General features: G+C 72.4%; 38 protein-coding genes and 1 pseudogene. 10 read left to right on the forward strand and 29 right to left on the reverse strand.

What is annotated here, in order from left to right; genetic code table 11:
* Nucleotides 1–296: 296 nt before the first annotated feature.
* From AC069K_RS34510 to thyX, 3 genes are all read right to left on the reverse strand, one after another.
* On the reverse strand, nucleotides 297–1,982 hold the full coding sequence (locus tag AC069K_RS34510) for a ribonuclease J (RefSeq protein WP_358836855.1): 1,686 nt from the start codon (nucleotides 1,980–1,982) through the stop codon (nucleotides 297–299).
* Nucleotides 1,983–2,116: 134 nt separating this feature from the next.
* Nucleotides 2,117–3,016 (reverse strand): 4-hydroxy-tetrahydrodipicolinate synthase, encoded by a 900-nt coding sequence (dapA, locus tag AC069K_RS34515; RefSeq protein WP_478622693.1) that lies wholly within the window; start codon nucleotides 3,014–3,016, stop codon nucleotides 2,117–2,119.
* A 200-nt stretch (nucleotides 3,017–3,216) separates the two neighbouring features.
* On the reverse strand, nucleotides 3,217–3,957 hold the full coding sequence (gene thyX, locus AC069K_RS34520; RefSeq protein ID WP_358836853.1) for an FAD-dependent thymidylate synthase: 741 nt from the start codon (nucleotides 3,955–3,957) through the stop codon (nucleotides 3,217–3,219).
* A gap of 216 nt (nucleotides 3,958–4,173) precedes the next feature.
* On the opposite strand from thyX, the gene AC069K_RS34525 reads away from it, so the two are divergent.
* Nucleotides 4,174–4,413: a hypothetical protein gene (locus AC069K_RS34525; protein ID WP_365111111.1), complete on the forward strand. Its 240-nt coding sequence runs from the start codon at nucleotides 4,174–4,176 to the stop codon at nucleotides 4,411–4,413.
* 133 nt (nucleotides 4,414–4,546) lie between these two features.
* Nucleotides 4,547–5,098, forward strand: coding sequence for a hypothetical protein (locus tag AC069K_RS34530; RefSeq protein WP_365111113.1), 552 nt, complete (start codon nucleotides 4,547–4,549; stop codon nucleotides 5,096–5,098).
* Between the two features lie 39 nt (nucleotides 5,099–5,137).
* Here the strand turns inward: AC069K_RS34530 and AC069K_RS34535 are convergent, their stop codons facing one another.
* The 6 genes from AC069K_RS34535 to eccD form a co-directional block, all read right to left on the reverse strand.
* Nucleotides 5,138–5,578 (reverse strand): tetratricopeptide repeat protein, encoded by a 441-nt coding sequence (locus AC069K_RS34535; RefSeq protein ID WP_358836850.1) that lies wholly within the window; start codon nucleotides 5,576–5,578, stop codon nucleotides 5,138–5,140.
* Nucleotides 5,579–5,593: 15 nt separating this feature from the next.
* Nucleotides 5,594–6,346 carry a 4-hydroxy-tetrahydrodipicolinate reductase gene (gene dapB, locus AC069K_RS34540; RefSeq protein WP_358836849.1) on the reverse strand — a complete coding sequence of 251 codons (753 nt, stop codon included), beginning with the start codon at nucleotides 6,344–6,346 and terminating at the stop codon, nucleotides 5,594–5,596.
* A 49-nt stretch (nucleotides 6,347–6,395) separates the two neighbouring features.
* Nucleotides 6,396–7,775, reverse strand: coding sequence for a M16 family metallopeptidase (locus AC069K_RS34545; protein WP_358991593.1), 1,380 nt, complete (start codon nucleotides 7,773–7,775; stop codon nucleotides 6,396–6,398).
* Nucleotides 7,772–9,988, reverse strand: a complete 2,217-nt coding sequence (locus tag AC069K_RS34550; RefSeq protein ID WP_365111164.1) for a polyribonucleotide nucleotidyltransferase — start codon at nucleotides 9,986–9,988, stop codon at nucleotides 7,772–7,774. The genes AC069K_RS34545 and AC069K_RS34550 overlap by 4 nt, the downstream gene beginning before the upstream one ends.
* A 282-nt stretch (nucleotides 9,989–10,270) precedes the next feature.
* Nucleotides 10,271–10,561 carry a 30S ribosomal protein S15 gene (gene rpsO / locus AC069K_RS34555; RefSeq protein WP_067164948.1) on the reverse strand — a complete coding sequence of 97 codons (291 nt, stop codon included), beginning with the start codon at nucleotides 10,559–10,561 and terminating at the stop codon, nucleotides 10,271–10,273.
* A gap of 224 nt (nucleotides 10,562–10,785) precedes the next feature.
* Entirely contained in the window at nucleotides 10,786–12,258 is a 1,473-nt protein-coding gene (gene eccD / locus AC069K_RS34560; RefSeq protein WP_478622697.1) for a type VII secretion integral membrane protein EccD, read from the reverse strand.
* Between the two features lie 172 nt (nucleotides 12,259–12,430).
* On the opposite strand from eccD, the gene eccCa reads away from it, so the two are divergent.
* Complete coding sequence (gene eccCa / locus AC069K_RS34565) at nucleotides 12,431–16,378, forward strand: type VII secretion protein EccCa (protein WP_365111121.1); 3,948 nt, start codon at nucleotides 12,431–12,433, stop codon at nucleotides 16,376–16,378.
* A gap of 93 nt (nucleotides 16,379–16,471) precedes the next feature.
* Complete coding sequence (locus AC069K_RS34570) at nucleotides 16,472–16,705, forward strand: DUF397 domain-containing protein (RefSeq protein ID WP_358834518.1); 234 nt, start codon at nucleotides 16,472–16,474, stop codon at nucleotides 16,703–16,705.
* 105 nt (nucleotides 16,706–16,810) lie between these two features.
* Here the strand turns inward: AC069K_RS34570 and AC069K_RS34575 are convergent, their stop codons facing one another.
* The 7 genes from AC069K_RS34575 to eccB all read right to left on the reverse strand — a co-directional run bounded on the left by AC069K_RS34575 (nucleotide 16,811) and on the right by eccB (nucleotide 23,807).
* Nucleotides 16,811–17,119, reverse strand: a complete 309-nt coding sequence (locus AC069K_RS34575) for a WXG100 family type VII secretion target (RefSeq protein WP_358834519.1) — start codon at nucleotides 17,117–17,119, stop codon at nucleotides 16,811–16,813.
* An 80-nt stretch (nucleotides 17,120–17,199) separates the two neighbouring features.
* On the reverse strand, nucleotides 17,200–17,565 hold the full coding sequence (locus AC069K_RS34580) for a WXG100 family type VII secretion target (RefSeq protein WP_358834520.1): 366 nt from the start codon (nucleotides 17,563–17,565) through the stop codon (nucleotides 17,200–17,202).
* 33 nt (nucleotides 17,566–17,598) lie between these two features.
* Nucleotides 17,599–18,822 (reverse strand): type VII secretion-associated serine protease mycosin, encoded by a 1,224-nt coding sequence (gene mycP, locus AC069K_RS34585; RefSeq protein WP_478622700.1) that lies wholly within the window; start codon nucleotides 18,820–18,822, stop codon nucleotides 17,599–17,601.
* 39 nt (nucleotides 18,823–18,861) lie between these two features.
* The gene (locus AC069K_RS34590; RefSeq protein ID WP_478622701.1) at nucleotides 18,862–20,232 is read right to left on the reverse strand and encodes a hypothetical protein; all 1,371 of its coding nucleotides are present in this window, start codon (nucleotides 20,230–20,232) and stop codon (nucleotides 18,862–18,864) included.
* Between the two features lie 13 nt (nucleotides 20,233–20,245).
* Nucleotides 20,246–20,725, reverse strand: a complete 480-nt coding sequence (locus AC069K_RS34595) for a hypothetical protein (RefSeq protein WP_358834523.1) — start codon at nucleotides 20,723–20,725, stop codon at nucleotides 20,246–20,248.
* Between the two features lie 197 nt (nucleotides 20,726–20,922).
* Nucleotides 20,923–22,236 carry a type VII secretion-associated serine protease mycosin gene (mycP, locus tag AC069K_RS34600; RefSeq protein WP_478622720.1) on the reverse strand — a complete coding sequence of 438 codons (1,314 nt, stop codon included), beginning with the start codon at nucleotides 22,234–22,236 and terminating at the stop codon, nucleotides 20,923–20,925.
* Between the two features lie 23 nt (nucleotides 22,237–22,259).
* Nucleotides 22,260–23,807: a type VII secretion protein EccB gene (gene eccB, locus AC069K_RS34605; RefSeq protein WP_478622704.1), complete on the reverse strand. Its 1,548-nt coding sequence runs from the start codon at nucleotides 23,805–23,807 to the stop codon at nucleotides 22,260–22,262.
* A 207-nt stretch (nucleotides 23,808–24,014) separates the two neighbouring features.
* Here eccB and eccE point away from each other — a divergent pair, with 207 nt between their 5' ends.
* The 3 genes from eccE (at nucleotide 24,015) to AC069K_RS34620 (ending at nucleotide 29,538) form a co-directional block, all read left to right on the forward strand.
* The gene (gene eccE, locus AC069K_RS34610) at nucleotides 24,015–25,295 is read left to right on the forward strand and encodes a type VII secretion protein EccE (protein WP_365111134.1); all 1,281 of its coding nucleotides are present in this window, start codon (nucleotides 24,015–24,017) and stop codon (nucleotides 25,293–25,295) included.
* Complete coding sequence (locus AC069K_RS34615; protein ID WP_478622706.1) at nucleotides 25,295–26,080, forward strand: hypothetical protein; 786 nt, start codon at nucleotides 25,295–25,297, stop codon at nucleotides 26,078–26,080. The genes eccE and AC069K_RS34615 overlap by 1 nt, the downstream gene beginning before the upstream one ends.
* Nucleotides 26,081–26,406: 326 nt before the next feature.
* Complete coding sequence (locus AC069K_RS34620; RefSeq protein ID WP_478622708.1) at nucleotides 26,407–29,538, forward strand: SCO5717 family growth-regulating ATPase; 3,132 nt, start codon at nucleotides 26,407–26,409, stop codon at nucleotides 29,536–29,538.
* A gap of 114 nt (nucleotides 29,539–29,652) precedes the next feature.
* Here the strand turns inward: AC069K_RS34620 and AC069K_RS34625 are convergent, their stop codons facing one another.
* The 9 genes from AC069K_RS34625 to rimP all read right to left on the reverse strand — a co-directional run bounded on the left by AC069K_RS34625 (nucleotide 29,653) and on the right by rimP (nucleotide 41,759).
* The gene (locus AC069K_RS34625; protein WP_365111141.1) at nucleotides 29,653–30,618 is read right to left on the reverse strand and encodes a bifunctional riboflavin kinase/FAD synthetase; all 966 of its coding nucleotides are present in this window, start codon (nucleotides 30,616–30,618) and stop codon (nucleotides 29,653–29,655) included.
* Nucleotides 30,619–30,681: 63 nt separating this feature from the next.
* Nucleotides 30,682–34,581: a trypsin-like peptidase domain-containing protein gene (locus AC069K_RS34630; RefSeq protein ID WP_478622710.1), complete on the reverse strand. Its 3,900-nt coding sequence runs from the start codon at nucleotides 34,579–34,581 to the stop codon at nucleotides 30,682–30,684.
* A gap of 187 nt (nucleotides 34,582–34,768) precedes the next feature.
* Nucleotides 34,769–35,674: a tRNA pseudouridine(55) synthase TruB gene (truB, locus tag AC069K_RS34635; RefSeq protein WP_358837276.1), complete on the reverse strand. Its 906-nt coding sequence runs from the start codon at nucleotides 35,672–35,674 to the stop codon at nucleotides 34,769–34,771.
* Nucleotides 35,671–36,129: a 30S ribosome-binding factor RbfA gene (rbfA, locus tag AC069K_RS34640; protein ID WP_358837275.1), complete on the reverse strand. Its 459-nt coding sequence runs from the start codon at nucleotides 36,127–36,129 to the stop codon at nucleotides 35,671–35,673. Before rbfA ends, truB begins: the two co-directional genes overlap by 4 nt.
* A gap of 38 nt (nucleotides 36,130–36,167) precedes the next feature.
* Nucleotides 36,168–36,461 (reverse strand): DUF503 domain-containing protein, encoded by a 294-nt coding sequence (locus tag AC069K_RS34645; RefSeq protein ID WP_358837274.1) that lies wholly within the window; start codon nucleotides 36,459–36,461, stop codon nucleotides 36,168–36,170.
* Nucleotides 36,462–36,600: 139 nt separating this feature from the next.
* Nucleotides 36,601–39,708: a translation initiation factor IF-2 gene (gene infB, locus AC069K_RS34650; RefSeq protein WP_358991602.1), complete on the reverse strand. Its 3,108-nt coding sequence runs from the start codon at nucleotides 39,706–39,708 to the stop codon at nucleotides 36,601–36,603.
* 148 nt (nucleotides 39,709–39,856) lie between these two features.
* Nucleotides 39,857–40,135, reverse strand: coding sequence for a YlxR family protein (locus AC069K_RS34655; protein WP_358837670.1), 279 nt, complete (start codon nucleotides 40,133–40,135; stop codon nucleotides 39,857–39,859).
* A 131-nt stretch (nucleotides 40,136–40,266) separates the two neighbouring features.
* The gene (nusA, locus tag AC069K_RS34660) at nucleotides 40,267–41,259 is read right to left on the reverse strand and encodes a transcription termination factor NusA (RefSeq protein ID WP_358837669.1); all 993 of its coding nucleotides are present in this window, start codon (nucleotides 41,257–41,259) and stop codon (nucleotides 40,267–40,269) included.
* Nucleotides 41,260–41,261: 2 nt separating this feature from the next.
* Nucleotides 41,262–41,759: a ribosome maturation factor RimP gene (gene rimP, locus AC069K_RS34665; protein ID WP_365111151.1), complete on the reverse strand. Its 498-nt coding sequence runs from the start codon at nucleotides 41,757–41,759 to the stop codon at nucleotides 41,262–41,264.
* Nucleotides 41,760–41,927: 168 nt separating this feature from the next.
* On the opposite strand from rimP, the gene AC069K_RS34670 reads away from it, so the two are divergent.
* From AC069K_RS34670 to AC069K_RS34680, 3 genes are read left to right on the forward strand one after another with little or no spacing between them, the layout of a single operon-like run.
* Entirely contained in the window at nucleotides 41,928–42,449 is a 522-nt protein-coding gene (locus AC069K_RS34670) for a hypothetical protein (protein ID WP_478622715.1), read from the forward strand.
* Between the two features lie 11 nt (nucleotides 42,450–42,460).
* Complete coding sequence (locus AC069K_RS34675; protein WP_365111171.1) at nucleotides 42,461–42,892, forward strand: ferritin-like domain-containing protein; 432 nt, start codon at nucleotides 42,461–42,463, stop codon at nucleotides 42,890–42,892.
* 18 nt (nucleotides 42,893–42,910) lie between these two features.
* Entirely contained in the window at nucleotides 42,911–43,810 is a 900-nt protein-coding gene (locus AC069K_RS34680; RefSeq protein WP_365111156.1) for an aminoglycoside phosphotransferase family protein, read from the forward strand.
* Between the two features lie 685 nt (nucleotides 43,811–44,495).
* On the opposite strand, the gene AC069K_RS34685 is transcribed toward AC069K_RS34680, so the two are convergent.
* The 4 genes and pseudogenes from AC069K_RS34685 to AC069K_RS34700 all read right to left on the reverse strand — a co-directional run.
* A complete protein-coding gene (locus AC069K_RS34685; RefSeq protein WP_478622717.1) occupies nucleotides 44,496–46,208 on the reverse strand; it encodes a proline--tRNA ligase in 1,713 nt (570 codons plus the stop codon).
* Nucleotides 46,209–46,280: 72 nt separating this feature from the next.
* Nucleotides 46,281–46,847, reverse strand: a complete 567-nt coding sequence (locus tag AC069K_RS34690; protein WP_365111161.1) for a GNAT family N-acetyltransferase — start codon at nucleotides 46,845–46,847, stop codon at nucleotides 46,281–46,283.
* A gap of 39 nt (nucleotides 46,848–46,886) precedes the next feature.
* Complete coding sequence (locus AC069K_RS34695) at nucleotides 46,887–47,729, reverse strand: GNAT family N-acetyltransferase (RefSeq protein WP_358837597.1); 843 nt, start codon at nucleotides 47,727–47,729, stop codon at nucleotides 46,887–46,889.
* A gap of 732 nt (nucleotides 47,730–48,461) precedes the next feature.
* Nucleotides 48,462–48,612, reverse strand: a pseudogene (locus AC069K_RS34700) (flavodoxin-dependent (E)-4-hydroxy-3-methylbut-2-enyl-diphosphate synthase); the annotation flags it as partial.

Genomic DNA, 48,612 nt, shown 5'->3' on the forward strand with positions numbered 1-48,612 from the left:
CTTCCTTCGTTTCCGACTCTATCAGACTCTTTCGTGTCCGATTTCCCTGTCGGCGGGATTCGCTTTCCAGGATTTCGCTTTCGCGTTTCCCTTTCCGGCGACTCCGACTTTATCAGAAGATCCGAGTCGGAATTTCCCTTCCGTTCGGCTTCCCTGACCCCGCGTCATGGACGCGGGAGGTACATGAAGGTACCGGGTTCCCGTCTGGAGGAGATGTAAACGTACTGGAGCGGAGCGCCCCGATGCAAATCGGGGTGCCCCGCTCCGGGCGTACGCCGTCAGTACCCGACGGGTCGTCAGACCTCGACGACCACAGGGAGGATCATCGGGCGGCGGCGGTAGGTGTCCGAGACCCACTTGCCGACCGAGCGGCGGATCAGCTGCTGGAGCTGGTGCGGCTCGACGACGCCGTCCTGGGCGGACTTGTTCAGCGCCTCCTCGATCTTCGAGACCACGGGGCTGAAGGCCGAGTCCTCGATGCCGGAACCGCGCGCCTGGATCGTCGGACCGCTCACGATCTTGCCGCTCGACGCGTCGAAGACGACGAAGACGGAGATGATGCCCTCGTCCCCGAGGATGCGACGGTCCTTGAGCGAGGACTCGGTGACGTCGCCGACCGAGAGGCCGTCCACGTACACGTAACCGGCCTGGACCTTGCCGACGATCTTCGCGGCGCCGTCGACCAGGTCGACGACCACGCCGTCCTCGGCGATGACGATGTGGTTCTTCGGGACGCCGGTGAGCGCTCCGAGCTCCGCGTTCGCCCGCAGGTGGCGCCATTCGCCGTGGACCGGCATCAGGTTCTTCGGCTTGCAGATGTTGTAGAAGTACAGCAGCTCGCCGGCCGAGGCGTGGCCCGAGACGTGCACCTTGGCGTTGCCCTTGTGGACGACGTTCGCGCCCCAGCGGGTCAGGCCGTTGATGACGCGGTAGACCGCGTTCTCGTTGCCCGGGATCAGGGACGACGCGAGGATCACCGTGTCGCCCGGGACGATCCGGATCTGGTGGTCGCGGTTGGCCATGCGGGACAGCGCGGCCATGGGCTCGCCCTGCGAACCGGTGCAGACCAGCACGACCTCGTCGTCCGGCAGGTCGTCGAGCGTCTTGACGTCCACGACCAGGCCCGCGGGGACCCGCAGATAGCCGAGGTCGCGCGCGATGCCCATGTTGCGGACCATCGAGCGGCCGACGAAGGCGACCCGGCGGCCGTACTCGTGGGCGGCGTCGAGGATCTGCTGGATGCGGTGCACGTGGCTGGCGAAGCTGGCCACGATGATCCGCTTGTCGGCGTTCGCGAACACGTTGCGCAGGACGTTGGAGATGTCCCGCTCCGGCGGTACGAAGCCGGGGACCTCGGCGTTGGTGGAGTCGGAGAGGAGGAGGTCGATGCCCTCCTCGCTCAGCCGCGCGAACGCGTGCAGGTCCGTGAGGCGCCCGTCGAGCGGGAGCTGGTCCATCTTGAAGTCGCCGGTGGCGACGGCCAGGCCCGCGGGGGTGCGGATGGCCACCGCGAGGGCGTCCGGGATGGAGTGGTTGACGGCGATGAACTCGCAGTCGAAGGGGCCCAGGCGCTCGCGGTCGCCCTCGACGACCTCCAGCGTGTAGGGGCGGATGCGGTGCTCCTGGAGCTTCGCCTCGATGAGCGCGAGGGTCAGCTTGGAGCCGATCAGCGGGATGTCCGGCTTCTCGCGCAGGAGGTACGGGACGCCGCCGATGTGGTCCTCGTGGCCGTGCGTGAGCACGATGCCCTCGACGTCGTCGAGGCGGTCCCTGATGCTGCTGAAGTCCGGCAGGATCAGGTCGACGCCGGGCTGCTCCTCCTCGGGGAAGAGCACGCCGCAGTCGACGATGAGCAGGCGGCCGCCGTACTCGAAGACCGTCATGTTCCGGCCGATCTCGCCCAGACCACCGAGCGGCGTGACGCGCAGGCCGTTCTTGGGGAGCTTCGGCGGGGTACCGAGTTCAGGATGCGGATGACTCAAAAGACTCTCCTCACCACGCACGCCACGTACCGGTAGGGCACGTGGCGCGCATGACATTCGTGCACTTGCTGTTGTCTGTTTCGTTCTTCGTATTCAGTTGTGAAGTCTGTGGTGACAGCTTTACCCCGTAGGAGCTAAAGCTGTACCCCGCCGGCCGCGAGATCGACCTTGAGCTGGGCGGTCTCCTCCGCCGTCAGGTCGATCATCGGCAGGCGCAGCGGGCCGCCCGGCAGTCCCTGGAGGGCCAGGGCCGCCTTGGTGGTGATCACTCCCTGGGTACGGAACATGCCCGTGTACACCGGGAGCAGCCGCTGGTGGATCTCCGTTGCCTTCTGGACGTTGCCCGAGAGGTGGGCGTCGAGGAGCGCGCGCAGCTCGGGGGTGACCACATGGCCGACGACCGAGACGAAGCCGACCGCGCCGACCGAGAGCAGCGGCAGGTTGAGCATGTCGTCGCCGGAGTACCAGGCGAGGCCGGAGCGGGCGATGGCCCAGCTGGCACGGCCGAGGTCGCCCTTGGCGTCCTTGTTGGCGACGATACGCGGGTGCTCGGCGAGGCGCACGAGGGTTTCGGTGTCGATCGGGACACCGCTGCGGCCGGGGATGTCGTAGAGCATCACCGGGAGCTCGGTGGCGTCGGCGATGGCCGAGAAGTGCCGGTACAGGCCCTCCTGGGGGGGCTTGTTGTAGTACGGCGTCACGGCGAGCAGGCCGTGTGCGCCGGCGCGCTCGGCCGTACGTGCCAGCTCCAGGGTGTGACGCGTGTCATTGGTGCCGATGCCGGCGACGACGTGGGCCCGGTCTCCGACCGCTTCCCGTACGGCCCGTACGAGCTGGTCTTTCTCCGCGTCGCTGGTGGTCGGGGACTCGCCGGTGGTGCCGTTGACGATCAGTCCGTCGTTGCCTGCGTCGACCAGGTGGACGGCGAGCCGCTGGGCGCCGTCGAGGTCGAGTGCGCCGTCCGCCGTGAAGGGCGTGACCATGGCGGTGAGGACCCGCCCGAAGGGGGTCTGCGGAGTGGAGATCGGAGCCATGGGTAACACGCTACTCGCTGCTCAGCGCCGGGTGTCCCCTCGGGGGACGTGGCAGAGGGAGCCCGGCACTGCCTGCTCGGGGGTTCAAGCAGTGCCGGGTCCGTTTGATCAGCCTAGATGAACTTCACGAAACGCCGCAATACGGACACTTTGCGCGAGGTATTCGCACATCCGTGCCCGTACGGGCGGATTCGCGCCACTTACGGGGCGACGCGGCCGTTGGCGTTGAAGGCGGCGTAGGTGAGGGGCATGAGCTTCGCCCAGTGCTCCTCCATCTTCTCGCCGACCATCTCGATCTCCCGCTGCGGGAACGACGGCACCTTCGCCTGCTCGTGCTGGGTGCGCAGACCCAGGAAGTGCATCAGGGAGCGGGCGTTGCACGTCGCGTACATCGACGAGAACAGGCCGACCGGGAGCACCGCGCGGGCGACCTCGCGGGCGACGCCGGCCGCCAGCATCTCCTGGTACGCCTCGTACGCCTGGCGGTAGGAGTCCTCCATCGCGCGGGCGGTCAGCTCCTGCTGGGCCTCGGTGCCCTCGACGAACTCGTACTTCCCGGGGCGGCCCTGCTGGACGAGCCTGCGGTCGGCCCCCGGCACGTAGAACACCGGCTGGAGCTCCCGGTAGCGGCCCGACTCCTCGTTGTACGACCAGCCCACCCGGTGCCGCATGAACTCGCGGAAGACGAAGATCGGGGCGCTGATGAAGAACGTCATCGAGTTGTGCTCGAAGGGGCTGCCGTGCCGGTCCCGCATCAGGTAGTTGATCAGGCCGCGGGAGCGCTCGGGGTCCTTCTGGAGCTCCTCCAGGGACTGCTCGCCGGCGGTCGAGACGCGGGCCGCCCAGAGGACGTCGGAGTCGCCCGCGGTGTGCTTCACCAGCTCGACGGTGACGTCACTGCGGAAGCTGGGCTTGAGGTCTGCGGCGGGGGTGTCGGTCACCGGCGGGTCCTTCCAGTTGGTACGGCGGCGACCACTCTACGGCCCGGCACCGACAACGCCCGCCCTGACGATCCGTCACAGAATTGTTCGGCCAATTCGGGGAATTCGGGCACCAATCCTCAACTCCGTGCGTCTGTACCAGTAGACGCACCACAGTTCGAGCACCCCACCAGAGACAGCCCCGCAGACTGACCCACAGACAAGGAGAAGCCCCTCATGTTCCGCCGGCGTGAGCCCGTCCCCTTCGCGTTCGTCGCCGATGCCGACCGCTTCCGCAGCAACGTCACCCCGCCGCCCCGCGAGCGCGCCGGTGCCGGCCGCATAGTGGGCCGTACGCTGATCGGGCTGACCGTGGCCGCCGGGCTCGCGGGCTCGCTCCTGTTCGGCATGCCCGCGCTCCAGCCCAGCCAGTCGCCGACCCACATCCAGCAGCCGCAGGCGGCGGACGGCCGCTGACCCGGGCCCCTCCCCCATCGCCCGAATGGCGTGGAAGGCACCCCCATGGCCCCCCGGAAGTGGTCGTCCGACGGCCTCCTGGGTAGCCTCACCGGGCACAGCAATCGAGCGTGCTTGTGAGTGAGGATCAGTCGTGCCCCTGCCCTTCCTGACGGCCGACCGCGCATTCGACGCGACCGAGGACGACATCGCGCTGCCCTTCGACGACCACGACCGCTGGCGGCGCCCCTACCGGCCGGGCCCCTACCGGGTCGCCGCGGCTGCCGTGCTGCTGCTCCTGGCCTCGTTCGTGCTGCTCGCCTCCGTGATCATCGCGTTCACGGGCGGTCCCGTCGAGGCGCTCGTGGTGCTGGTCGTCGCGCTCCTGGTGATCGCGTCGGCGCTGCGGATGCTGCGGATGGGCGTCTGGGTCAGCCGGGCCGGGCTGCGGCGCGTCCGCTTCCTGACCACCGCCACGGTGCCGTGGCCGCAGATCGAGAACGTACGGACGGTGCAGCAGCCCGTGCGGTGGCTCGGGCTGCCCAGGACCGTGCAGGGCCAGGCGCTGCTCGTCAGCAGGAGCGCCGGCGCCCCGCTCGGCGCGCTGCTCACCGACCACGACGCGGACTTCCTCGCGCGCGTCGAGGCGTTCGACCGGGCCGCCGACACGGTCGAGGCCTGGGCCGCGGAGTACGGGCGCGTCTGACCGCGGGCCGGAGCCCGCGGAGTACGGGCGCGCTCCGGGCTAGTCCGCCTCCCGCAGCGAGATCGCCCGCTGCATGGCCTTGCGGGCGCGCGGGGTGTCGCGGGCGTCCTGGTAGGCCACGGCGAGGCGGAACCAGCAGCGCCAGTCGTTCGGCGCGTCCTCCGTCTCGGCCTTGCGGCGGGCGAAGACCTCGTCCGCCGAGTCGCGGTCGATCCGGCCCGCCGGGGTGCGGACCAGCTCGTCCACCGGAAGGCCGCCCTCGGCCTCCAGTTCGGCGGCGAGGGCGTTGGCCCGGGTCACGAAGCGGGTGTTGGCCCAGAGGAACCAGATGCCGATCAGCGGCAGCACCAGGACGGCGAGCCCCATGGTGACGGTGATCAGCTTGCCGTCCTGGATGAGCATCACGCCCCGGCTGCCGACCAGGACGAAGTAGAAGACCAGGACGGCGGCCGTGACGAAGTAAGTGATCTTTGCGCGCATGACCGGCAGTCCAGCTCAGTTCAGGTCGAGGAAGTGTTCCAGGCCGAAGGTCAGGCCGGGAGTGGTCACCACGCGGCGCGCGCCGAGCAGGATGCCCGGCATGAAGCTGCTGTGGTGGAGCGAATCATGACGGATCGTCAGTGTCTCGCCCTCGGCGCCCAGGAGGACCTCCTGGTGCGCCAGCAGACCGCGCAGCCGGACCGCGTGGACGGGGACGCCGTCGACGTCCGCGCCGCGCGCCCCCTCCAGCGCGGTCGCCGTGGCGTCCGGCGCGGGACCGACGCCCGCCTCCGCGCGGGCCGCCGCGATGAGCTGCGCGGTGCGCGTGGCGGTGCCGGAGGGCGCGTCCACCTTGTTGGGGTGGTGCAGCTCCACGACCTCCACCGACTCGAAGTAGGGGGCCGCGAGCTGCGCGAACTTCATGGTCAGGACGGCGCCGATGGAGAAGTTCGGCGCGATGAGCACACCGGTGGACGGCGAGCCGTCCAGCCAGGTGGTGAGCTGCGCGAGGCGGTCCTCGGTCCAGCCGGTGGTGCCGACGACCGCGTGGATGCCGTGGCGCACGCAGAAGTCGAGGTTGCCCATCACCGAGGCGGGCGTGGTCAGCTCGACCACGACCTCGGCGCCCGCCTCGGCGAGCGCCTCCAGCTTGTCGCCCCGGCCCAGGGCCGCCACCAGCTCCATGTCCTCGGCCGCTTCCACGGCCCGTACCGCTTCGGAACCGATGCGGCCCTTGGCGCCGAGAACCGCCACGCGCAGCTTGCTCATCTTGCTTCCTCACGTCCTTGCGTACAGGTACGTACGGGTTGCGTACGGGTCAGGAGACCGCTTCGTGGAGGCGGTCGGCCTGCTTGTCCTTCAGCGGGCCGATGACGGACAGCGAGGGACGCCGGCCCAGCACATCACGGGCCACCTCGCTGACGTCGTCCGGGGTGACCGCGGCTATCTTGGCCAGCATGTCGTCGACCGACATGTGGGTGCCCCAGCACAGCTCGCTCTTGCCGATGCGGTTCATCAGCGCGCCGGTGTCCTCCAGGCCGAGGACGGTCGAGCCGGAGAGCTGGCCGATCGCGCGGCCGATCTCCTCGTCCGACAGCCCCTCGGAGGCGACCCGGTCCAGTTCGTCCCGGCAGATCTTCAGGACGTCGTGGACCTGGCTGGGCCGGCAGCCCGCGTACACGCCGAACAGACCACAGTCGGCGAAGCCCGAGGTGTACGAGTACACGCTGTAGGCGAGGCCGCGCTTCTCCCGTACTTCCTGGAAGAGGCGGGACGACATCCCGCCGCCCAGGGCCGTGTTCAGCACGCTGAGCGCCCAGCGGCGCTCGTCGGTGCGGGCCAGGCCCGGCATGCCGAGGACGACGTGCGCCTGCTCGGTGCGGCGGTTGAGGAGTTCCACCCGGCCGGCCGTCTTCAGGGTGCGGACGCCGTCGCGCGGGGCGACCGGGACCGCGTCCGTCCGCGTCAGCGCGCCGGCCTTCTCGAAGGCCCTGCGCACCTGGCGTACGACGGTGGCGTGGTCGACGTTGCCGGCGGCGGCCACGACCAGGTGGCGCGGGTCGTAGTGCTTCTTGTAGAAGCGGGCGACCTGCGACCGGGTCAGCGCGTTGATCGTGTCGACGGTGCCGAGGACCGGGCGGCCCAGCGGGGTGTCGCCGAGCATGGTGTGCGCGAACAGGTCGTGCACGCAGTCGCCCGGGTCGTCCTCCGTCATCGCGATCTCTTCGAGGATGACACCGCGCTCGGCGTCCACGTCCTCTTCGAGGATGAGGGAGCCGCTCAGCATGTCGCAGACGACGTCGATCGCCAGCGGCAGGTCGGTGTCGAGCACGCGTGCGTAGTAGCAGGTGTACTCCTTCGCCGTGAAGGCGTTCATCTCGCCGCCGACCGCGTCGATCGCGGCGGAGATGTCGAGGGCGCTGCGCTTGCGCGTGCCCTTGAACAGGAGGTGCTCCAGGTAGTGCGTGGCGCCGTTGAGCGTGGGCGTCTCGTCACGGGAGCCGACCTGGACCCAGATGCCGAAGGTCGCCGACCGTACGGAGGGCAGGGTCTCGGTGACGACGCGCAGGCCGCCGGGGAGGGTCGTACGGCGGACGGTGCCGATGCCGCCCGCGCCCTGGAGAAGCGTTTGGGTACGGGCGACGGCCCGCGCCTCCGAGGAGGTGCGGGCCGTCGCCTTGGAGCTACGGGACGTCACTTGTCGGTGTCGTCCTTCGTCTCGTCGCCCTCTTCACCCTCGACGACCGGGATCAGGGAGAGCTTGCCGCGGGAGTCGATCTCGGCGATCTCGACCTGCACCTTGGCGCCGACCGCGAGCACGTCCTCGACGTTCTCCACGCGCTTGCCACCGGCGAGCTTGCGGATCTGCGAGATGTGCAGCAGACCGTCCTTGCCGGGCATCAGGGAGACGAAGGCACCGAAGGTGGTGGTCTTGACGACCGTACCCAGGTAGCGCTCGCCGACCTCCGGCATGGTCGGGTTGGCGATCGCGTTGATCGTGGCGCGGGCGGCCTCGGCCTGCGAGCCGACCTGGGCACCGATGTAGATGGTGCCGTCGTCCTCGATCGTGATCTCGGCGCCGGTGTCCTCCTGGATCTGGTTGATCATCTTGCCCTTGGGGCCGATGACCTCACCGATCTTGTCCACCGGGATCTTGACGGTGATGATCCGCGGGGCGTTCGGGGACATCTCGTCCGGCGTGTCGATCGCTTCCATCATCACGTCGAGGATGTGGAGGCGGGCGTCGCGGGCCTGCTTGAGGGCCGCGGCCAGGACGGAGGCCGGGATGCCGTCCAGCTTGGTGTCGAGCTGGAGGGCGGTGACGAACTCCTTCGTACCGGCGACCTTGAAGTCCATGTCGCCGAACGCGTCCTCCGCACCGAGGATGTCGGTGAGGGCGACGTAGTGCGTCTTGCCGTCGATCTCCTGGGAGATCAGGCCCATGGCGATACCGGCGACGGGGGCCTTGAGCGGCACACCGGCGTTCAGCAGCGACATGGTGGAGGCGCAGACCGAGCCCATCGACGTCGAGCCGTTGGAGCCGAGGGCCTCGGACACCTGGCGGATCGCGTAGGGGAACTCCTCGCGCGTCGGCAGCACCGGCACGATGGCGCGCTCGGCGAGCGCGCCGTGGCCGATCTCGCGGCGCTTGGGCGAGCCCACGCGGCCGGTCTCACCGACGGAGTACGGCGGGAAGTTGTAGTTGTGCATGTAGCGCTTGCGGGTCACCGGGGAGAGGGTGTCCAGCTGCTGCTCCATACGGAGCATGTTGAGGGTGGTGACGCCCAGGATCTGGGTCTCGCCACGCTCGAACAGCGCCGAGCCGTGCACGCGCGGGATGGCCTCGACCTCGGCGGCCAGGGTACGGATGTCCGTGATCCCGCGGCCGTCGATGCGGACCTTGTCCTTGATGACGCGCTCGCGGACCAGCTTCTTGGTCAGCGCGCGGTACGCGGCGGAGATCTCCTTCTCGCGGCCCTCGAAGGCCGGCAGGAGCTTCTCGGCGGCCAGCTCCTTGACGCGGTCCAGCTCGGCCTCGCGGTCCAGCTTGCCCGCGATGGTCAGCGCCTGGGCGAGCTCGCCCTTGACCGCGGCGGTGAGCGCCTCCAGGACGTCGTCCTGGTAGTCGAGGAAGACCGGGAACTCGCCGGTCGGCTTGGCGGCCTTGGCGGCGAGCTCGGCCTGGGCCTTGCAGAGCACCTTGATGAAGGGCTTCGCGGCGTCCAGACCGGCGGCGACGACCTCCTCGGTCGGCGCCTCGGCGCCGCCCTTGACGAGCTGGATCGTCTTCTCGGTGGCCTCGGCCTCGACCATCATGATCGCGACGTCGCCGTCCTCGAGGGCGCGACCGGCGACGACCATGTCGAAGACGGCGTCCTCGAGCTCGGTGTGCGTCGGGAAGGCCACCCACTGGCCGCGGATCAGCGCGACGCGGACGCCGCCGATCGGGCCGGAGAAGGGCAGGCCGGCCAGCTGCGTGGAGCAGGAGGCGGCGTTGATGGCGACCACGTCGTACAGGTGGTCGGGGTTGAGCGCCATGATCGTGGCGACGACCTGGATCTCGTTGCGCAGGCCCTTCTTGAAGGACGGGCGCAGCGGGCGGTCGATCAGCCGGCAGGTGAGGATGGCGTCCTCGGAGGGGCGGCCCTCACGGCGGAAGAAGGAGCCGGGGATCTTGCCGGCCGCGTACATCCGCTCCTCGACGTCCACCGTCAGGGGGAAGAAGTCGAGCTGGTCCTTGGGCTTCTTGGACGCGGTCGTGGCCGAGAGGACCATCGTGTCGTCGTCCAGGTACGCGACGGCGGAGCCGGCGGCCTGCTTGGCCAGGCGGCCCGTCTCGAAGCGGATGGTGCGGGTGCCGAAGGAACCGTTGTCGATGACGGCCTCGGCGTAGTGGGTCTCGTTCTCCACCAGTGGTTTCTCCATACTCATCGTCTTTCGTCCCCGGGCCCGTGTGGCGGGGGGACGGTCAGCGGAGAAGCGCTCCTGTGCTGCGGGCCGGTCTTCGATCGAAGCATCCGGGGGCGTTCTCTCCCCGGAGGCCACTACCGAGGACCGGCGGCGGGAGGAGGCTTCTCCCTCATTATTCCGTGGTGCGTTGTACGACCAGACTACTGAGCGTCCGGTACGTCGCGCACGTACAGCAAAGGGAGCGGCCCCCTAATAGGTGGGAACCGCTCCCTTCACGGCGACTTACTTGGCGCCGCCGGCCGCACCGCGGCGGATGCCCAGGCGGTCGACCAGCGCACGGAAGCGCTGGATGTCCTTCTTGGCCAGGTACTGCAGCAGGCGGCGGCGCTGGCCGACCAGGATCAGCAGACCACGACGGGAGTGGTGGTCGTGCTTGTGGGTCTTGAGGTGCTCGGTCAGGTCCGAGATGCGGCGGGAGAGCATGGCGACCTGGACCTCGGGGGAGCCGGTGTCGCCCTCCTTCTGGCCGAACTCGGACATGATCTGCTTCTTCGTAGCGGCGTCGAGCGACACGCGGTACTCCTCGTAGTCTTGATGTGCCACCGAGTGCCCCTGGTCTTGGTCTCAGGGGAGCTTCCGTTACTCGGGAGGCGGGGATCCGCTGGGCGCAGCCTCCAGAAGAGATCCGGAGACGCGTACACAAACGGCCGTCACACAGCGTACCAGTACGCCGGGACTCGTCCGATCGGGGGTCCCCCGCCCCCCGGGCGTGTCCCCGGGGCGCCGGTACGGGCCGGTCAGCCGCTGGTGAGCGAGCGGGCCCGGTCGAAGACGTCCAGGACGGCCAGGCAGAGCGGGACCAGCGAGAGCAGCACGGCGCCCTCGGCGAGGTCGAGGGTACGGCCCCAGAACGGCGAGAGGCCCTTCTTGGGGATGACCAGGCCGATCGCGGTGATCAGGGCGGCGCCGGCGGCGACGGCCGCGGAGAGCCAGATCGTACGGATGTCGAGGGAGCCGCGGTCGCCGTAGCGGACGAAGTCGTACAGCAGGTCGCCGGGCGGGTTCAGGGACAGGCCGAGGACCAGCAGGGCGATCGCGGCGATCCCGGCCACCAGGACGCAGACGACCTGCGAGGTGTAGCGGAACAGACGCGCGCGCAGCAGCATGGCGAGCCCGGCCGCGAGGGCGAGGAGCTGGCCGTAGACGCTGTGCGAGAAGCCGAGCACGGCGGCGGAGCCGACCACGGTGGCGGCGCAGCCCCCGACCAGGCCGAGCAGCATCTCGTGGCCGCGCCGGGCCTGGGCGGCGATCCGCTCGGCGTCGACGGGGCGGGCGTCGGGGGCGGCGCTGGGCTCGGCGCCGAAGTCGTCGGCGGCGGCGCTGCGCGGCGAGGCGTACCCGATGGGGAGCCTGGCGAAGCGGGCGGACAGGCCCGGCAGGAAGGCGACCAGGCCGATGGCGACCGGGGCGCAGACCGCGGCCGTCCGGGTGGCGCTGGACTCGGTGAGGATGGCCACGAAGGTGGCGAGGGTGCCGGTGGCGGCGAGGAAGGTGGCCGCCACGAACGGGGCGTCGCCACTCGGGGTCAGCACCACCAGGGACACCGAGGCGACTAGGACGGTGACGCAGCCGAGCAGGAACTGGAGCTTGCCGGGTCCGTCGCCGCTGTCGGGGCCGATGATGCCGGAGCCCGCGATCAGCAGCAGCGGCAGCGCGCCCAGGCCCAGGGCCACGGCGCTGGCGCGGTCGGAGTAGACCCGGGCCCGCACGCCGGCGAAGGCGGTGAGCAGCAGGCCGGCGGAGCCCGCGATGATGCCGGGCAGGCCGTGCATGTCGTGGTCGACGGGATCGGCGTACCAGAGGACGAAGCCCATCAGGACGAGCAGCAGGACGCCGCCGGCCAGGCCCGCCCAGCGCAGCAGGTCGTCGCTCCACAGGTGGCGGTCGCGGGTGACGGCGGAGGCGACGGCGTCCGAGACGTCGTCGAAGACGGCGGGCGGCAGCGACTCGGCGAAGGGGCGCAGGCTGAGCAGCTCCCCGTCGAGGACCTGCTGGGCGGCGAGGGTGCGGGCGCCGTCGAGGACGGTGCCGTCGCGGCGCACCAGGTGGTAGCCGGTGGGCGCCCCCGCGGGCTGGGTCTGCCCGGTGAGCCGGAGGATCTCCGGATAGACGTCGGCGACGGCGATGTCCTCCGGGAGGGCCACATCGATGCGACTGTCGGGCGCCACCACCGTGACCCGGCAGAAGCCTGTCGCTGCGGTCGTACTCACGTCCTCGGACCCCCTGATTCGCGGTTGCGCACACTGCGCGCGCCACCCTACCGGGCTCCGGTGTCACAGGCTGCAAGTAGGATCACCGTCGCGCGGAGGGAGCCCCTGAAACGAGCGGTCACGGGGGCGCCGGAACGCAAGTGACCGTCCGTATTGAGGGATTGATGCTCCGGTGAGCCAGATCGTCGTCAAACGCCCGCCGCGGTCCTTGCCGCCCGAAGTGTCCTCGGACGAGCTGCGGCTCGAGGCACCGCCGGAGTTGCCGCGCGGACAGCAGGAGTCGATGCTGATGCAGCTCCTGCCGATGCTCGGCATGGGCTCGTCGGTGGTGTTCTTCTTCATGCCCAACTCGGCGCCGTTCATGAAGATCATGGGCGCGCTGATGCTGGTGTCCACCCTGGCCATGGTGATCGCGCAGCTGGTGAAGTTCCGCAAGGGTGCGCAGGGGCAAATGGCCGACGTCCGGCGCGACTACCTCAAGTACCTCGCCCAGACGCGGCGGGCGGTCCGCAAGACCGCGCGGCGCCAGCGCGACGCGCAGCTGTATCTGCACCCGGCGCCCGAGCAGTTGTGGTCGGTGGTCGCGGAGGGCTCGCGGGTCTGGGAGCGCCGGGTCGGCGACGACGACTTCGGACAGGCCCGGATCGGCCTGGGCGCCCAGCAGCTCGCCACCCCGCTGATAGCGCCGGAGACGGCGCCGGTGGACGAGCTGGAGCCGCTGTGCGCGGGCGCGATGCAGCAGTTCCTCGCGGTGCACGGCTCGCTGGACGGGCTGCCGATGGCGGTCTCGATGCGCGCCTTCTACCACGTGACGGTCTCCGGCGACCCGGACGCCGCCCAGTCGGCGGCGCGCGCGCTGGTGGCCCAGCTGGTGACGCTGCACTCCCCCGACGACCTGATGGTCGCCGTGGTGGCCGCCCCGGGCGCGGTGGCGCGCTGGGACTGGACGAAGTGGCTGCCGCACACCCAGGTCCCCGGCCAGGTCGACGGGGCCGGCACCAAGCGCCTGTTCGGTGACGACCTGGGCGAGCTGGAGCTGCTGCTCCACAGCAGGCTGGACGGGCGGCCCCGGTTCAGCCGGGACAACCAGCCGGTCCTGGACCAGCCGCACCTGGTCGTGGTCCTCGACGGCGGGATGGTGCCGCCGGACTCGGCGTTCGCCGCCGCCGAGGGGCTTCAGGGCGTCACCATCATCGAGGTGGTGCCGGGCGAGCTCGACGAGCCGCGCGGCGGCCTCTCGGTCGTCGTGCGCCCGGGCCGGCTGCGCCTGGAGTCGGGCTTCGGGATGGCGTACGAGGGCGTGCCCGACCAGATGTCGCTGCCGGCCGCCGAGGCGCTGGCCCGTCAGCTCGCACCGCTCCAGATGGGCGGCGGGGACGACGACGAGCCGCTGCTGGCCAACCTGGACTTCACGGACCTGCTGAACCTGGGCGACGCCGGCTCCATCGACGTGGCGCGCACCTGGCGGCCGCGCTCGACGGCCGAGCGGCTGCGGGTGCCGATCGGCGTGGGCGAGGACGGCCAGCCGGTGATGCTGGACCTCAAGGAGGCGGCGCAGGAGGGCATGGGCCCGCACGGCCTGTGCGTGGGCGCGACCGGCTCCGGCAAGTCGGAGCTGCTGCGCACCCTGGTGCTCGGCCTCGCGGTCACCCACACCTCGGAGACGCTGAACTTCGTCCTCGCCGACTTCAAGGGCGGCGCGACCTTCACCGGCATGTCCCAGATGCCCCACGTGGCGGCGGTCATCACCAACCTCGCGGACGACCTCACCCTGGTCGACCGCATGGGCGACGCCATCCGGGGCGAGCTCCAGCGCCGCCAGGAGCTGCTGCGCTCGGCGGGCAACTACGCCAACATGCACGACTACGAGAAGGCGCGCGCCGCGGGCGCCCCGCTGGAGCCGCTGGCCTCGCTGGTCCTGGTGATCGACGAGTTCTCCGAACTCCTCACCGCCAAGCCCGACTTCATCGACATGTTCATCCAGATCGGCCGCATCGGCCGCTCGCTCGGCGTGCATCTGCTGCTCGCCTCGCAGCGCCTGGAGGAGGGCAAGCTGCGCGGCCTCGACACGTATCTCTCGTACCGCGTGGGTCTGCGGACCTTCTCGGCGGCCGAGTCGCGTACGGCGCTGGGCGTGCCCGACGCCTACCACCTGCCGTCGGTGCCCGGCTCGGGCTACCTCAAGTTCGGTACGGACGAGATGGTCCGCTTCAAGGCGGCCTACGTGTCGGGCACCTACCGCTCCGGCGGCCCGGACCTGACCGTGGGCCCGCTGCCGATCGAGCGGCGCCCCGCGGTGTTCACGGCCGCCCCGGTGCCGGTGGTGTACGCGGCGCCGGACCCGGCGGCCGTCAGGGGCCGCGGCGAGGACGACGCGCTGGCCGACACGGTCCTCGACGTGATCGTGCGGCGCCTGGAGGGGCAGGGCGTGCCGGCCCACCAGGTGTGGCTGCCGCCGCTGGACGACGCGCCCTCGCTGGACCAGCTGCTGCCGGGCATCGCGACGACGGCGGAGCGCGGGCTGAACGCGACGGAGTACACCCGCCCCGGCGGCCTCATCGTGCCGCTCGGCCTCATCGACAAGCCCTTCGAGCAGCGCCGCGAGGTGCTCTACCGCGACTTCTCCGGCGCGGCCGGCCACATGCTGATCGTCGGCGGCCCGCAGTCCGGCAAGTCGACGCTGCTGCGCACGATGATCTCCTCGTTCGCGCTCACCCACACCCCGAACGAAGTGCAGTTCTACGGGCTGGACTTCGGCGGTGGCGGTCTGTCGGCCGTCTCCGGCCTGCCGCACGTGGGCGGCGTCGCCTCGCGCCTGGACCCCGAGCGGGTGCGGCGTACGGTGGCGGAGGTCGCGGGCGTGCTGAACCGGCGCGAGGAGTTCTTCCGCGCCAACGGCATCGACTCCATCGGCACCTACCGGCGCCGCCGCGCGGCCGGCGACCTGCCGGGCGAGGCCTGGGGCGACGTGTTCCTGGTCATCGACGGCTGGGGCGCGTTCCGCGGCGACTACGAGATGCTCGACGGCGTGGTCCAGGACATCGCGAGCCGGGGTCTCGGCTACGGCATCCACGTCGTCCTCACCGCCTCCCGCTACATGGAGGTGCGCGCCGCGCTCAAGGACCAGATCCTGGGCCGCCTCGAACTGCGGCTCGGCGACTCCATGGACTCCGAGTTCGACCGCAAGGTCGCCGCCAACGTGCCGGTGGGCATGCCGGGCCGCGGCCAGGTCGCGGAGAAGCTGCACTTCATGTCGGCGCTGCCGCGCATGGACGGCTCCTGCGACCCCGAGACGCTCTCGGAGGCGACCGAGGCGCTCGTCCGGGCGGCCAAGGAGGCCTGGCAGGGCCCGGCGGCCCCGACCGTCCGCCTGCTCCCCCGCCGGCTCCCGGCCGACCAGCTGCCGAAGGGCTTCGAGTACCCGCAGCACGGCGTGGCGATCGGCATCGACGAGACCAATCTGGAGCCGGTGTTCGTCGACTTCGAGACCGACCCGTTCTTCCTGGTCTTCGGTGAGAGCGAGTCGGGCAAGACGGCGCTCCTCCGCCACCTCGCCCAGAAGATCTCCGAGCGGTACTCGCCGGACGAGGCGAAGATCGTCGTCGGTGACTACCGCCGCTCGCTCCTGGACGCGGTCCCGGACACCCATCTGCTGGAGTACGCGCCGCTGGCCAGCGCGCTGGAGATGCACATGAACGCGCTGGCGGACCTGATGGTGCGCCGCCAGCCGCCGCCGGACGTCACCCCGCAGCAGCTGCGCGACCGCTCCTGGTGGACGGGCCCGCAGGTCTTCATCATCGTCGACGACTACGAGCTGGTCTCGACGAACGCGGGCAACCCGCTGTCGGTGATGGTGGAGAACCTGCCGTTCTCGCGGGACGTGGGCGTGCGCTTCATCATCGCCCGCAGCTCGGCGGGCGCGTCCCGTTCGATGTACGAGTCCTTCATGCAGCGCATCAAGGAACTCGGCGCGCAGGGCGTGGTCCTGTCCGGCGACCCGAACGAGGGTGACGTCCTCGGCAACGTCCGCCCGCGCCCGATGCCGCAGGGCCGCGGCTACTTCGTCTCGCGCAAGCGCGGCACCCCGCTGGTGCAGCTGGGCTGGCTCCCGGAGCAGTGACGGACCGGGGGTGACAGAAGGAGGGAACGGGCGGTGCGAGCCGCCCGCTCCAACTACCCTGGGCGGCACTGAACTTCGAAGGGAACGTGCTACATGGGCAGCGAACGTGAGAAGGAAGAGCTGTACGCCCTCGACATCTCGGGCGCGGAGTGGGTGAGCGCGCCCGGCACCGAGAACGAGGCGGAGCGCGTGGAGATCGCCCATCTGCCCGGCGGGGCGGTGGCGATGCGGTCGTCCCTCGACCCGGACACCGTGCTGCGGTACACCGAGGCGGAGTGGACGGCGTTCGTCCTGGGCGCGCGCGACGGCGAGTTCGACCTGCGCTGAGCCCGGGGGCCGGGGCCCGGAGCCCGGGCGGTGCACAGACGAAAGGGGGTCACGCCCGTTGGGCGTGACCCCCTTTACTGCGCCCGGCCGCTGAGATCAGCGGGCTCAGTAGGCCTCGGTGAACAGCCGCGACGCCTTGACGTCGGTCTGGTGGTAGCTGGCCTTGCCGTGCTCGATCGTCTTGGCGATCTTCTCCAGCGTCTGCTGGATGTCGTGCGCGTCGCGCCGGTAGTCCTTCTGGACCTTCAGGTACTGACCGTGCGCCTCGCCGTCCCAGGTGCTGGCGACGACGTTGACGGCCGATTCCATCCGGCCGAGGTCGTCCATGATGCGCTTGGAGATGGCGCGGATGCTGTTCGCGATCTCCTGGACGTTCTCATACCGAATCTTGAGGTCGGGACCCAAGTCACCCATGTCTGCTCCTCGTGAAGTCTGAAGTGTGGTGGGGCTGCGTGCGTACGCCGGGGCGCCCGCGGGCCGCCCGGCGGTACTGCCTAGAGACCGTTGATGCCCGAGGTGTTGGGCACGCCACCGCTGGTGGCACCGCCCTGGGCGTTGATCGCCCGGAACGCGGCGTCGACCTCTTCGTCGTTCTGCTGGTTGAGGTTCTTCGTACCGACCACGGCGTTGTAGAGGACGTCCAGCTTGCGGCGGATGTCGTCGTGACGCGTGTTCAGCGTGTCCTGGGCGATCTTGAACTGGTCGGCACCGGAACCGGTCCAGCCCGCACCGACCGTGGCGATCGCGTCGGCCAGCACGCGGATCTGCTGGCTCATGTCGTGGGCGGTTTCCTCAATGGCGTTCTTGGCCTTGGTGACGGCCTCGTAGCCAATGCTCTGACCACCGGGATTGGAGCTCATTCTCTTCCCTCTCGTGAGTGTCCGAGCGAGTGTTCACGCTCGCTTGTTGCGTACACGTACCGCCGCGACGGCGCCGCCGATGAGGACGACGACCGCGGCGATGATGGCGATGACGGCCCAGGGAGCGGAGTCCTCGTCCTCGGACGCCGAGTCCGCGGCCCTGCCGGCCTGCGGCTTCTCCTGGTCGCCACCGCCTGCCCCCTTGTCTGCTGTGTCTGCGGGAGAGGGGGAAGTCGTGGGTGTGCCGCCGCCCCGGGCGGCGAGCAGCGGGTTGACGTCGGCGGGGCCCGGGTTCCCGTTGCCCTTGAGCAGGACCTGGGCGGGGCGGACGGTGCCGTACCCGATGTACTGGCTCGGCACCTTGCCGTTGTGCCCGGCGGTCTCCATCATCACGCGCAGCACCTGGTTGCCGGTCCAGTCGGGATGGGCGGACCAGATGAGGGCGGCTGTGGCGGAGGTGAGGGCTGTGGCTTGGCTGGTGCCGTTGGTTTCGCAGTAACCGTTGCCGTCACTGCAGTGGGACGGGATCTTGTCCCCCGGCGCGGCCAGCGCGACATGGCTGCCGGTGCTGGAGAACTTGGCCACCTTCCCGTCGGTGCCGACGGCCCCTACCGCCACGACCCCGGGAGTCGCCCCCGGATATTCGACGAGGTTGCCCTTGTCGCCACTGTTGCCCGCGGCTGCGAAGATCAGCTTTCCCTTGCCCAGGGCGTAGGAGACGGCCGAGGCCAGCTCCTGCTTCTCGCCCTGACTGGCGGAGTCGCTTCCCAACGAGATGTTGATGATGCGGGCATTCGATTCAGCCGCGTAACGGATCGCTTTGGCCATGGTGGCCGTCCCGGCGAAGTCCTGGTCCCCCACAGCGGACCTGACAGGCAGGATCTTCGCGTCCGGTGCCAGCCCCTTGATCCCACCGTCGGCTCCGCTGCCGACGATGAGCACCGCCATGCTCGTCCCGTGCCCGTTACTGTCTTTCCGTCCATCCCCGGATCCGGTGAAATCGCGGCCACCGAGCACCCGGCCGGTCAGCTCCGGCTCGGAACGGACGCCGGTGTCGACCACCGCGACCGTAATGCCCTTGCCGGTGCTGACCTTCCCCATCGCGTCCGCGTCCATCGCGTCCAGGTACCACTGCTTTGACCGCATGTCGTCGGCCAGCGCCGTCGGCGCGGTGCCGACGGAGCAGGCCAGTGCGGCAGCCAGCGCGGCACCGAGAAGTGCCGGGCGGCTGCGCACTGCGCGGGCTGAGCTGAACATGGGACTGCGGACTCCTTGAGCGGCGATGGTTTGCGTACGTCAGTCGACGACCGGCGGGACGACCTTGCGGTGGTCCATCGCCCAGGTCTCCTCGTCCTCGACCAGGTAGTCGGGGGCTTCGGAAGAAGTGGAACGACGCCGGTCCGTGCCTCGCTTGTTGCCGTTCACCAACCCCGTACCGCCGGGGGTGAATTCACCACGCCCGCCCAGAGACGCACGCGGAGCCCCGACAGTTCCACCCGGCTCGGAGGCCAGCCTGCGACCGCCCATGCCGGTGGCGCCACGCGGGGCGCCGCCGGGGCCGTGCCCCATGCCGCCACCCATGGGTCCGCGGCCCATGCCGGTGCCGGCGCGCTCCTCGCCCACGACCGTGCCCATCGGCAGCCGGGGCGCCGAGCCGCGGCCGGTGGTGGGCATGGGACGCCCGCCAGTGATGCCCTCGGCGGTGATGCCGCGCGTGGTGCCGGGAAGACCACTCGGACGAGCGATGCCCGGACCGCGCGGGTTGCCCACCGCACGGCCGCCGCTGGGGCTCTCGCCGGGTACGCCGACGCGCGTCACCGGGGCGGTCTTCCCCAGACCGCTCCTGCCGAGCGGACCGGGCAGCACGGGCGGCGGGGTAAGTACCGGCGGCTGACCCTGGACAGGTGCGGGCACGGTGGGCACCGTCGGCCGTGAGGTGGTCTCCGGAGGCGGAGTCACGGTCACGGAGTCGATGGACGTACCCGCCGGCGACTCGTGCGGGGTGAAGGTGGACGCGACGGTCGTGTGCGAGGGGGAGCTCGTCGTGCCCGACGTGGCGTAGCCGTGCCCACCCGTGACCGCTGCGTTGGTGTGGCCACCAGCACCGCCAGTGGCGGTGCCCCCGGAGCCGGAACCGGAACCGCTGTAGCGGCGCTCGGCCAGGGTGTCCGTCCCCGGGCCTCCCGGCAACGGCGCGAACTTGGGTTCAGGCTGGGCCGAGATCCGGTCCCGGGACGCGTCGTAGTACGACGACAGCCGGTTCAGCTGGTTGATCGCCTCGTTCGTCTTCGGCCCCAGCGCCTTCAGCCGGGCCTTCTCCTTCTCGGGGTCGGCGTAGCACATGCCGTCCGCGGGCGGGAGGGCCGCCTTCGCCTCGGTCAGGGCCTGGCCCGCGCGGGCCATCTCCTGGCCGACGACAGCGGCGTACTCGCTCAGGACCACCGTCTGCGCCACCATCCCGCGGCCCCACTCGCGGAACGCGTCCCCGCCGGCGCCGTGCCACTTGACCTGCTCCATGTACCAGCGCAGGTCCCGCGCGATGTCCGCGATGTCGGGCGCCGCGGCGGCCAGCGTCTCGGCCGCGCCGGTCAGTTCGGTCGGCTTCGCCGACGCGAGCATCGCGTGGAGGGCCTCCAGGGACATGCCCTCGAATTCGTCCGTAGCCATCGTCATGCCCCCTTTACTTCAGACCGCCGGAGTCGGCGTCGTTCCCGTGGCCACCCTGAGCGGGGGCCTGCTTGGTGCCCGGACCCTGGTCGGGCCCCTTCGTACCGGCCGCCGGGGTCTCGTAGTACTTCTCGGTCTCCTTGCGGATGGCCTGGTAGCGGTGGGCCTCGTCCGCGTCGATCCCGCCGTAGCCCTTGTCGGCGATGTGCACCGCGATGCCCATGCCCTCGATCTGCTCACCGAAGATCTTGGTGAGCCGCTCCAGGTTCGTACGGACCTTGTCGTACGCCTTGTGCAGCTCGTCCGCGGCCGCGAAGCCCTTGCCGTACGCCTCCGGGTGCACCCGCTGGTCGGCGATCTTGGTGTGGCGCGCCGGGGACTTCTCCAGGCTGCGCAGCAACTCCTCCATGCGGCCCTTGAAGTCGGCGAGGCTCACCCCGTCGACTCCGAGGTCCGGCTTGCCGCCGCTGCCGCCACCGTTCGGCTCGGCCACTGTTCCTCCCCGTGAATTCCCCGCCGGCACCGCTCTGCCACCGGTACCGCTCAAGCTCAGTCGCTCCGCCGTGCGCACTCGTCACACTCGTGAAGCACGCGAAGCATGTGATCACTCTAGTCACTCCGGATTCGGAGCCGAATGAGTATCCGTACTCAAAGATGTCGCAGACTCGTCCCGAAAACCTCTGAGTTCTCTCAGAACCTCTCCGGCAACCCGCTCAGCCCGCGCGCGCCCCGCCGACGGACGTCCCGGATCACCGTCGCCGTGCCCGCGACCACCGCCACGAGCAGCGCGGCGATGCCCAACGCGTAGGTGGCGTACCGCTCGTTGCGCTCCTGGGGCGTCTCGGAGAGCGCCAGCGCGGTCACGTCCGGGGGCTGCGCCCGGGGCGGGCCCGGGTCCGGGTGCGCGGCCTCTTCGGGGGGCGAGTCGTCGGTCACCGCGCGGACCGGGTCGACCACGCCCCAGCCGACGAAGTTGTCGTGCCCGTTGACGGACCGCTCCGCCGTCTGCTCGATCCGCGCGATGATCTGCGCGGCGGTCCACTTGGTCTTCGCGTACGGGTACTTGGCGCGCAGCAGCGCGGCGACCCCGGCGACGTAGGGGGCCGAGAAGCTCGTCCCGTTGTCCGAGCACTGGCCGTTGCCCGGGACGGTCGAGACGATGTCGACGCCGGGCGCCGCGACCCCGACGAACGTGCCCGGCTGCGAGAACACCGCGCGCTCGTTGTTGCGGTCCGAGGAGGCGACCGCCAGCACGCCGGGGAAGGCCGCCGGATAGGTCTCCTTCAGCTTGCCGTCCATGCCGTCGTTGCCCGCCGAGGCGACGACCACGATCTGCTTGTCCAGGGCTCGTCGGACGGCCTTCGCCAGGTCCGAGTCGGGTCCCTGCGGCTCGGTGGTGTCCTGCGAGATGTTGATCACGTCGGCGTGCTGGTCGATGGCGTGGTCGATCGCCTTCGCCATGGTGTCCGTCTTGCCGCTGTTCTTCTCGTCGTTCTGGCGGATCGGGATGATCGTGGCCTCGGGCGCCAGGCCGACGAAGCCGGTGCCCGCGCGGGGGCGCGCGGCGATGATGCCCGCGACCTTGGTGCCGTGGCCGACCTCGTCGACCGTGCCACCGGTCTTGCCGCGCTTGTCGTTCTGCTCGCCGCCGCCCTCCTTCTCCGGCTTGAGGTAGTCGGCGCCGCTCTTGGCGTCGACCGCCGGCTTGAGCTGCGGGTTGGCGATGTCGACGCCGGTGTCGATGACCGCGACCCGTACGCCCTTGCCCTTGGTGTCCTGCCAGAGCTCGTCGAAGAGCACCCGCTGGAGCGACCAGGGGCGGCCCTCGATCTGCTTCTTCATGGGGAAGGTGCACTCGCCGCTGCCGTCGAGTCCGGGAGCGGGCGGGGCCGGCGGGGCGGCCGGGACGGGCGCCGGGGACGCGTACGCCGAGGGCGCGAGCGTCAGCGCGGCGACGGCCGTGGCCACGCCCACCAGCACCGGTTTCCTGTTTGGCTTCAGCATCGACACGACAGGTCCGTCCTTCCCTACGAGCCCTGGGGCTGGCGGGCACTGTTGGTGTCCAGCCGCGGGCCCTTGGACAGGAACTCCGACCAGTTGATGGGCACCAGGGCCGGGGTGACCTTCTCGTATCCGAGGCGCTGCTGCGCCTGGCTCGGCTCGGGGCGGCCGTCGTCCGGCTTCTGCTGGTCGCCGGCGCCGATGTCGGAACGGGCGGCGTCGCTGTCGCCGTTGGCCTGCACCGCGTACCGCAGTCCGGTGTCGGTCACCAGGAAGAGCGAACCGTCGGGGCGGGTCTGGCGGCCCTGCACCTGGGTGTAGAGCAGGCCCGTGCCGGGGGTGACGTACGTGCTGGTGCCGCCAGCGGTGATGGCCGCCGGGTACTCGGTGCCCGCCCAGGTGGAGAGCGTGGTGTTGCCCTTGTCGTCGACCTTGCGCAGCACGCTGCACACGGTGGTGCGCGCGCCCGCCCCCGCGCTGCCCGCGTTGACCTGCTTGGCGCTCTTCTCCGGCCAGTTGTTGGCGGCGCCGAAGTACTCGGGCGTCGGCGTGATGTCGCCCGCGTTCACCTTGCTGACGTCGCCGCGCATGCCGAGCCGCGTCGTCTGCGGGGAGTTGAGCACCAGCCAGGCCGTGAAGTCGGAGACGGGCTGGACCTTGCCCTGGAGCACCACGTACTGCTGGCGGCCCGCGCCGGTCGGGGCGCTCAGCACCATCCCGACCTTGTCCTGCTGCGGCGAGAGGCCGCCGCCGGTGCCGGCCGGGGCACCGACGGTGCCGGGGATCGTCGGGAAGTCGATCGGGGTGCCGTCGCCGAGGGTGGCCAGCCAGTCGTCGGTGACCTGCTGCGGCTTCTCGTCGGCGCCGAACAGGGTCCGCGCGAGCAGATCGCCGGGGGCGCCCTTGACCAGGTACTTGGTGCCCTTGGCGTCGACCACGTAACGCGCCTGGTTCTTCTGGCCCTGCACGTACATCACCTGGCCGCCGGTGAGCCTGCGCTTGTCGTCGGTCAGCTTGAAGTCGCGTTCGGCGAAGACGAACGCGGCCTTCTGGACGGAGTCCTTGCCGCCGCCGGGCTGCTCGCAGACCGCCCAGCGCTTGGCCTTGCCGGCCTCGCTCGCGGCGGGCAGCCGGTCCGGCGCGTACGGGATGCCGAGGATCGGCCCGCGCGCGAGCTTGCCGGAGTCGAGGATGTCGTCACTGACCTGGATGACGTCGAACTTCGCCGGATCGAGGAGCAGTCGGGCCGAGGCCAGGTTGAGCACCGGGTGGAGCAGGACCTTCTTGTCCTTGCCCTTGCCGGTGGAGAGCACGACGTACCGGGTGGTCGACTGCTTGCCGACGATCACCTTGGTGCCGGGGGTGTCCCAGCCCTGCGGCGCCTTCGGCTTGAACATCCCCCAGGCCCCGAAGCCGGCGAGGCAGAGCGCGGCCACGATGACACTCGGCACGATGGCCTTGAGCGGACGCGGGGCGCCCTCCTCCGTGCCCGTGGGGGACGGTTGCAGAAACGCCGCCACCGTGCGCTTCTTCGCAAAGGTGTACGCGTTGAGCTCGTCCCGCCGTGATGCCATGCGCCTCTGTCTCTCCCCGCGCGGCCCCCTGATCGGACCTGGTCCTGCGGTCCCCGGGCCTCGATTGTCAGACCGGCCCCCTACTATGCCTGTTGACCGAGGGTGCCTGTGGGGCGGGTAGGGTGAAGCCGCCGTCAAGACCCCTTGCCGAGCTGGGGGAATCCGGATGTTTTGGGTGCTTGCGCACGATTGGGGGGTGGTGGAGTGATGGCGTCCGCGACGCGTGTGCGGCCTGCCGCCGCCGGTCCGTCGGCCCCCGCCCCTGGAGCCTCCGCACCCCGTCTGAAGGCCCGGCCCGGACACTTCGGGTCGTTCCGACTGCAACAACTCGTCCTGGTGGAGCTCGCCGCCGCGGTGCTGCTCGTCGCGTGGGTGATCGACACGCTGATGCTGGTGCCCGCCGGCGTGGTCGCCGCGCTGCTGGTGCTGCTCGCGGTGGTGCGCCGCCACCGCCGCTCCCTGCCCGAATGGCTGGGCACGGTGCTCGCGCTGCGCGCGCGTACGCGCAGGGCGGCGAGCCTGCCGGTCCCGGCGGGCACCGAACCGGGCTTCGCCCCGGTGGTGGAGTGCGACCCGGCCCTGCGGACGTACACGTTCGGTGACCGTGACCGCCGTCCCGTCGGCATGGTGGGCGACGGCACCTTCCTCACCGCCGTGCTCCAGGTCGAGATGGACGCCACGGCGCTGCGCCCGGAGCGCGGCACCCGCCCGCTGCCGGTCGCGCTCGTACGGGACGCGCTGGACGTCGACGGTATCCGTCTGGAGTCCGCGCAGATCGTCCAGCACACCCAGCCCGCGCCCGCCCCGCACCTGCCGCAGCAGTCGGTGGCCGCCCGCAACTACGCGCCGCTCCAGGCGCAGACCGGCTCGCCCGCGGTGCGCATCACCTGGATCGCGCTCAAGCTCGACCCCGAGCTGTGCGCGGAGGCGGTGGCGGCGCGCGGCGGCGGACTGACCGGCGCCCAGAAATGCCTGGTGCGCGCGGCGGACCAGCTGGCGAGCCGGCTCACCGGCGCCGGGTTCCGCGCGACCGTCCTCACCGAGCAGGAGCTGACCGGCGCCATCGCCACCTCGACCTGCGCCAACCCGATGGCGATCACCCAGGCGGGCCGCGCGGGCACGCCGGGGCGGCGCACCCAGGAGACGGCCAGGACCTGGCGCTGCGACGACCGCCGCCACACCACGTACTGGGTGGGCCGCTGGCCCCAACTGGGCGGCGCCGGGGCCTCGATGCCGCAGCTGGTCGCCCTGCTGACCTCGCTCCCCGCGCTCGCCACGACGTTCAGCCTGACGCTGGCCGCGGGCGACCGCCAGGAGATCACGCTCACCGGCCACGTCCGGATAACCGGCCGCAGCGACGAGGAACTGGTCGCCGCCCGCCGGGAGCTGGAGCGCACCGCGCGCGGCGTGAAGACCGGCCTGGTGCGCCTGGACCGCGAACAGCTGCCGGGCATGCTGGCCACACTGCCGCTCGGGGGTGCGCGCTGATGACCACGTCCTCTGTCCTTCCTTCCGCGGTCTCCCCTTCCGGCGTCTCCCCCGCGGCCGCCTCTCCCGAGGTCCGCAGGGGGCGCGCCCGGCTGGGCTTCGGGCTCCTGGGCCCGCGCCGCGACCGGCACGCGCTCGCCGCCGACCAGGTGGAGGCGCTGGCGCTGCCCGTGGGCGACGACGGCATGGTGATAGGGGTGGACGCGTCGGGCCGCCCGTCGGTCCTCGGCATCAACCGCCCGACGGCGTACGACGTGACGCTCATCGGCGGGCTCTGGACCGCGCAGGTGCTAGCGCTGCGGGCGGCTGCCACGGGCGCGCGCGTGACCGTGGAGACCGGCCGGGCCCCCGCCTGGACGGCGCTCGCCCAGGCCGCCGGTGGCGGCCAGCAGTGCATCGCGCTGCACGACGTGGGCCGGGTGCCGCCGCAGGGCGCGTCCGCCGGATCGCCGGTCGTGGTCATCCGCGACTGCGGGATGCGGCCGCCGCGCGGGCGGGTGGTCTCGGGGCCGTGGCAGTCGGTGCTGACGCTGCTGCCGTATCTGAGCCCCGTGGCGCCCCGGCTGCTGGAGAAGTCGGATCTGGTCGGTGTGCAGCGGGTCTCGCCGGACGAGGCCGCGCAGATCGGACGGATCATGCATCTCCCGCAGGCCGAGACCGAGGCGCTGTCCACGCTGGCGGACGGGGTCACCCTGTGGTGCGGCGCCCGCGACCGCCAGTTCGTGATGACCCAGGCCACGGACGCGGAGACCGGACTGCTCGGCTCCGCCCGGCGGATGGACTGAGCGGCCCGCGCCGCGCGCGTGCCACCACAGGGACAGCGGGACCACTGGGACCGCCTGGGACCCAGGGACCACAGAACCACAGAACCACAGGACTACAGGGACCGGACCACAGAAACACGGGGAATCCGAGCAGGTACGACCGGCCTGAGCGGGGTGTGTGAACGGTGCGTTCACCCTCCGGCCGCACGACGCCGCCCTGCTGTCACTTGACGGCAGCACCACGGGCACGTCGTGATGGAGGGGACAGTCGGTGAGGGGTGGCCGGGCCTGCCGGTGCGGAGTTGTCGGCGATTAGGCTGGGACGGCCTGCGAACGAAAGGAATCCGGTGAACAGCGATCAGGACCAGTTCCGCACCGGCGGGAACGCGCGCGACGAGAATCGGTCCGACGCCGATCCCGAGCCCACGGGTGAGTTCACCATCGACTACACCCCGCCCGCCTGGTACACGCAGAACGCGGCGCCCAGCGCGGACGCGGCGACGCCGCCTCCCCCGCCGCCCGCCGGGCCGCCCGTGGCGGTGCCCGGGCTGCCCTCCAGCGGTGGCTTCCAGCCCACCTGGACGACCGCGCCGCCCGCGCCGGGTCCCGCCCCGGCCGAGGCCGCGGCGGCGGCTCCCGTTCCGCAGGCGGCGGCCGAGCCGCAGCCGTTCGGCGGTGGGGACATCGAGAGCGGCGCCACGATGCGGTTCTCGCCGGGCTCGCTGAAGCGGGAGCTCGCGGAGCGGCTGGCCAAGGCGGACGCCGCCAAGGCCGAAGCGGCGGCCGCGGAGGCGGGCACGGACCCGGCTACGGGTCCGAGTCCGAGTGCCGGTACGGGTACGGACCCGGCTACGGGTACGGGTACGGGTACGGGTACAGGTACAGGTACGGATGAGGCGTCCGGCGCCCCCGTGGCTGAGGCCCCTGGCGTGACGGACGCGCCTCCCGCGCCCGCGCCGACCGCGCCGACCGTGGACGACAAGCCCGTCGACGTGCCCGCCGTCGAGGACGCGGCCGAGGCCGCGGTGAGCCCTGCCCGGGACGCCGACTCCCCGGCGGACGCCGGTGCCAGCGCCGATGCCGGTGCCGGTGCCAGTGACGGTGCTGACCGTACGGGTGAGGCCGAGCCCGAGGCCGCCGCCTCCGGTCCGCTGAGCCCCGAGAACACGGCGGACACCGACGCGCCTTCGGGTGAACCGGAGCCCGCTCCTGCCACCGCCCCGGCCGCTGTCGCCTCCGCGTCCGCTTCCGGTTCCGGTGCCGCTGAACCGAGCGATGCCGCTTCGCCCGCGCCGGTCGCGTCCGCCGACCAGAACGCCGGTGAGTCCGCCGACTCCGGTGACTACGTGACGGCCGCGCCGCTGGCGTCCCCGGCCGTTCCCACTGAGCCGGCCGACGCCGTGCCCGCGGTGACGGACGCGGCTCCCCAGGACGCGGCTCCGCAGGATGCCGCGCCCCAGGACGCCGTTTCCCACGACGCACCGGTGGCCCCAGCCGTCCCGGCCGATCAGCCGTGGGCAGCGCAGGCCCAGCAGTCGGGTCAGCAGCCTGGCCAGGCGCCGGTTCAGCAGCCCGGGTTGCCGCCGTTGCCGCCCGCGTACCAGCCCGCCGCGCCCGCACCGGCGCCGCAGTGGCCCGTACCGGCGCATCAGCCGCAGCCGCAGGCCGGGCAGCCCGGGTGGCCGGTGCCGCAGGGCGACCAGCCGCAGGTCCCGGGCACGCCGAACGCTTCGGCGCCGCAGCAGGTACCGCCCACCGGCCAGCCGGGCTTCCCGGCGCCCCAGCCCCACACCCCGGCCCCGGCCCCGACCCCCCAGGGCGGTTACGGCTTCCCGCAGTCGGCCACGCCGAGCGCTCCGGCCCCGGCTCCCGCCCCCAACACCCCCGCCCCGCAGGGCGCTTACGGGTTCCCGCACCCGGGCACGCCGGGCGCCCCGGCCCCGGCCGCCGACCCCAACGCCCCCGCTCCGCAAGGCGGTTACGGCTTCCCGCAGCCCACCCCGGCCCCCATCCCGGCCCAGAACCCGCCCGTACCGCAGACGCCGCAGGCGCCCCAGGCTCTCCAGCCGCAGGCCCCTCACGCCCCCCAGGGCGGCTACGGCTTCCCCCAGCAGCACGGCCAGCCACAGGGCCAGCAGCAGGCCCAGCCGCAACCGCCGGCGCAGGCACAGCCGCAACCCCAGCCCCAGGCGCACGCCCAGGCGCAGCCGTTGCCGCAGGCGCAGCCGCCCGCCGGGCCCGTGGACCCGCGCAGTGGCACCGGGTGGCCCTCCCCCGTCGCCCACGACCAGCGCGAGCGGTCCGTGCCGGGCGCGCCGCTCGGGTACACCGCGGCCGTGGAGCTCTCCTCCGACCGGCTGCTGCGCAACAACAAGCAGAAGGCGAAGAGCAGCCGCAACACGGGCGGTTCCTCCCGCTTCAAGTTCGGCGGCAAGAAGGAGGAGGCCGAGCGGCAGCAGAAGCTCAACCTCATCCGTACGCCCGTCCTGTCGTGCTACCGGATCGCGGTCATCTCCCTCAAGGGCGGTGTCGGCAAGACGACGACCACCACGGCGCTGGGCGCGACGCTGGCGACCGAGCGGCAGGACAAGATCCTGGCGATCGACGCCAACCCCGACGCGGGCACACTGGGACGCCGGGTGCGCCGCGAGACCGGGGCGACCATCCGCGACCTGGTCCAGGCGATCCCGTACCTCAACTCGTACATGGACATCCGCCGGTTCACCTCGCAGGCGCCGTCGGGTCTGGAGATCATCGCCAACGACGTCGACCCGGCCGTGTCCACGACGTTCAACGACGAGGACTACCGGCGGGCGATAGACGTCCTGGGCAAGCAGTACCCGATCATCCTCACCGACTCGGGTACGGGTCTGCTGTACTCGGCGATGCGCGGTGTCCTCGACCTCGCGGACCAGCTGATCATCATCTCCACCCCGTCGGTCGACGGCGCGTCGAGCGCGTCCACGACCCTGGACTGGCTCTCCGCGCACGGGTACGCGGACCTGGTCCAGCGCTCGCTCACGGTGATCTCCGGGGTCCGTGAGACCGGCAAGATGATCAAGGTGGACGACATCGTCCAGCACTTCCAGACGCGCTGCCGCGGGGTCGTGGTCGTCCCGTTCGACGAGCATCTGGCGGCGGGCGCCGAGGTCGACCTGGACATGATGCGGCCGAAGACGCGCGAGGCGTACTTCCACCTGTCGGCGCTGGTGGCCGAGGACTTCGTCCGGGCCCAGCAGCAGCAGGGGCTGTGGACGGGGGACGGGGTCAACCCGCCGCCGCACATGGCTCCGCCGATGCCGGGTCAGTACGCGCCGCAGCCCGGCCAGCCGCACATCCCGGGGCAGCAGGTGCCCGGTCAGCCGTTCCCCGGGCAGGCGCAGCCGCAGCCGTACGCACCCCAGCAGCCGCAGCCGCCCCAGCCGTACGGCGGGCAGCCGCCGCAGGGGTGGCAGCAGCAGCCGCCCCAGCAGCAGTAGGAGCGGCGAGGGGCGACACCGAAGGGCCCGTACCGTCTTCGCGACGGTACGGGCCCTTCGGGCTTGACCCCTGATCCTCCGGCGGCGGTCGCCGCGCGGAGCGGCGGACGAGTGCTACGCCTGCGCCTCGTGCGCCTCGTGCGCCTCGATCAGCTCGGTCGAGCGCTTCACATCGCGCCCGATCGCCTCCAGCAGCGCCTCGATCGACGCGAACTTCTCCTGGCCGCGCACATAGGCGAGGAAGTCGACGGCGACGTGCAGCCCGTACAGATCGAGGCCGACGCGGTCGATCGCGTACGCCTCGACCGTGCGCTCGGTGCCGTCGAACTGCGGGTTGGTGCCGACCGAGATCGCGGCGGGCATCCGCTCGCCGTTCGCGGTGAGCCAGCCCGCGTACACGCCGTCCGCGGGGATCGCGGTGTGCGGCAGCGTCTCCACGTTCGCCGTCGGGTAGCCCAGTTCGCGGCCGCGCTGCGCGCCGCGCACCACGACACCCTCGACCCGGTGCGGGCGGCCCAGGATCTCGGCCGCGCCCGCCACGTCGCCCTCGGCGACCAGACGCCGGGTCAGGGTCGAGGAGAACGGCTGCCCGCCGCCCGCCTCGCCGCTGACGAAGAGGTCGATGACGTCGACCTCGTAGTCGTACGTCTTGCCCTGCTCGGCCAGGAACTCCACGTCGCCGGCCGCCTTGTGGCCGAAGCGGAAGTTGGGGCCCTCGACGACCACGCGCGCGTGCAACTTGTCGACCAGTGCCTTCACCACGAACTCGGCCGGTGACAGCTTCGAGAACTCGCTGGTGAAGGGGAGGATGAGCAGCGCGTCCACGCCCAGGTCCGCCATCAGCTCGGCGCGCCGGTGGTGCGGGGCGAGCAGCGGGGGGTGGCTGCCGGGGCGCACCACCTCGCTGGGGTGCGGGTCGAAGGTCACCACGACGGAGGGGATGCCCAGCTCACGGGCGCGCGCCACGGCCCGCCCGATGATCACCTGATGACCGCGGTGCACCCCGTCGTAGGAGCCGATGGTGACGACGCTGCGTCCCCAGTCCTGGGGAATGTCCTCCAAGCCACGCCAGCGCTGCACTGTGACCGCTCCTCGCCCGAAACTCGCCCGAAATCCGAACCCGTGTACGTGAGAGGTGTCCTCTCACACAGGTCTAAGACTGCCATGCCCGGCGGGTTCGGCCCTCATCGGCATGGGCACCGCAAGTGCCTCGACCATGCGGCGGGCGCTCGGCCCGATCACGGCGGACCACTCGTGCGGCGCCTGGGCGAGCCAGCCCGCGACCTGAACGGCGAATTCCGGTACTTCCCTGGCCAGCTCCACCACCCGCCGGTCGAAGCAGCAGGCGCCCTCGGGGGTCCGCACCAGGAGCAGCCCGGTGCGGTGGACCAGGTCGCGGGTGCGGGCCTCAGGCCGCGCCGTCGCCCCGAGGGCGGCGGCCCGCAGCAGGGCGTGCAGCACCGCGGGGTCCCGCGACTCGTACCGCTCGTATTCCAGCAGGACGTCCAGGAGTTCGGCCCGCAGGGGGCGCGAGGTGCGGCTGCCGGGCGCGGCGAGCACCGGCGCCAGCGCCCGGCGCACCTGCGGGGAGCAGGCTCGCAGGACGGAGGTGACCAGCGGGAAGAGCACCGCGCGCGCTGCCGGGCCGTACTCCAGGCGCCGCTCCACGAACGCGGCGGCGTGGACGGCTCCCTCGGGATGGCGGTCCACGTACTGGCGGACGAGGGCGGCCGCGCGCCGGGCGAGCGCGGGCGTGTTGATCTCGGCGAGCGCCTCCAGCACTTCGGCGGCGGCGTCGCCCGGCTGGTCCAGACGGGTCTGGAAGGCGGCGAGGACCGGCTCGGGGTGGGTGGGGAGGGCGGCCAGGAGCGCGGCGGCGGGCAGTTTGGGGTCGCCGCCCGTGTACCGGGCGAGCGTCGTGTCGAGGTAGCGCGCGCGGGTGCACGGGTCGCGGACGAGCAGGCCGAGCGCGGCGCCGTGCAGCGGGGTGTCGGCGGGCCGGGCGAGCAGGGCGAGCGCGGCGTAGCGCAGCAGGTCGCGGTCGGCGCCGGCGGTGGCGTACGGCGCGACGCGCGGCCCGTACGCGGCGGCGGCCACCCGCCGTTCGGGCCGGTCGTCGTGGGCCCAGCGGTCCACGGCCCGGCAGAGCGCGGACGGCTCGTCCTCGGCGAGCGCGGCCAGGAGTTCGTCCGCGCGGGCGTGCGCGGTGGCCACGAGCGCCTCGGTGAGGTCGTCGACGGCCAGCGAGCGGCGCGCGTAGAGCAGGGCCTGCGCGGCCCCGGCGACGGTCGGGCGCATCTCGCTGCCCGGCGGCGCGGGCAGCGGCCGCTCATCGGTGAACCACCGGCACAGCAGCGGCTGTACGCTCCGGGGTTCGGCCGCCAGGCGCCGGTCCACGGCGTCGAGGTAGCGCTCCCAGCCGGGCGCGTGGCCGGGCGCCCCGTCGGCGGGGACCAGGCGCCGCATCAGCTCCATCCGGCGGTCGTCGCCGATCCGCAGCCGCTGCCAGAACCACGGCCCGAACGTGCCGAGCCCGCCCAGCCGCCCGGGCCCGCCCTCGCGCACCGACCGCTCGCTGATCCGGTCCGCGAGCAGCCGCAGCACACAGAGGTACGAGCGGGGCTCGGGCACCCGCAGCAGCGTCTGGGTGAGCAGGTGCACCGCCCACCAGCCGGCGTCCTCCGCCCGTTCCGGCGGAGCCGTCCCGGACCCGGCGGCGAGCCGGTCGAGCGCGTCCACCAGCTTGGCCAGGTGCGGGGCGAGCCGCTCGGCCCCCTGCTCGCGGTCGAGGAGGAGCAGGGCCTGGAGGACGGGGCCGATGCGGTGGCGGGGGACGGGGAGGGTGCGGGGCTCGTCGCACGGCGGTTCGGCGCGCGCGCCGGGCGCGGGTGGCGGCGGCCCGGGGCGGAAGCGCCTGCCCCGTCTGCCCTCCTCGCGGCGCGGCGCCCGGCGCTGGTCGGGGACGACACCGGGGTGCGGCCGCCCGGCAGACATGTCCGGGGGCGGGACGGGGCCGTCGCCCGGCCCCTCTCCCCCGGCGCCGCGCGACCCCGGCGGAGGCGGCACGTACCCCGCCGCGTCGTCACCCGGGCCGCTCGTACCCGGGCGGGACGGCAACCGGGGCGGGGCGGAGGCGTCGCCCGAGCCTGCCGCCCCGGCGCCGCGCGACCCCGGCGGAGGCGGCACGTACCCCGCCCCGTCGTCACCCGGGCCGCTCGTACCCGGGCGGGACGGCAACCGGGGCGGGGCGGGGTGCTCGCCTGCGGGCGTGTCCTCGCACCAGCGGTGGACCAGGGCGTGCAGGGCCGCGTCCAGGTCGAGGTGGGCGGCCTGGAGCCAGTCGGCGAGCTCCTCGTGCGCGAAGCGGTAGCCGGATCCCGCCGGGACCAGCAGGCCCTCGGTGAGGACCGCCGAGGCCCAGCCGGTGCGCCAGGGGAAGATCTCCTCGAAGTTCTCGCGGTCCAGTTCGCCCTGGCCGGGGCCGAGGCAGCGCCGGGCCGCCTCGTGGACCCGGCCGGAGACCCGGGCGGCGAGGCGCCGCACGGCCGCGCCGCGCAGCTGGGGGCGCCGGGCGGCGGCCAGCCGTACCGCGACGCGCAGGCACATCAGGTCCAGATGGGCGGCGAAGACGTCCTCACGGCCCGGGCGGCCCGGCACCTCGCCCGGCAGCGCCTCGCGCACCTCGGCGAGCAGCCGCAGGGTCAGCGGATGGCGCCCGGCGCCCTCGGCCAGGGCGCCGTCGGGGATGCCGTACCGCTCGCGCGCCCGGGCCGCCTCCTTGCGGGAGAGGTCGCCGATCCGCACGGCGTGCGGCAGCCGGGGCGCCTCGGCCGGGTACAGCGCCTCGGGCGGGAAGAGCGCCCCGGCCTGCTCCCAGTGCTCGGGGCGGCAGGCGACCACCAGGCGCGCCCCGGCCTCACGCAGCCAGGCCGCCGTCCCGGCCGTCCACTCGGGCAGCCGGTGCGCGAGGACGGGCGGCATCTCCTCGGGCCCGTCCAGCAGGACGAGCAGGGGCCGCCCGGCGTCGGAGGCGAGCCGGGCCACCCGATCCGGGGTGGCGCACTCCATGTCGCCGGGCGCCCCCGCGGCCGCCACGATCCGGCCCGCCTGCCGCAGCGCCCGGGCCACCGCGTCGGCCACCGAGCCGTCGCCCGCGCGCAGATCCGCGCCGCGCAGCCACACCGTGGGCGCGGGCTCGGCGCCCCGGGCACGGCGGGCGGCGAGGGCGGCGAGTTCGGTGGTGCGGCCGGTGCCGGGGTCGCCGACGAGGCCGAGGACACGGGCCGGTCCGGCCGCGAAGTCGGTGAAGTGCCGTACGGTGAGCCGCCGTTCGACCGGCTCGCGCCGCTCGCCGGGTCCGTCGGCGGAGCCCACGGAGGTCGCGGTGAGCTGGAGCGCGCCCGCCAGGTTGAGGTCCTCCCCGTACCCCGGGACGGTCGCCGCGTTGCGCCGCAGCAGCTCCTGGAGCGGGCCGCCGTCGGGGCGCAGCGGCACCGCGAACCCGGCCGCCCGGTGCGCCGCGTGCAGCGCGGTGCCGAGCACCCCGAGCACCGCACCGGTCGCCGCGTCCAGGACCGGCCCGCCCGCGGCCTCGCCGCCCAGCCGCAGCGCGTCGGCGCCCTCGGTGCCGATCGCCAGCTCCAGCGCGGAGCCGAGGAGGTGGAAGCGGTCGGTGGCGGTGTAGGTGACGGGTGACTCGCCGAGCACCCGCGCCTCGCGCCAGCCGTGCGCGGCGATCCGTACATACGTGCCCGGCGCGACCAATGCGCGGGCGGCGACCGGCAGCGGGCGCACGTCGAGCCCCTCGGTGCGCACCAGCGCGAGCCCGGCCTCCGGCAGCGGGGTCACGGCGTCGGCCTCGGCGAGGCAGGTCCGCTCACCGGGGGCGTGCAGCACCACCCGGGTGAGCCCGTCCACCACCTCGTGGCTGGTCACCACGGTGCCGCGGTCGTCGGCGACGAAGCCGGTGCCCCGGGTACGTCCCGCCAGATCGCAGATCCGTACCAGTGTCTCCCGGCCCCCGTCACCGTCCCCGCGTCGCATGTCCGAAACGGTAGTTCTGGGATGATCCGCCCGAGAAGAACGCGGGGCGAAAGCGCCCCCCAGTGCTCCCCTCTTTCACTACGAGCGCCTGCCCCGCCGGGTGAAAACACCGGTGGCGGGCTCGTAAGGAGCCCGCCACAGGTTTGGGAGCACGGGACGGGTCCCGGCCGCGACCGCCGAAGCGCTCCTAGCCGAACACCGCCAGGCTCTTGGCCTTGCCGCGCTGGCTCTCCACCAGCGCCAGGAGCCGCTCGCCCGGCCCGTACACCGCCACCGGCTTCCCGCTGACGTACGTCTCGGGCATGTCCAGGCGCACCCCGTTCAGGAGCAGCCCGGCGCGCCGCTCGTCCACGTCCCAGCGCGCGAACGCGGCGGCCGCCGCCTCGGCGACCGGCATCACGGTCAGCTCCTGTTGGAGCTGGTCGAGCGTGCGGGCCGCGTCCAGGCCGTAGGGGCCGACCCGGGTGCGGCGCAGCGCCGTCAGATGTCCGCCGACACCGAGCCCGGCGCCCAGGTCGCGGGCGAGGGCGCGGATGTACGTACCGGAGGAGCAGACCACCGAGACGACCAGGTCGACGACGGGGGTGCCGTCCTCGGCGACCGCCTCGCGCACGTCGTACACGGTGAAGGAGGAGACGGTCACCGGGCGGGCCGGGATCTCGAACTCCTCGCCGCCGCGCACGCGCGCGTAGGAGCGCTTGCCGTCGATCTTGATGGCCGAGACCTTCGACGGGACCTGCATGATGGCGCCGGTCAGCGCCGCGACCCCGGCGTCGATGCCCTCGCGGGTCACCTTCGAGGCGTCCGTGGACGAGGTGATCTCACCCTCGGCGTCGTCGGTGACCGTGTCCTGGCCGAGGCGGATCGTACCGAGGTACTCCTTCTCGGTCAGGGCGAGGTGCCCGAGCAGCTTGGTGGCCCGCTCGACGCCCAGGACGAGCACGCCCGTCGCCATCGGGTCCAGGGTGCCCGCGTGGCCGACGCGGCGGGTCCTGGCGATCCCGCGCATCTTGGCCACGACGTCGTGCGAGGTGAAGCCGGACGGCTTGTCGACGATGACAAGGCCGTCCGGCGTCTTCTCTACGTTGCTCATTCGGCGGCGGTACCCTCGTCGTCCTCGTCGTCCTCACCGGGCTTCTTGTACGGGTCGGCGTCGCCGGCGTACTTGGCGCCCGAGGAGACCTCGCGCACCGCGGCGTCCGAGGCCCGCGCCTTGTCGAGGAGGTCCTCGATCGTCTTGGCGTTCTCCGGGAGGGCGTCCGCCACGAACGTCAGGGTCGGCGTGAACTTGGTGCCGGCGGCGGCCCCGACCGCGGAGCGCAGGATGCCCTTGGCGCTCTCCAGTCCGGCGGCCGCGCTGGCCCGGTCCTCGTCGTCGCCGTAGACCGTGTAGAAGACCGTGGCCTCCCGCAGGTCGCCGGTGACCCTGGTGTCCGTGATGGTCACGTGCGTACCGAGGCGCGGGTCCTTGATGCCGCGCTGCAGCTTCTGGGCGACCACCTCCCGGATGAGGTCCGCCAGCTTCTTCGCCCGCGCGTTGTCGGCCACTGGTCCTTCTCCTTCTTTGCCTTGCTCGAGCTCAGTGTTCAGTCTTCGTCACTGTGGAGCCTGCGTCGCACCGACAGCAGCTCCACCTCCGGCCGGGCGGCGACCAGACGCTCGCACCGGTCCAGTACGTCCGTGAGGTGCCCCGTGTCTCCGGAGACCACCGCCAGGCCGATCTCGGCCCTGCGATGGAGGTCCTGGGCGCCCGTCTCCGCCGCGCTCACCGCGTACTTGCGCTGGAGCTCGGCCACGATCGGCCGGACGACGGAGCGTTTCTCCTTCAGCGACCGCACGTCGCCGAGGAGCAGATCGAAGGACAGCGTCCCCACATACATGTATGTCCGGATGTCCCGCCGGTCCGGGGTAGACGGCCCCGCCGATGACGTGGCGGGGACATCAGAACCGTACACGCAACGGCCGGGGCCGATCGACGGAAATAAGCTCCGCCGACCGGCCCCGACTCACCTGCGACGATCAGCCGCGCGGCTTCTCGCGCATCTCGTACGTCGCGATGACGTCGTCGATCTTGATGTCGTTGAAGTTTCCGAGGTTGATACCGCCCTCGAAGCCTTCGCGGATCTCGGTGACGTCGTCCTTGAAGCGGCGCAGACCCTCGATGTTGAGGTTCTCCGCGATGACCTTGCCGTCCCGGAGGAGGCGGGCCTTCGTGTTCCGCTTGACCTCGCCGGAGCGGATGAGGACACCGGCGATGTTGCCGAGCTTGGACGAGCGGAAGACCTCGCGGATCTCCGCGGTGCCGAGCTCGACCTCCTCGTACTCCGGCTTCAGCATGCCCTTCAGGGCCGCCTCGATCTCCTCGATGGCCTGGTAGATCACCGAGTAGTACCGGACGTCGACGCCCTCGCGCTCCGCCATCTGCGCGGCACGGCCGGCCGCACGGACGTTGTAGCCGATGACGATGGCGTCGGAGCCCATCGCCAGGTCGATGTCGGACTCGGTGACCGCACCCACACCGCGGTGCAGGACGCGGATGTCGACCTCTTCACCGACGTCGAGCTGGAGCAGCGAGGACTCGAGAGCCTCGACCGCACCGGACGCGTCGCCCTTGATGATGATGTTGAGGTCCTGGACCAGACCGGCCTTGAGCACCTTGTCGAGGTCCTCGAGGGACACCCGGCGGGTGCGCTTGGCGAAGGCCGCGTTGCGCTCGCGGGCGGCCCGCTTCTCGGCGATCTGACGGGCCGTACGGTCCTCGTCGACCACCAGGAAGTTGTCGCCGGCGCCCGGGACGTTGGTGAGACCGAGGACGAGGACCGGAGTCGAGGGACCCGCCTCTTCCACGTTCTCGCCCTTGTCGTCGAGCATGGCGCGGACTCGGCCGTAGGCGTCACCGGCGACCATCGTGTCGCCGACGCGGAGGGTACCGCGCTGGACGAGGACGGTGGCGACGGCGCCGCGACCGCGGTCGAGGTGGGCCTCGATCGCGATGCCCTGCGCGTCCTGCTCCGGGTTGGCCCGCAGGTCGAGCGAGGCGTCGGCGGTGAGGACGACGGCCTCGAGCAGGGAGTCGATGTGCAGACCCTGCTTGGCGGAGATGTCGACGAACATGGTGTCGCCGCCGTACTCCTCGGCCACCAGACCGAACTCGGTCAGCTGACCGCGGACCTTGACCGGGTCCGCACCCTCGACGTCGATCTTGTTGACCGCGACGACGATCGGGACGCCGGCGGCCTTGGCGTGGTTGAGCGCCTCGATCGTCTGCGGCATGACGCCGTCGTTGGCCGCGACCACGAGGATCGCGATGTCGGTCGACTTGGCACCACGGGCACGCATGGCGGTGAACGCCTCGTGACCCGGGGTGTCGATGAAGGTGATCTTGCGCTCTTCACCGTTGACCTCGGTACCGACCTGGTAGGCACCGATGTGCTGGGTGATGCCACCGGCCTCGCCCGCCACGACGTTCGTCTTGCGGATCGCGTCGAGCAGTCGGGTCTTTCCGTGGTCGACGTGACCCATGACGGTGACGACCGGCGGACGCGCCACGAGGTACTCCTCGCCGCCCTCGTCCTCGCCGAACTCGATGTCGAAGGACTCGAGCAGCTCGCGGTCCTCCTCCTCCGGGCTGACGATCTGAACCTGGTAGTTCATCTCGCCCGCGAGGAGCTGGAGGGTCTCGTCGGAGACGGACTGCGTGGCAGTGACCATCTCGCCGAGGTTCATCATGACCGCGACCAGCGACGCCGGGTTGGCGTTGATCTTCTCCGCGAAGTCGGTGAGGGACGCACCGCGCGACAGGCGAACGGTCTCGCCGTTGCCGCGAGGCAGCATCACGCCGCCCACGGACGGGGCCTGCATGGCCTCGTACTCCTGGCGCCTCTGACGCTTGGACTTGCGACCGCGACGGGCGGGCCCGCCGGGACGGCCGAAGGCACCCTGCGTGCCGCCACGGCCACCGGGGCCGCCGGGACGACCGGCGAAGCCGGGACGACCGCCGCCGAAGCCGCCGCCGCCACCGGGAGCGCCACCGCCACCGCCGGGACGGCCGCCGAAGCCACCGCCGCCGCCGGGACGACCGCCGCCGCCGGGACCTGCCGGACGGCCGGCGAAGCCGCCGCCCGCGGGACGGCCGGCGCCGCCCGGACGGCCACCGGGGCCACCGGGACCACGGCCACCGGGGCCGCCGCCGGGACGCGGGCCCGCAGCCGGACGCTGCGGCATCATGCCGGGGTTGGGACGGTTACCGCCCGGGGCACCGCCCGGACGCGGGGCGCCGCCCTGCGGACGGGGCATGCCGCCCGGGGTGGGACGGCCGGAGGGAGCACCCTGGCCCTGCGGACGCGGAGCGCCACCGGGACCACCCTGCGGACGCGGGGCGCCACCGGGGGCACCGGCGCCGCCGGGACGGGGCGCGCCGCCGCCGGGACGGGGCGTCTGCGGACGCGCCATGCCGGTGGAGCCGCCGGAGGTGAAGGGGTTGTTGCCGGGACGCGGACCGGCCGGACGGGCACCGCCCGGACGCGGGGCGCCCTGGCCCTGCGGACGCGGGGCACCCGGACGGGCGCCCTGACGCTCGCCGCCCTGACGCTCGCCCTGACCGCCGGAGGCGGCGGGACGGGCGGCCGGACGCGGGCCGGGGGTGGCACCCGCGGGACGCGGGGCCTGCTGCTGCTGCGGCGCGGGGGCCTGAGCAGCCGCCGGAGCCGAGAACTCGGCCGCGGGGACCGGAGCCGCCGGGGCGGGCTTGGCCGGCGCGGGCTTGGGGCCCGGACGCGGGCCGGGGGCCGGCGCCGTGGACGGGGTGCTGCTCTTGGGGGCCTCGGCGGCGGCCGGCTTGGGGGCCGGGGCGCCGGGCTTGGGGGCAGCGGGACGTGCCGCCTGCGCCGGGGAGGGCGCGGCGGGCTTGGCGGGCGCGGCCTTGCGGGGCGCGCCGGGCTTCGCGGCGGACTTGCCGGCGTTGCCACCGGGTCCCTGCAAAGCGTCGGTCAGCTTGCGTACAACGGGGGCCTCGATCGTCGAGGACGCCGAACGGACGAATTCACCGAGTTCTTGGAGCTTGGCCATGACGACCTTGCTCTCCACTCCGAACTCCTTGGCGAGTTCGTATACCCGGACCTTAGCCACTTCGCTCCTTTTAGGTCCGGGTTACCGCCGGACCGTCGCTACTTCATGGGCGTACTCATCGCGTACTCATCGAGTGCTCATCGCAATCTCGACCTACTTCCAACTCGCGAGGTACCTGACCGCACGGTGTTCCGTGCCGTACTTCTTCTTACGGTGCTGCCTGCTCGACGTGCTGACGCACGGCCTCGCTGTCCAGCTGCTCCTTGACCCTGAAGGCCCGGGAGAGCGCCCGGCGGCGGACCGCCAGGTCCAGACAGACCGAGGCGGGGTGAACGTACGCACCCCGGCCGGGCAGCGTACCGCGAGGATCGGGGACGCAAGCGCCCTCGACCTCCACGATGCGCAGCAAATCGGTCTTGGCCGCTCGCTCCCGGCACCCGACACAGGTGCGTTCGGGGCATGCGCGGGCAGGCGTCCGGCCAGACACGTTTAAGTCTACCTCCCCGTACCGACCTCACCCCTTTGGGGTAAAAATCGAACGGTCGTTGTCCTAAAAGATCACCATGACGGCAACAGCAGCGGGGCCCGGTCTGTTCCCGGACCCCGCGGCCGTCGTGTTCAGTCCTGCTCGGAGGGCTGCTCCGTGTCCGGCCTGATGTCGATGCGCCAGCCGGTGAGCCGCGCGGCGAGGCGGGCGTTCTGGCCCTCCTTGCCGATGGCCAGCGAGAGCTGGTAGTCCGGCACGGTCACCCGGGCGGAGCGGGCCGCCATGTCCACGACCTCGACACGGGAGACCCGGGCCGGGGAGAGCGCGTTCGCCACCATCTCGGCCGGGTCGTCCGACCAGTCGACGATGTCGATCTTCTCACCGTGCAGCTCGGCCATGACGTTGCGCACCCGGCTGCCCATCGGGCCGATGCAGGCGCCCTTCGGGTTGATGCCCGAACGCGTCGAACGGACGGCGATCTTCGTGCGGTGACCGGCCTCGCGGGCGATGGCGGTGATCTCCACCGAACCGTCCGCGATCTCCGGCACCTCCAGGGCGAAGAGCTTCTTCACCAGGTTGGGGTGGGTGCGCGACAGGGTCACCGAGGGACCGCGCACACCCTTCGCCACCCGTACGACATACGTACGAAGGCGCAGTCCGTGGACGTAGTCCTCGCCCGGGACCTGCTCCTGCACGGGGAGCATGGCCTCCATCTTGCCGATGTCGACCAGGACGTTCTTGGGGTCCTTGCCCTGCTGGACGACACCGGTGATCACGTCGCCCTCGCGCCCGGCGAACTCACCGAAGGTGATGTCGTCCTCGGCGTCGCGCAGACGCTGGAGGATGACCTGCTTGGCGGTGGTGGCGGCGATCCGGCCGAAACCGGTCGGGGTGTCGTCGAACTCCTTGGCCTCCTGGCCCTCTTCCAGGTCGGCCGGGTCTTCCTTCGCCCACACGGTCACATGACCGTTCTCGCGGTCGAGCTGCACGCGCGCGCGGCGGAAGCTTCCCTCGGTGCGGTGGTAGGCGATGAGGAGGGCCGACTCGATGGCCTCGACCAGCAGGTCGAAGGAGATCTCCTTCTCCCGTACCAAACCCCGCAGGGCACTCATGTCGATGTCCATGGCTACGCCTCCTCTTCCTTCTTGTCCTTGCGGTTGAACTCGATTTCGACACGCGCCTTGGCGATCTCGGAGAACGCGAGGCGGCGGGCGGTGGCCTTGCGGCCCTTCACACCCGGGACCTCCAGGTCCACGCCCTCCTCGTCGGCGCTCAGGACGCGTGCGACCAGCTCGCCGCCCTCGTTCAGCGTCAGCCGGGCGAGCCGCCCGGTGGCGCGGACGTAGTGGCGCGGTTCGGAGAGGGGGCGCTCGGCGCCGGGCGAGGTGACTTCGAGGACGTACTCCTCGTCGCCCATCACGTCGCTCTCGTCGAGCGCGTCGGAGACGGCGCGGCTCAGCTCGGCACAGGTGTCCAGCTCCACGCCCTCGTCGGAGTCCACGACGATCCGCAGCATACGGCGGCGTCCTGCCCGGGAGACCTCGATCTCCTCGAGATCGAGGTCCTTGGCGCTGACGAGCGGTTCCAGCAGTCCGCGCAGCCTCTCGCTCTGGGTCGTGCTCATCCGGGTGACTCCTCGGCCGCGTGTGCTGTTGTGGGTTCGTCGCGTGTCGAATCAAAGGGTATCCGGTCCCGGGGGGTGTTGCCGTCCACCCGGGGCCGGGCGCGGGTACGCTCGCCTGCGGTGATCACATGGCGGCCCCCGGGGCCGGAGCCCGCAGGGGAGACAGACGTGCCGGTGAGCAGGACGGTGACCTCCCGCAGAGCCGCCCTCGCGGCGACCGGCGCGGCCGCCGCGGCCGGGCTGCTGTCCGCCTGCTCGGACGGCGGCGCACAAGGCGGCGGCCGAAGCACGCGGGAGCGCGAACGCGCACAGAAGGCGCGCGCCGAGGCGGCCCTGCGCCTGCGGACCGCGGCGGCGAGCGCGGAGCTGCGCGACCGGTACGAGGCGGTGTCGCTGCGCCATCCGGGGGTACGGGACCGGCTTGCCCCCCTGCGCGAGGAGGCGGCCCAGCACGCGGCGGCGCTCGCGGGCACCCGCCCACGGCCCTCCCCGCCCGGCTCACCCGGCCCGCCCGTCCCCGCCGACCCCGCCGAGGCGCTGGGAGAGCTGGCGGCGACCGCGCGCCGGGTCTCCGACGGACAGCTGGCCGCCCTCACCGCGGCGCCGCCCGAACTCGCCCGGCTGCTGGCCTCGGTGGCGGCGGCCGGCGCGGTCCACGCGTATCTGCTGACCCGGCGGGAGGGGGCCTGATGGCGGTCCTGATGCCCGCCCTGGAGGCGGCCCAGGCGGCGCTCGCCGCGGAGCACGCGGCGGTGTACGGGTACGGGGTGCTGGGCGGCCGCGTCGACGAGCCGCGCGGGGCCGAGGCCCGGGAGGCGTACGCCGCCCACCGCGCCCGGCGCGACGCGCTCACCCGGACCGTGCGCGACCTGGGCGCCACCCCCGTCGCCTCGGCGCCCGCGTACGCACTGCCGTTCCCGGTGCCGGACGCGGCGGCCGCGGTACGGCTCGCGGCCGAGCTGGAGGACCGGGTGGCCGGGGTCTACTCCGATCTCGTCCGCGCGGCCGAGGGCCCGCTGCGCCAGGAGGCCGCGGCCGCGCTGCGGGAGGCGGCGGTGCGGGCGGGGCGGTGGCGGGGCGGCAGCGTAGCCTTTCCGGGGCTCGCCGAACGTCCGGGCCCGACCGGTAGCTGACCAAGGGACGACGCACGTATGGCTTTCGAACCGCCTGAGCGGCTGGTGCGCGCGCTCGGCGAGACGTACGGGGACGCCGTCGCCGCGCGCTGGCTGGGGCGGCTGCCCGAGCTCGCGGACGCGGCGGTGGCGGGGCGCGGGCTGACGGTGGAGCGGGTGCAGGCGCCCGGCGGCCGCAGCAGCCTGGTCCTGCTCGTACGGCGTGAGGACGGTACGCCCGCGGCCCTGAAGCTGGCGCCCGCAGAGGCGCGGCCGGAGCTGGAGCGGGCGGCACTGGAGCACTGGGCCGGCTGGGGCGCGGCACGGCTCCTGGAGGAGGATCCGGCCCAGGACTCCCTCCTGCTGGAGCGCCTGCACCCCGAGGTGTCCCTGCGCTCGCTGCCCGAGGCGAAGGCCCTGCTGGAGGCGGCGGGGACGCTGCGCCGCCTGTGGGTGGAGCCGCCCGGGGGCCATGCGTTCGAGTCGGTGGCGGAGCGGACGGAGCGTCAGTCGGCCCCGATGCGGGCCGGGTTGCCGTCCGAACTGGCGCCCCTGGCAGAGGCGGCCCTGGCCGCCCGCGACGCCCTGGCGGCCGCCCCGCCGGAGGAGCTGCTCCTGCACGGCAACTTCCGCCAGAGCAAGGTGCTTTCGGCCGAGCGGGCGCCCTGGCTGACGGTGGGGCCGGAGCCGCTGGTGGGCGAACGGGCCTACGACCTGGCGCGTTTGGTGCGCGACCGGGTGGAGGACCTGATCGCGGCCCCCAGCGGCGCGTCGGTGGCGCGCCGCCGGGTCAACAAACTGGCGGACGCGCTGGAGGTCGACGCGACGCGGCTGCACGGCTGGACCCTGTTCCGGGCAGTGGAGTCGGGCCTCCGAGCGAGAGCGGCGGGCCGCACCCAGGACGCGGAACTACTACTGGAGTTCGCGGGCTGGCTGTAGGGGCTACGCCTACGACGGGGAATTCGCCTGCGGGCCGGTGGAGGCTTCCTCGCAGTTCCCCGCGCCCCTTGGCGGCCGGGAATTCGCCTGCAGGCCGGTAGACGGTCACTCGCGCAGTTCCCCGCGCCCCTTGGCGGCCGGGGACTCGTCTGCAGGCCGGTGGACGGTTGCTCGCGCAGTTCCCCGCGCCCCTCATCGGCCGGGAATTCGTCTGCAGGCCGGTGGACGGTTGCTCGCGCAGTTCCCCGCGCCCCTTGGCGGGACGGGGTTCGGGGGGTCGTGGAAGGTGCTGGGGCTGGTGCTCGGTCCCCCGCGCCCCGGGCTCCCCAGGGGCGCGGGGAACTGCGCGACAAGCCCCCACCGAACCCGCAGGACAACCACCGGCCCTTCAAGGGGCGCGGGGAACTGCGCGAGCAACCCCCACCGGCCCGCAGACAACCAACCCCCCAGGGGCGCGGGGAACTGCGCGACCAGCCCACCACCGGCCGACAGCCGGCATCCGGCCGATAAGGGGCGCGGGGAACTGCGCGAGCGACCCCCACCCGCCCGCAGACAACCACCCCCTCCCAGGGGCGCGGGGAACTGCGCGACCAGCCCTCCACCGGCCCGCAGGTGACGCAGCGAGTTGCGGGGAGGGCGGCGGCCGCAGGCCCCGCGAGGGGGGCGGGGCGCAGGCCCGGGGGGGTCAGCCGCGCAGGCGGGTGACCGCGTCCTCGACCGACATCTCCTCCCGCACCCCCGTCCGCCGATCCTTCAGCTCCAGCACACCCTCCCCGGCCCGCCGCCCCGCGACCAGGATCTTCGGTACCCCCAGCAGCTCCGCGTCGGTGAACTTCACCCCGGGCGACACCCCGGCCCGGTCGTCGACCAGGACCCGCAGCCCCGCCGCCGCCAGCCGCTCCGCCGCGTCCAGCGCCACCTCCGTCTGGAGCGCCTTGCCCGCCGCCACCACGTGGACGTCCGCGGGCGCGACCTCGGCGGGCCAGCACAGCCCGTGCTCGTCGGCGGTCTGCTCGGCCAGCGCGGCCACGGCCCGCGAGATGCCGATCCCGTACGAGCCCATCGTCACCCGCACCGGCTTGCCCTGCTGGCCGAGGACGTCGAGCTGGAAGGTGTCCGCGTACTTGCGCCCCAGCTGGAAGATGTGGCCGATCTCGATCGCCCGGTCCAGCCGCAGCCCCGCGCCGCACGCGGGGCACGGGTCGCCCTCCTGGACGACGACCACGTCGAGGTACTCGTCGACCTCGAAGTCACGGCCGCACACGACGTTCCGGGCGTGCGTGTCCGCCTTGTTGGCACCCGTCACCCACGCCGTCCCCGGCGCCACCCGGGGGTCGGCGATGTAGCGGACCTTGTCGAGTCCCTGCGGGCCGACGTAGCCCCGTACGAGGTCGGGCCGGCCCGCGAAGTCCTCCGCCGTCACCAGCTCCACCACGGCCGGCGCCAGGTGCTCGCCGAGCTTGCCCAGGTCCACCTCGCGGTCGCCGGGCACGCCGACCGCCACGATCTCGCCGTCCACCTTGACCAGCAGGTTCTTCAGGGTGGCCGAGGCGGGCACGCCCAGGCGGGCCGCCAGGGACTCGATCGTGGGGGTGTCGGGGGTGTCCAGCTCCTCGACCGGGCCGGCCCCGGCGGCGGCCGCGGCCGCGTCCACGGGGGCCGCCGCGAAGGTCACCGCCTCGGTGTTCGCCGCGTAGTCGCACGCCGGGCAGTCCACGAACGTGTCCTCGCCGGCGGCGGCCGGGGCCAGGAACTCCTCCGACGCCGAGCCGCCCATCGCCCCCGACACCGCGGAGACGATCCGGTAGTCGAGCCCGAGACGCGCGAAGATCTTCCGGTACGCCTCGCGGTGCAGCGCGTACGACTCGACGAGGCCCTCGTCCGTCGTGTCGAACGAGTACGAGTCCTTCATCTGGAACTCGCGCCCGCGCAGCACACCGGAGCGGGGCCGCGCCTCGTCGCGGTACTTGGTCTGGATCTGGTAGAGCATCACCGGCAGGTCCTTGTAGGACGTGCACTGGTCCTTGACGGTCTGGGTGAAGATCTCCTCGTGCGTGGGCCCGAGCAGGTAGTCGCCGCCCTTGCGGTCCTTGAGCCGGAACAGCAGGTCGCCGTACTCGTCCCAGCGGCCGCTCGCCTCGTACGCCTCCTTGGGAAGCAGCGCCGGCAGCAGCACCTCCTGGGCGCCGATGGCGTCCATCTCCTCGCGCACGATGTGGGAGATGTTGTCCAGGACCTTCTTGCCGAGCGGCAGCCAGCTCCAGACGCCGGCCGCGTTGCGCCGTACGTATCCGGCGCGCACCAGCAGCTTGTGGCTGAGCGTCTCGGCGTCCGCCGGGTCGTCGCGCAGTGTCTTGACCATCAGACGGGACATGCGCTGGACCTGGGCGGCTGCCATGGGGATCTCTCCTGTACGTACACGGGTGGTCTCAGGAGGTTATCCGCGCGCCACGCGCGCGTGGAAATCGGTTTACGGCCGGCGCAGCGGCAGGTGCGCGCCCATCACGGCGTACGGCCTCGACGCGCTCGGGAAGTGGACCTGCCCGGCGAGGTCGAGGTAGCCCAGCGCGCGGTAGAGCGCCCGTGCCGGGCTCTCCGTGTCGATCGCGGAGAGGATCGACCGGGGCTCGGTGGCGCTGTCGGTGATCCGGGTGATGAGCTCGCGGCCGATGCCCCGGCCCTGGTGGGAGGGGTGGACGTGGAGCTCGGTGATCACGAAGGAGTCGTCGAGCCAGGCGTCGGTGCCGTTGTGGCGCAGATACGGTTCGACGACCGTGGACCACCAGTGGGCGCGGTCGTTGGGCATCCCGTACACGAACCCGACGAGCGTTCCGTCGGGGGTGAGGGCGCCCAGGGCGCGCGCGCCGGGGGTGGCGAGGTGGCGCAGCACGATGTGGCGGCGTACGCCGACCTCCTCCGGGCTGAGCCCGAAGGCGACCGCCTGCACGGCGAGGGCCTCGTCCACATGGGCGGCGAGGTCGAGCGGTGTGACCGTCACCTCGGGGTTCCGGGGACCGCCTCCAAAGGAAGGTGCCATGGCCGCACCCTACTGTCCGACGACTCCCCGCAGAGAGTGTCAGAAGAGCACGCTCATGAAAGCACCGGTCTCGCGGAAGCCGACGCGGCGGTAGCAGGCGCGGGCCGCGGTGTTGAAGTCGTTCACGTAGAGGCTGACGACGGGGGCGACGTCCGCGAGGGCGTAGCGCAGGACGGCGGCCATGCCGGTGACGGAGAGGCCCTGGCCCCGGTACTCGGGGGCGACCCAGACGCCCTGGATCTGGCACGCGCGCGTGGTGGCGGCGCCGATCTCGGCCTTGAAGACGACCTTGCCGTCCTCGACGCGGGCGAAGGAGCGCCCCGATCCGACGAGCTCGGCGACGCGGGCCTGGTAGAGCAGTCCGCCGTCGCCCGCCATCGGGGAGACGCCGACCTCCTCGGTGAACATGGCCACGCACGCGGGCATGATCACGTCCATCTCGTCCTTGCGGATCCGGCGGACGTACGGGTCGGGTTCTATGTCGTCCGGCATGCGCTCGGTGACCATCAGCGGCTGGTGGGAGCGGACGTCGCGGGCCGGTCCCCAGTGCGGCTCCAGGAGCTTCCAGAGCAGGGCGGTGGGCTCGGCCGGGCCGACGATGGAGGAGCAGCGGCGGCCGGTGCGGCGGGCGCGGTCGGCGAAGGCGCGGACGGCTTCGGGGGTGGCGCAGATGGGGACGAGGTTGGCGCCGGAGTAGCAGAGCGAGCGGAGCCTGCCGCCCGCGTACCAGCCCCACATCTCGCCGCCGAGCCGCCAGGGGTCGAGGCCGGCGATCTGGACGCGCGAGGCCACGAAGGCGTTGGCGACCGGCTCGCTCTCCAGAACGGCGAGCGCCGCGCCGAGGTCACCGGGTTCGAGGACCCGGGTGGTGGTCTGCGTCAACACGTGGGGCCTCACCATACGGTCTGCTGATCTCCGCACTGTACCCGGCGGGGTGGGGTTGATGCGGGGCCGGTGGGCCGGGGGGCGTATGAGCCCCCGCCGGCCGCGGGCCCCGGGGCCCGCCCCCGACCCGGGATGCGCCTACGGGCGCGGGGCACCGCGCCTTGGCCCGGGGTTGCCTGCGGGCCGGTGGAGGCTTGCTCGCGCAGTTCCCCGCGCCCCTTCAAGGCCCGGTGGTCGACCGCGGGCCGGTGGTGGGCTGGTCGCGCAGTTCCCCGCGCCCCTGGTGGGCCGGGGATTCGTCTGCGGGCCGGTGGACGGTTGCTCGCGCAGTTCCCCGCGCCCCTTCGAAGCCCGGTGGTCGACCGCGGGCCGGTGGTGGGCTGGTCGCGCAGTTCCCCGCGCCCCTCTTAGGCCGGGCGCTCGCCTGCGGGCCGGTGGGGGCTGGTCGCGCCGTTCCCCGCTCCCCTTCAGGGGGCCGGTGGTCGGCTGCGGGTTGTCTGTGGCTGAGCGCGCAGTTCCCCGCGCCCCCAGGTAGTTAGGGGCGCGGGGAACTGCGCGAGCAACCCAGCACGGTCCGCACACGAAAGACGGGGCCCGGGGCGCAGCCCCGAAGGGAGAGGAGGCCGCAGGGTGCAGCCCCCAAGCGGAGGGGGCCGGGGTGGGGCCCCCGGGGCCCCCGGAGGGTTTAGGGAAGGGGCGGGGTGGGGGTTACCCAGGGGTGGGAGGGGCTCATCCCGTTACGGACACCTGGGGGTCCCCCGACCCCACCCCATCCCGCTCCATCTGCTCCGCGATCTTCATCGCTTCCTCGATCAGCGTCTCCACGATCTTCGACTCCGGGACCGTCTTGATGACCTCGCCCTTCACGAAGATCTGCCCC

This window comes from Streptomyces sp. NPDC043908, assembly GCF_056435525.1.

Coding starts and splice junctions, on each gene's coding strand:
- dapA (WP_478622693.1), bottom strand. CDS start 3,016: ATGGCTCCGATCTCCACTCCGCAGACCCCCTTCGGGCGGGTCCTCACC.
- AC069K_RS34525 (WP_365111111.1), top strand. CDS start 4,174: ATGTTCCGCCGGCGTGAGCCCGTCCCCTTCGCGTTCGTCGCCGATGCC.
- AC069K_RS34535 (WP_358836850.1), bottom strand. CDS start 5,578: ATGCGCGCAAAGATCACTTACTTCGTCACGGCCGCCGTCCTGGTCTTC.
- dapB (WP_358836849.1), bottom strand. CDS start 6,346: ATGAGCAAGCTGCGCGTGGCGGTTCTCGGCGCCAAGGGCCGCATCGGT.
- AC069K_RS34570 (WP_358834518.1), top strand. CDS start 16,472: ATGGGCAGCGAACGTGAGAAGGAAGAGCTGTACGCCCTCGACATCTCG.
- AC069K_RS34575 (WP_358834519.1), bottom strand. CDS start 17,119: ATGGGTGACTTGGGTCCCGACCTCAAGATTCGGTATGAGAACGTCCAG.
- AC069K_RS34580 (WP_358834520.1), bottom strand. CDS start 17,565: ATGAGCTCCAATCCCGGTGGTCAGAGCATTGGCTACGAGGCCGTCACC.
- mycP (WP_478622700.1), bottom strand. CDS start 18,822: ATGTTCAGCTCAGCCCGCGCAGTGCGCAGCCGCCCGGCACTTCTCGGT.
- AC069K_RS34590 (WP_478622701.1), bottom strand. CDS start 20,232: ATGGCTACGGACGAATTCGAGGGCATGTCCCTGGAGGCCCTCCACGCG.
- mycP (WP_478622720.1), bottom strand. CDS start 22,236: ATGCTGAAGCCAAACAGGAAACCGGTGCTGGTGGGCGTGGCCACGGCC.
- eccB (WP_478622704.1), bottom strand. CDS start 23,807: ATGGCATCACGGCGGGACGAGCTCAACGCGTACACCTTTGCGAAGAAG.
- eccE (WP_365111134.1), top strand. CDS start 24,015: ATGGCGTCCGCGACGCGTGTGCGGCCTGCCGCCGCCGGTCCGTCGGCC.
- AC069K_RS34615 (WP_478622706.1), top strand. CDS start 25,295: ATGACCACGTCCTCTGTCCTTCCTTCCGCGGTCTCCCCTTCCGGCGTC.
- AC069K_RS34630 (WP_478622710.1), bottom strand. CDS start 34,581: ATGCGACGCGGGGACGGTGACGGGGGCCGGGAGACACTGGTACGGATC.
- truB (WP_358837276.1), bottom strand. CDS start 35,674: ATGAGCAACGTAGAGAAGACGCCGGACGGCCTTGTCATCGTCGACAAG.
- AC069K_RS34645 (WP_358837274.1), bottom strand. CDS start 36,461: ATGTATGTGGGGACGCTGTCCTTCGATCTGCTCCTCGGCGACGTGCGG.
- nusA (WP_358837669.1), bottom strand. CDS start 41,259: ATGGACATCGACATGAGTGCCCTGCGGGGTTTGGTACGGGAGAAGGAG.
- rimP (WP_365111151.1), bottom strand. CDS start 41,759: ATGAGCACGACCCAGAGCGAGAGGCTGCGCGGACTGCTGGAACCGCTC.
- AC069K_RS34675 (WP_365111171.1), top strand. CDS start 42,461: ATGCCCGCCCTGGAGGCGGCCCAGGCGGCGCTCGCCGCGGAGCACGCG.
- AC069K_RS34680 (WP_365111156.1), top strand. CDS start 42,911: ATGGCTTTCGAACCGCCTGAGCGGCTGGTGCGCGCGCTCGGCGAGACG.
- AC069K_RS34685 (WP_478622717.1), bottom strand. CDS start 46,208: ATGGCAGCCGCCCAGGTCCAGCGCATGTCCCGTCTGATGGTCAAGACA.
- AC069K_RS34690 (WP_365111161.1), bottom strand. CDS start 46,847: ATGGCACCTTCCTTTGGAGGCGGTCCCCGGAACCCCGAGGTGACGGTC.